The sequence below is a fragment of the Bdellovibrio sp. ArHS genome, assembly GCF_000786105.1.
Taxonomy (GTDB): domain Bacteria; phylum Bdellovibrionota; class Bdellovibrionia; order Bdellovibrionales; family Bdellovibrionaceae; genus Bdellovibrio.
In genome coordinates this window covers 230,315-287,985 of the sequence record NZ_JTEV01000003.1, presented here as the reverse complement: position 1 = coordinate 287,985, position 57,671 = coordinate 230,315, and the positions used below count along the sequence as shown (strand labels likewise).

Sequence of the window (57,671 nt, the reverse complement as noted above, 5' to 3'; positions counted from 1 at the left end):
ATCCATAGCAAGTATTTCGGAAAGAAGTAAGTCATGTTCGCATGGTTTCGTACCGATATTATCGTCGAATACATGCCGCTCTTCCTAAGAGGTCTTTGGACGACCCTGGCCTTAACTGCGATCGGAATTTTTTTTGGAACGATTCTGGGTTTGCTGCTCGGAATGGGGAAGATCGCCCAGGCCGAACACGGTCCTTGGCGCTGGCCGCTTAGACTTTTTATTAAAACTCCTTCGCAAATTTACATCTCGTTTTTTCGCGGGACGCCTCTTTTCGTGCAAATTCTTCTGATTCATTTCGCCTTGGTTCCTCTGCTTATTCACCCCGATTCAGGGCTTCTTTTCAGCGGCGACACGGCTCTGTACCTGAAACGGGAGCACGGAGCCTTACTGTCAGGGGCATTGGCCCTCAGTTTAAACTCTGCCGCCTACATTGCCGAAATCTTCCGGGCAGGGATTCAATCTATTGATCGCGGACAAACGGAAGCCGCTAGATCGTTGGGTCTGAATTACTATCAAACCATGAAGCACATAGTGATTCCTCAGGCGTTTCGTCGCATGCTTCCGCCTTTAGGCAACGAAGCCATCACCCTGTTAAAAGATTCATCTTTAGTGTCGGCTATCGGTTTGGCTGAACTGTCCTATGCCGCAAGAACTGCGGCTGGCGCCTATGCTCGCTATTGGGAGCCTTATCTTTTTATCTCCTTGATCTATTTGATTATCACCATGGGCATGTCTTATATTGTCCACCGTCTTGAAAGAAAGTATCAATCTGCATGATTCAGGTGAAACGGCTGCAAAAATATTTTGGCGATCGTCAGGTACTGAAAAATGTCAGCTGCGAAATCAAAGATAACGAAGTCGTGTGTATCATCGGCCCTTCGGGCTCGGGTAAAAGTACTTTTCTTCGCTGCCTCAATGCACTGGAAAGCGCTCAAGGGGGAACTATTCAAGTCGATGATTTTGAGGTTACCGATCCCCAAACCGATTTGAACAAACTTCGCACCTATGCGGGAATGGTTTTTCAGCGCTTCAACTTATTTCCCCATATGACGGTGCTGGAAAACATCTGTCTATCTCCGATGGAGGTGAAAAAGACTTCACGCGAGGAAACCGCACAAAAAGCGCGTGAACTTCTAAAGCGCGTCGGCTTAAGTGAAAAAGAAAATGCGTTTCCCCAACAGCTTTCTGGAGGACAACAACAACGTGTCGCCATCGCTCGCGCTTTGGCGATGGAACCGCAAGTGCTCTTATTTGATGAACCAACCTCGGCCCTAGATCCCGAGATGGTCGGCGAAGTTTTGGACGTGATCAAAGCTTTGGCCCATAGCGGACGGACGCTGATCGTTGTCACTCACGAAATGGGCTTTGCTAAACAGGTCGCAGACCGTGTTTTCTTTATGGACGACGGACAAATTCTTGAAGAGGGCTCCCCTAAAGATCTTTTTGAAAATCCACAAAACGAACGGACCAAATTTTTTCTGAGCAAAATTCTTAAATAACTTTGCCCATTCACTTCGAAGAGTTCAAAGATTTCGAAGATCTCAGAATCAGATAAAGTATACTGATGAAGCCAAGCACCCCGAAACCGAGAACGTAAACTGCGCGCGGAAAAAAGAAAAGAAGCGCCACAGACACCGTCGTAGCCAGAACAGGAATTAGGGGCAGTCGGCCTAGAGACAAAGGAACTTTAAAGGGCCGGTTTTTTTTCGGCGCGGTAAAGCGCAAGTGAATTAAAGACAGATTGATGATGCTAAAAGCAATCATCGTCGCAAACGAAGACGCACTGGCGACGACCTCAATTCCGCCGGAAGGCAAGAGCGCCATTGCCAGAACAAACACAGCTATCGCACCTGTCCAAGGTGTGTCCCGCCGAGGTGAAAGCTTGGCAAAAACTGCTGGCAAATCTTTTTCTCGCGCCATACTGAAAATGATTCGACTGGTGGAAATCATCGAGATCAAAACTGTGTTTGCCGTTGAAAATAAAGCGATGCCTCCCAAGGCCTTGGGAACCCAGGTGGCCGCATTTTTCGTCAAATCACTCAAGGGCGCATTACTAAGCCCCAGTTCTTCGGGCGTTCCCAGCGCTAACGCAGCCAAACTGACCAACAGGTAAAGGGCCGTGGAGACAAGAAGGCTGATGATGATGCCTTTGGGTAAATCTTTTTCGGGAGTCTTGGACTCTTCGACCAAGTTCACAATATTTTCAAAACCGAAATAAGCAAAAATCACCAGCGCCGCGCCGGAAACAATCGTGCCTTCCCATTTTACATTTGAAAGAGCTTCGCCAAAGCTTGGAGATTGCACCCCGATCCAAACAAAGATGAGCAACCCCAGAATTTCGATCAATGTGAAGACGACATTCACCCAACTGGATTCCTTGATTCCCAGAATATTGATGGAGGTAAAAACTCCCAAAAGCAATAATGCCGTTAAAAACTGCGGCATTTGAAAAAACTGATGAAGATAACCGGAAAATGCGATGGCCACGGTGGTGGCCGTGCTGAAGCCAGCAAATATCATTAACGAGCCACAGAGCATCGCCAGATAAGGCCACTGGGGAAATATATTTTTTAAATAGATGTATTCTCCGCCTGTCTTCGGAAACATGGTGGCAAGTTCTGCGTACGACAGCGCCGTCATCGAGGCGCACAAAGCGGCCAACAGGAAGCTCAACCACAAACCATTTCCGGCGATTCCGCCCGCCTTGCCAATCACCGAATAGATCCCCGCGCCCAGAATCATACCCGTTCCGTAAAAAGTCAGATGCATCAAGCTGAGTGATTTCTTCATAAAACCACCGTAGCATACGAGGCCTGGAAAAACGAGTTCTACTCGAAGGACCGCATTTGCCAAGTGCCATTTTATTGGACCCCGGTCGTCATCTCTTGACCGGAAAGTTCGCCCGCGCAAAGGTGTTTAAATGACATCATACAACGCGCTTATTGAAAAATCGAAGAGCTGGCTTACGAATGACGTGTACCCACTGTGGTCCACCACGGGAATTGATAAATCGAAGGGCGGCTTTATCGAGAACATCTCGTTTGATGGTTCCCCCATGGATGTTCCCCGCCGTTCCATGGTGCAAGCGCGACAAATGTATTCTTTTGTTACCGGAGCCAATCTAGGGGTTTGTGACAAACCTCTTGCTCATTCTCTTGTGGAAATGGGCGGACGTTATCTGATGGCTAACTATTCAGCTTCGTCTGGCGCATTTATTCATTCTATTAATTTGGATGGCTCACCGAAAAGTTCCAACCCGGATCTATATACGGAAGCCTTCGCTCTTTTCGCTTTAGCACAAGCCTATATCGTGAATCCTCGTCCGGAAATCAAAGAACGCGCAAAAGCTTTGGTAAAGTATCTGCATCGTGAACGCGCAGTCTCTGGCGGAGGTTTCACGGAAATGGACGAGAAGGGCACTTTGTCCTATAAGTCCAATCCACACATGCACATGTTCGAATCGGCAATTGCCTGGATGCAAATCGACAAAGATGCCGAATGGAAAGAGCTGGGTCAAAACATCATCTCTTTATGTTTGAATAAGTTCATCGATCCTGAATCTGGAGTTCTTGGCGAGTATTTTGATAAAGATTGGAATCACTTGCGTGAAAAAGATCTTTTCATCTACGAGCCGGGCCACCAATATGAATGGGCTTGGCTGATGTCTTTGTATGAGGGTTTGACTGGGCAAGATTTGCAGTCAGTTCGTCACAACCTGTTCTTACTGGCGGAAAAACACGGCACTTCACGCACGCGCAAAGTCGTCTTTGACGAAATGTGGAGCAACTACACTCCCAAAACCTTGTCGTCCCGTTTCTGGCCTCAATGCGAAAGAATCAAAGCGGCATGTCGTCTGGGAACAGAAGTCGCTGCTGATAAAAAAGACATCTACGCCCACGCCGCAGATGAGGCGATGGAAACTCTGTTCAAGTTTTTCCAAACACCTCTGCGTGGAACCTGGTATGACATGCTTTCAGATAAAGACGAATTCAGTGGCACTTTTGCCAAGGCCAGTTCGCTGTATCACATTGTCAATGCTATGGAAGAATACATCAACCTGCGACCCCGTCTGTAGGGATCAACGAACTTTTGCTTTCAACAAGTCTTGAACATGAAGGATTCCGACCGGCTTTTTAGGAGTGGCGGAATCTTTATCCAGTACAAAAAGCATGTTGATCTGAAACTGCTCCATAACGAATAACGCTTTTTCGGCAAATTCGTTCGCGTCGATGGTTCGCGGACTTGTCGTCATCAAATCTTTGGCGGTTCCCGTCAAAGGGTCATCGCTCTTTTCAAGACGGCGACGAATCTGACCATCGGTAATGACTCCGACCAAATCGCCTTTTTCATCCACGACGCCGGCGGCACCGCGAACATCTTTATGAGTCATGGCCGAAAACACCTGGCGCAAAGGAGCATCCAGTCCCACCGTGGGCAACGCTTCGCCAAAATGCATGACATCGCTGACTCGCGTGAGCAAACGATATCCCAAACTTCCTCCGGGATGAAACTCTGCAAAGTCCTGCGAACTGAAGCCTTTTTCTGTCATAACTGCCATCGCCACAGCGTCACCCATGGCCAAAGTGGCCGTACTACTTGCGGTCGGCGCTAGATTTAAAGGACAGGCTTCTTCCGAAACATAGACATTCAAAGTGACCTGAGCGGCCTTTGCCAAAGAAGAACCTGGTTTCCCTGTGAGAGCGATCATTGGAATGGATTTTCTTGCGACATATTTAAGAATGCCCGTAAATTCGGGAGATTCTCCGCCATAGGAAATAGCGATGACGACGTCTTTGCTTTCGACAATGCCCAGGTCACCGTGTGAACTTTCCGCGGGATGAAGGAAAACCGCGGGAGTTCCCGTGGAAGAAAAAGTGCTCGCAAGCTTGCGGGCGATCTGTCCTGACTTTCCCATTCCCGTCAATATCAGTTTGCCCTGACAGTCTTTGATCATCTGCACAGCTTTTTCGAAATCAACACCGATGCGATCGCGCAAACCCAAGATGGCTTGCGCTTCCACTTCCAAAACCTTAAGACCTTGCTGAACTACCTTAGACATTGCCAAGACCTCTCTTACTTCTTCTTCAAACTCGCTTTTACGAAATGCACAAACAAAGGATGCGGTTCCAACGGTTTGGATTTAAATTCCGGGTGATATTGCACCCCAATGAACCATGGATGATCCGGAAGCTCGACGATTTCGACCAGGTCTCGCTCTTTGCAGATTCCCGAAGCGATCATTCCATTTTTTTCGAAAAGAGCTTTGTATTTGTTGTTAAACTCAAAACGGTGGCGGTGACGTTCCATGATGTTTGACGCCTTATAAACAGAATGCGCGCGCGTACCGGATACAAGATGACATGGGAAAGCGCCTAAGCGCATCGTTCCACCTTTGTTGACGATGCCTCGCTGCTCAACCATCGTGTCGATGACGAAGTTACCACTGCGTTTTGTTTCCGCGTGAAATTCGCGGCTGGTCGCATCTTTAATGCCACAAACATTGCGCGCGAACTCGATCGCTGAAAGCTGCATACCAAAACAGATTCCGAAGAAGGGAATTCTTTTTTCACGGGCATATTTAATCGCCGTGATCTTTCCCTCAACGCCACGAGTCCCAAAACCACCGGGGACAAGAATACCATCCACTTTCCCTAAGAGCTGATGCACGGTTTTGTCGGTCACTTTTTCAGAATCAACGTAGATGATTTCAACACGCGAGTTATTAGCAATACCACCGTGAACCAGGGCTTCGTGCAAAGATTTGTAGGATTCTTTTAAATCCACATATTTTCCCACCACACCGATTTTCACCGTGTGCGCCGGATTGCTCAAAACCTTCACCAGATTTTGCCAGCCTTTAAGAGTAGGCTTGGACGAACCCAACCCCAACCTTGCCACAATCAATTCATCCAATTTTTCACGATGCAAAGCCAACGGAACTTCATAAATGAAGCGGCTGTCCTGAGCGGCAATAACGTTTTCTGACTTCACTGAACAGAAAAGACCGATCTTCCCTTTTAAATTGTCATCAATCACTTTTTCACTGCGACAAACCAAGAAGTCGGGTTGCAGACCGATTTCACGAAGTTCTTTGACGGAATGTTGGGTCGGCTTTGATTTTAATTCCCCGGCTGCTGCTATGTAAGGAACATACGTCACATGTACCAGCACAGAGTTTTCCTGGCCGACATCCAGGCGCATCTGACGGATGGCTTCTAAGAATGGCTGACCTTCGATATCCCCGACGGTCCCACCGATTTCGACCAGGATGATTTCACTGCCCTGAGCCGCTTCGTAGATACGTGCTTTGATTTCTTCCGTGATGTGCGGAATGACCTGCACCGTTCCGCCCAAGTAATCACCACGACGTTCGCGTGCTAGGACCGTGTCATAAATCTGGCCTGTGGAAACTGAGTTTGTTCTGTTCATCACCGCAGATGTGAAACGTTCGTAGTGGCCCAAATCCAGGTCCGTCTCGGCCCCGTCCTCGGTGACATAGACTTCCCCATGTTGAAAAGGAGACATCGTGCCCGGATCCACGTTCAAATAAGGATCAAATTTCATGATCGTCACACGGTGGCCACGGGCTTCCAGCAAAGAGCCTAAGCTTGCCGCCGTCAGTCCTTTACCAATCGAGGAAACTACGCCCCCGGTGACAAAGATGAATTTTTGTTTCAAAGCTTTTTTAGTCGACTTCGCGGTCGACACCTTCGTGGTTTTCTTTTTCGCCATTTTGTCTCCTGACGATTATAGCATTTTTGCGAGTCGCGCTAAATCTTCGGGAGTATCCACCCCGACGAGAGCTTCCTTGACCCGGATAACTTTGATTTTTGCACCTAAATACAACGCTCTTAACTGCTCCAGGCTTTCGGCATTTTCGATGAAAGCCGGAGGAGCTGCGCAGAACGTTTTTAAAAATTTTTTCGTGTAAGCATACATTCCTATATGCTTCATACAGCCGTCCAAAGAACCCATGTCTTTGGCAGACTTTCGCGAGTAAGGCATGGCATAACGGCTGAAATAAAGAGCCTCGTCATTTTTATTCAGAACGACCTTCACGGCATTCATCGAGTGCAGCTCTTCCTCACTGATCGGATGCGCCAGTGTTGCCATGTCCAGATTTTTATCCTCAAGGAATACCTGAGCCAGTTTATCAATCAATTCACCGGTCACTTGAGGTTCGTCACCTTGGATGTTCACAACGATATCACATTCGATATTTTGAACGGCTGCATTGATACGATCACTGCCGGTAGGAAGTTCACTGGCCGTCATCACGACTTTGACCCCTGCGGCCTCGGCGGCGGCTTTGATACCTTCGTGATCTGTAGCTACGATAAGCTCACTGATCAGCTTAGACTTTTTGGCGCCTTCAATCGTCCACTGGATCAGAGGTCGACCTTTCAACAGCTCCAGAGGTTTTCCGGGGAAGCGGGTCGATCCGTATCGAGCGGGAATGACGCCAACAATCTTCATGGTTTCACCCAGTTTTCGTACATGTATTCCTCGACCGCGTCTTGGCCTTCTTTTTTTAGAGAGGACACGGCAAAGACGGCGCTCAGGCCTGACATTTTTTTCACTTTGGCCACAGCTTGATTGATGTGGTTGCGAGTCATTTTATCTGCCTTCGTCAAAGCCACGGCCATAGGAAATCCACGGCGATCAGAAAACTTTTTTAGAAGCTCTTCATCCGCGGTCCAATCGCGGCGAATATCCATCACCAACAACAGCCCCACTAGATTTTCCCGAGTCATCAGATACGTCTCGATCATCGCATGCCACTCTTCAATTTCACTGTTAGAGCGAGCCGCGAAACCATAACCCGGCATATCGGTCAGGATGTAGGAATCTTCCATGTTGAAGAAATTCAAAAGACGAGTTTTACCCGGCGTTGAACTCACCTTCGCGACTTTTCCTTTTGCCAGCGCATTTATGAAAGAGGACTTTCCGGCGTTGGAGCGACCGGCGATAGCAACTTCAGCTTTATTATGTAAGGGATAATCTTTTGCCAGGACGGCACTTTTGATGAATTCAATCGTTTTTGGCATAGCTAAGGCTATCAGAGCTCGGCCTTTTTCTCAATTCTGAGAAGGGGGTCCCTCCCTCAATAATCTGGTGAGTCGAAACACCTCTAACCCCATTTAATTCGTTTTAAGCCAGGCGAAGCTCTTGAAGTAGGGCCCTGCCATAACAGGAGGCACAAATGCATCAACCTTTTCTAAAAGTACTCGATGAAAATTCAAGATCCCTTCCCCTGGGCGAGTTCATGACTCTGGGGAAAGACCCTCAATGTCAGATTCCCCTTAATGCCGATCAGATTTCAGATCGCCATGCCCGTCTTGAAAAAAAAGACTCGTATTATCTTATCCGCGATCTGCGCTCAGCCACCGGCACTTATGTCAATGATGCTCGGGTTGTCGAGGCAGTTCTTCAAGATGGCGACATCATCCGTCTTGGCAAAATGGAATTTATCTTCAAAGAAAAAGTCGAGACAGGCGCAGCCTTCCCCCTTTCCAGTCGCAACGAAGTCTGGAACGAAGAATTAAAAACCTTGGGCAACGTCGCCAAAACCGATTTTCCCGTTTTGGTTTTGGGTCCGTCGGGAACAGGAAAAGACGTTATCGCTCAGGCTTTGCATGAAACCAGTGAGCGCCGTCGTGGTCCCTTTGTCAGCGTCAACTGCAGTGCCTTAAGTGAAACTTTGATTGAGAGCGAACTTTTCGGGCACATCAAAGGCTCTTTCACAGGGGCCATCAGTGACCGCAAAGGAGCGTTTGAAGCAGCTCGCTGTGGCACTTTGTTCCTGGACGAAATCGGTGACCTGTCTTACAGCTTGCAAGCCAAACTTCTTCGTGCGCTGGAAAACAACGAAATTCGCCCTGTCGGCGCTGATCGCAATATCAAAACGGACGTGCGTATCATCGCCGCCACCCATCAAAATCTAGGCGAAAAAATTCGTGAAGGGGCTTTCCGTTCTGACCTGTATTTCCGTCTAAATGTCATCACGGTCAGCCCGCCTGCACTGCAATTTCGGATGGAGGATTTCGAGGAGCTTCTGTACAACTTCGCCCGCAAAATGCGCGTGCGTTTTTCTTTCGGCGCTATCGCCCGCTTAAAAAAACACACCTGGCCCGGAAATATCCGTGAACTTAAAAATCTGGTCAGTCGTGCGGCGGCTTTATATCCCCGCGAACACATCATGGAAAGTCATATTGAAAAACTTTTGGATCGCACATTTTTAGAGCCAAATGAAAGACCGGTTAACGATATTCCGGTGATTAAGGAGATCGAAAAGCAGATGATTATTAAAAGACTGACAGCAAATCGCGGCAATCAGCGTCGTACCGCGCAGGATCTGGGAATGCCGAAAAGCACTCTTCACGATAGACTGAAATACTACAACATCGATATCACAAATTTTAAGGCTTTATAATCGCGGTTTTGATGAAGATCCTGCGCACGTAACCTTTCGTCAGGATCTTATTCACCTCTTTGCGCAATCGTTCGCAAAGAAGTTGTTTTCCCTCCCCTGAGGCTGCCTGATCGTAGGTCGTTTCTTCGATCGTTCTCAGGAACAAATCTTCCACTTCAGGTTCACGGTCTTTGATTTCAACAACGACTTCAGAGGCCGTGCCTTCCACATAGAATTCAAAGGCACCCATTGGGTTGGGCCCGGATTCAGAGGAGCGCTTGAGATTCACGACCATTTTTTTCATCAGAAGAATATTCTGGGCCGTGCGCGTGGAATCATAAAACGATTCCATTTCGGCCTTGGGATCATAGTGATATTTGCTCTGAGCCCATTCTGAAAAAGAACCGATGAATAATTCCTGTTCATGTGGAATCAAACCTTTGGTCACCGTCCGATAAATTAAAAATGCGGAAACTCCGGTCACTAAAATTAAGCCGACAAAAGCCAACTTCTTAACTAAGCTAAACTGTTTGAAGGCCGCCAAACCGGTTCCTATCCCGGCTTGCATCCCCTTCGCTTTCTTCTTGGACCAGGCCAAAAAAGAAGGCCCTGCATTTTTTAGATTCTGAATCGCCTGCTCTTTCCACTTAATCCAACTTAAGCGAAGAACGGTGCGTTTCATTTTAATTCGGTAGGAAATTTTCGGCAGGAAAGGAAGAAGCTTGAAGACTTTTTGCCGCAGGCCTGTGGACCGCTGCCAAAGTTTTATTTCTTCTTCCAGAGTGTATTCGAGTTCAACACCCTCTTCATAAATTGCATTTAAAGGATCGTCGGGACCGATTTCGCCCAAGGCTTTTGCAAACTCGGGATCTTCGTTGGCAATAATTTCATCTAAGGAATCCAGAGATAGGACGTCCTCTGCTTCCCCTTCGGGAGCATTGTCCTTTTTTTCATCCTCAACTTTGGTCGTGCTTTCGTTATCTGCCAAGCCCCACTCCCAAGACGATTGTAAGAAAAGAACCAAATACGTCGCAAGAACAATTTATAAACAGAAGGGCATCGGCTAGCATAAAGTTCTAGGAGACCTTACATGAAGTCTGTTTTGCTTCTGATTTCGCTTGTTTTAGTCGCAGGATGCACCCATTTTCAACGTTCGACCGACAGCGGTTACGGCAATACGACAAACCGATACGAGGAAGGATCCGACAATTCCAGCTCTCTTGACCGAGACACCCGAAAAACCGCGTATGAAATGGGCAAAGATCCCGCGGCTCTGACTTCGCGAGATTTGCAAGATATTCGCACGCGTCAGAAAGTCCGCGAGTTGGAGCGATCCTTAGGCTCAAAAAAAGAGCGCGAACAGTACTCGAAAATTCTTCCGTGGTTGAAGAACGATGACGAAAAAGTGGCTTTTCTATCAGTCCCTTCGATTGAAGGCCGCCAACAGTGGATCAACCGCAAAGATATTTGGAGCCGCAGCCAAGCGCCTCAACAGGAAATGAAGGACCTGGTAGAAACGCAGGACATTGCGGTGGGCATGCCACAAGAATATGTACGCCGCTCGTGGGGCGAGCCTCTGGCGGTGGAAGTATCAGGAAATCCGATCTACAAAAATGAACGCTGGAAGTATCAACGACATGTTTCGACCTCATCGGGATTCCGTCAGGAGACCCGCTATGTTTACTTCGAGGGCGGACGAGTTGTTGGGTGGGAGACGGAGTAGTTTCTTCCTTGGGGAGGGGCTTTGGGCTTACTTCCCTTTCGCTCGGACAGTCCTCGCTCTTTTTTTTCCTTCTTGGCTGCCGCTGGAATTTTGGGGTTCGCTGCGGAACTCGCTACAGGGAAGTAAGCCCAAAGCCCCTCCCCAAGCACGAAGCTCTCGCTCCGGCTCCATGTGTTTGGGGGAGCTGAGCTTTCGCGATGGTTTTTTAAATATTGTTCGAAGCGCCTCAGAGCGCGACCCGTTTCAGACTAAAAAACAGGCACACTAGCGCTGATCAAAAAGGTCCAGCTGCGAGGCGGAGGGTTTTTTCCGAAGCGGAGGCGTGCTGGAGGCACGTCGGAGCGCAGGAAAAGGCCCTCCAACGAAGTCAGATGGGCCTTTTTCATCAGCGCGGGTCAGTGGGCTTCGTCCCAGTTATTTCCTATGGCATAATTCACTTTTAGAGGGACCTTAAGCGTCGCCACATTTTCCATGATCTTCACTAGTTCCGGTGAATACTTTGTCAGATCTTCTTCGGTGCCCTCGAAGATCAATTCGTCATGCACTTGCAAGAGCATTCTTACTGGGACTTTTTCGAAGACTTCGATCATCGCTTTTTTAACCAGATCGCTGGCTGTTCCCTGGATGGGAGCGTTGATGGCGGCTCGTTCTCCGAATTTTTTGAGGGCCATGTTTTTTGATTTTAGCTCTTCGATATAACGGCGGCGGCCAAACAAGGTTTCTACGTAACCTTGTTCGTGGGCTTTCTTTACGGTGCCTTCAATGTATTCGCGAACATTTTTAAATCTTGTGAAGTAGCGCTCGATAATGTCTTTGGCTTCGGTTCTAGAAATACCCAAGTTTTCGGCAAGACCGAAGGCGCCTTGGCCGTAGGCAATTCCGAAGTTGACGGCTTTGGCGGATCTTCTGAGGTCTGAGGTCACTTGGTTCAAAGGCACGTTGTAAATTTCCGATGCGGTCGCCGCATGGATATCCAAGTCTTCCGCAAAGGCTTTGCATAGATTCGGATCTTCCGAGATGTGCGCCAGGATTCTAAGCTCAATTTGTGAATAGTCCACCGACAAAAGTTTCATTCTTGGAGCGGCAATAAAAGCCTTGCGGACCTGCTGCCCCCGAACAGTTTTAATCGGAATGTTTTGCAGATTGGGATGCGTGCTGGAAAGACGTCCCGTCGTTGTTAAAGCCTGGTTGAAACTTGTGTGCACCCGATCGTCCTTCGGATCAATCATCGTGGGAAGAGCATCGACATAGGTTGATTTTAACTTGGAAAGTTCACGCCATTGCAAAATCAATTTGGCGATAGGATGATCCAGACCGGAAAGAACTTCTTCGTCGGTGGAATAGCCCGTCTTGGTTTTTTTAGCGGCAGGCAAACCCATTTTTTCAAAAAGGATGCCTCCCAACTGTTTGGGACTTCCGACATTAAAAGTCTCCCCGGCCTCCTTAAAGATACCTTGCTCAAGGCTGGCAATTTCACTTTCCAACTCGGCACTTTGTTTTGCCAGCAGGTCTTTGTCGATACGCACGCCCCATCTTTCCATCGATAACAGAACGGGGACCAAAGGAAGTTCCAATTCCTGATAGACTTTTTCACTCGCGAGTTTTTTTAGTTCATGCTGCAAAGTTGCGGCAAAATTACGGTGAGCATTGTACAGTGCTGATGGAGACACCAGTTCAGGTATATTCTCAAGCATGTAGCGGGTGTAAACTTTATTGAAATCCGAGGTATCACCGGCCTTAAGAACATAAGCCGCCAATTGAGAATCCCAACCAGCCAACGGAGCTTTTGCGCCGATTTTGTACCAGAACGACTTCAAATCAAAACCACTCCAGCGGATCTTAAAGGTGTCGGACAACTTACCAAGATACTCGAAGTCTGTGACTTCCAGAACATCAGAGTCTGTCCCAACAAAAACACCGCGCGTGTCACTAAAGCCCCACAACACTTGATTTTCCGACAGCATTTCCGCCAAATCACGAGTGGTGACCGTGCGCTCTTGAAAATGCCGATCCTCCTTGGTGATGACCAAAGTGGGCTGAATCTCCCCTTCACTGACGGCGACACTTGGGGCGGTGACTTTGGGCACAGCCGCAGGCACTTCGATGTTGGAACCGAATAAAGTTTTTTCGAAATTCTTGAAATTCAACTCTTGCAGAAGTGCTTTCAATTCTTCTGTTTTAAAGGGTTGAAGTTTGTAGGCATTGAAGTCCTCTGGAACGTTGCAATCCGTAGAGATAGTCACAAGTTTTTTCGACAAAAAGGCATTGTCTTTCGAAGCGATCAGCTTCTCGCGCACACTTTTACTTTCGACCTTGTCGATGTTTTCGTAAATGCCTTCCAGAGTTTTAAACTGCTCCAGAAGTTTGATGGCGCCTTTTTCACCGACACCCTTCACTCCCGGTACATTGTCGGAAGCATCGCCGACGATCGCCAAATAGTCGATGAACTGCGCGGGACTGACGCCCCACTTTGCAAAAACGCCTTGGGCATCATAGCGTATGTCTTTCATCGTGTCATACAGCCATACGTGATCTTGCACCAACTGGCCAAAATCCTTATCGCCACTGACGATGAAAACTTCCATATTGTGATGGCGTCCCCATTTTACCAGCGAACCGATAATATCGTCCGCTTCATAGCCCTGCATGTCGAATGCAGGAATGCCCAAAAGCTCGGCAAACTTTTTGATATAAGGCACCTGCTTTTGCAAGTCCTCGGGCATTTCAGACCGATGAGCTTTGTATTCAGCATACATATCCTTACGAAAGGACGGCTCTTTGCGGTCGTAACAAAACACCAGATATTCGGGCTTTTCTTCTTTAAGAAGCTTGATGAGCATGGAGAGAAATCCATACACGGCATTGACGGGCACACCCGATGGAGACGTCAGCTGTCGAATCGCGAAAAACGCGCGAAAGAACATGGCACTGACGTCGATGAGATAGAGTTTTTTCATAAGGTCTCCCAAAGCAAAGGCCTATTTTTACACTGGGAGATTCTTAATGTCGATTATTCTAAGTCTAGTTTGACGCGAGAAAAGTGAATTTGCTCAAGGGCTTTCTTGTCGCATTCATCTTCGGCAAACGGAGCATACTTCACTTCGTCGCAAACTTCTTCTGCCTGACGCAATAGAATTTCCAACTCGCTTTGAATCGCTGTTTCAATAAGTCGAATTCCGTCTTCCCAGGAGTCGACATCTTCAGAAGAACAATGCAGACGACGAGCCATTTCCGATTTGCTCCAGCCCATGCGCAGACGAAGCGTGCGAAGAGATTCTTTGGTCCATTCCAATTCCTGCTTATCAATCATATAAACCTCTAGATTTACTCTAAAACTAGGTTGGATTAGAGTCGAAATACTAGTTGTATTATAGGCTGCAAGCACTAGATAATGCGATGAATCAAAGACTATTGTTCAGGGAAAACAAAGACGAGATCATGTTCGCCGGCCAAGTCCAATTTATCGCGGGCCTGGCGCTCAATATAAGAGGGGTCCTTTGCTTGTTTAAGCTGTGCGGACAACCCGGCAATGTTTTGGCGGGTTGTCCGAATGTCTTCATTGATGCGGTCAAAGTCCCGATGCAAACCCCACAAACGAAACACATTCCCATTAAGAACAATGGACACGGCGAAAATCATCAGACAGCAAAGGGCAACCTTCGTAGGGTGATTAAGAAAGCGACGTACTCCGACAGCAAACTGAGTGTAAGACATAAAACTATTGTAGCCCCACGTCCTGGGGCTGGCTACGCGACTGAAGTCTTAATTGGCAGAGTTAGTTCGTGTTACCATTTTCTTTGATTCGGACCAGTCCATTGCGATTCAAACTGTTGTAAGTTGTAAAATCACCGCAGGCAAAAATATCGCCCGACCCGTCGTCGGCGGATTTCAAACACCAGCCTGTCGCATTGATCCCCGTTCCCAAACCAAATGACATGTCCATGCTGCCATCAATATTCAATGCGATAATACGCGGAACAGTGATGGGATAAGCCGAGCCACTGTAGGGGCTGAAATATCCTGTAAAGGCGCCTGTCGCATAAACCCGGCCATCCTTTGCAACGGCAAGACTTGTTACATAGCCTCGATCGACAGTCGTCGAGCTTGCCGTGTAACGATACATCAAACCCGAACCGACGTTGAACGTGTTATCCAACGCTCCGCTGGCCTTGATTTTTACCAACCCCATACGGACCTGAGACTGAAACTTTTGGAAGACTCCCGCCACATAAATTCCGCCATCAGAAGCAACTGCCAAGTCATAGATGGCTGCCCCCGTCGCCGGAGAAGCATAACCAGGTCCGGCACCTACGTTGAAACTCGAACTTAAAATTCCAGTCTCTTTGAGGCGCACTAGATAGTTTCTGGCCGTACCATTATAGGAAGTGAAATTTCCCCCCATCAGGACATCGTTTGTACCGTCGTTCACAGGTTTGATGACGTAAACATACGAACCACCGAATCCGGAACCCACGTTGAACGAAGCGTCTATGCTGCCATCTGCATTCAATCTAATGGCACGTGCTGAACTCACCCCTTTGTACGTGGTGAACTCGCCCCCGGCATATATTTTCCCAGGCTGACCTGGCACTGAGGTGATGTCGTAGATACGCCCGTTAAATCCCGTGCCCATGGCAAATGCCGAATCGATACTTCCATCGAAATTAAGTCGCACGATGCGATTGACAGTCGTCCCTTTATAAGTGGTGAACGCCCCTGCTACGTAAAGTTTATTGATCGACTTATCGTAATAAAGCGCCGACACCTCGCCGTTAAATCCCGTGCCGACAACAAAGCTTGTATCCAGAGAGCCGTCCTGATTGATACGCGCAATATAAGGACTTGAGACGCCCCGATAGGTCGTAAAACTTCCGCCGATAAAAAGGCGGTCAGAACCATCGTTGATTTCGACAATTTCTTTAAGAAGGCCGCTTCCACCAGCGATTCCCGCACCGATGTTAATACCGATATCGGGTGTGCCATCGGCATTTAATCTTAGTAAACGAGCAAAACCGAACGCATCATACGCCGTGAATGCCCCACCGACTAAAACGTCGCTGTAAGGATTGTCCCCGGCTGGAGGCACTAACACCGCGTTCGTGTAACCACTAGCACTAAATCCCCTGTTCACAAAGGTCGCACTTAAAGCCCCGTTCGCCTGTAAACGCGCAAAAAAGCTTTGTGGCGTTCCGCGATAGGAGGTGAACTCGCCCGCAACGTAAATGTCGCTGGTCCCATCTCGCGCAGGAGTGATATCCCGAACATAACCGGCATTAAAACCATTTGTCGTTCCGGGAGCACCATTGAACGTCGCAGATAAGGCGCCATTGGCCGTCAAACGCGCGATCCGCAAACCCGAGTTGGCGGTGGCTCCGTATTGGGTGAAGTTGCCGCTCACATAAATCTCGCTGTCATCATCCGGAGCCAGTTCAATATCGTGAACATACGAAGACGCCGTTGTGAATCCGGCCGTTGCGCCAGTCGCCCACCCTGCGGCCACAGCACCGTCGGCGACATTCACCTTCACAAGTCTGTTGACGGTAACGCCACGATACGTCGTGAAGTTGCCGCCAACAAAAAGCGAGTCGCCATCCGCCGACAAACGAAGAGCTTTAATTTCTCCATTCGGCACGCCACCCGTGCTCACGTTAAAGGTCGTGACGATACTTCCATCACTATTTAGTTGAACAAGCTTCGCGGACGTCGCCTGTCCGTTGATAGATGTGAAGTTGCCGCCAGCAAAAATAGTCGTGCCCGGTCCGTACTCCAGCGCAGAGACCGCCCCGCCCACAACCACCGGCACAAAAGAGTCATCCAAAGAACCGTCGCCATTCAAACGAATAAGGTAGTCTGCCGTCGTGATGCCATCAAAGTCCGTATAAGCACCACCCACATAGAATTTTCCACTGCCGTCTTTGCTGGGAAGAATTGAAAAGACGGTATTGTTAAAGCCGGTACCGATACTAAACGATTCGACTCGGTCACCGCTGTATTTCAGTCTGGCAAGCCGATTCAATGTGATGTCACCCAACTGAGTAAACGCTCCGCCGACCAGAATATCGCGGCTGCCATCGTTGGTGGACGCCAACGACCACACCGCCCCATTCAAACCATCACCTAAAGTGGTAAATGTGGGCTTATAAAGAAAACTTCTGGTGATAACACCAGAACTATTTCCGGCGGCATCGACCTGAGTGGCAGAGACACTACGCGCACCATCGACCCCGTCAATCAGAATATCGACAGAAAACTCACCATTCACACACGGCACCGTCGCCGGACCGAGCACGTTACTGGAATAGGTCATTTGCATTTCAATTCCAGTTTCACAGGCGCCTAGCAAAGTGCGCTTATCTGATATCACGGTGTCATTTTCAAAAGGAATTGTGAAGGCCACGGTAGGACCGGAGGTATCAATGATCCAACCATCACCCATTGTCACACTGGAAATGTTCCCGACATTATCTACAGAGCGCACTTTCGCATAATAGCGAGTGTTTGCCGTCAAGCTCAGTCCCGTTACCGTCACAGACACGCTAGAGCCCGCCGATGTCCACCCCTTTACATCTTCGGTCAATGGACTAGTACCGATAGCAAATTCAAAACGATTGAAACCGGAACCTCCGTCTGTTCCTCCGCCAACCCAAGAGATCAGCGGCGACGTGGTTAAAGATGTGGAATAAGTTCCATCGTCAACACTGACGGACGGGATCGGCCCCTGACTGTCATGCACATAGTTGGTCATATAAGAACAGACACTGCTTTTATTGATCGTCGTGTCCGTCGCCTTGGCATAGATGGTCGTCGTCGTATTGGGAAGAATAGAGATTGTCACGCCCGTGGATTCGAATGTGGCTTTGGTGCCACTGCCGATCTGAGTACTGCAAGATGAATCCGAAAAAAGCGTCACAACATCAGCCACGACATCAAGGTATCCTTTGATCCTCGGACTGGTTGATGCTCCCGAAGGGCTCTGAGGATCTGCCGCGAAGAAAGAGGGCGCAGGAACATTCACGTTCACCAAAAATCCCGCGTTGATCGGGGACACGGTCACGTTGCCGGCGCTGTCCTGCGCTCTTAGTTGAATGTAATATCGGACGCCATCACTCAGTGCCAAACCGCCGACCGTGAAAGAGCTTGAGGTCACTTGCATCCAATCTACGACGTCGTTGATGGACGCTCCCGCCGTACCTGTGCCCACAGCATATTCATACTTGATCAAGTTGGCATCGGTCGCGGCCTGCGAATAAGAAACCGCCGGAGAACTTGTCGCCGAGGTGTGGGTCGCCGCGTAAGTCACATTGGGCGACGCCCACACGGGTGGCACCGTATCCAAGGTGACGGTATTTGAGTCGACCCGACTGGCGATATTACCTGCGGCATCTCGAACAAATGCGGAGAGGACTTTCACACCATCTCCTCCCGTTAAATTGATCGTCGAGGGGATGGGAAGATTCTGCCAGGAGCATGAAAGGACATCAGCGCTATTGGTCATCAAACAATACTGCGTAGGTTCACCGGTCATCGCGCCTACACCCAAGGTCACCGTCGTACTGTTGACGTAAGACCCGCCATGAATTACCAAACCGGAAAACGTGGGGGCTTGATTGTCATGGCGATAGTTAGCCAAAAAACTACAAGAGGAGGCATTTCCAGCAGCATCGAAAGACTTGGCATAAACGGCCATTTCGGAGTTACTTAGAACCGAGAAACTGATTCCGGCCCCTTCAAATTCAGCTTTACTGCCTGTTGCGATCACAGAACTACAGCCCGCATCCGAAAAGAGTTTTACCGTCGTAGAGTCCGCACTGACGGAACCTTTCGCCGTGGGATTTGTGGTGGTGGCGCTTGGGGACGATGGCACAAAAGAACTCCACGCCGGAGGAGCCGCGGGGCCTGTCACATCCACTGTCCATCCTGTCGCAGACAACACTGTCGATGTGTTAAGAGCCTTGTCGGTAGTGCGAAAGTTGATATAGTAAGTTCCTCCATCCAGCAAAGTCAGGCCGCTGAAGACGGCCGGAGACGTCGCAGACAATGTCGTCCAGGCACGCACATTTGTTCCACCCGCTGTAGTGCCAATCGAGTATTCTGTTTTCAAGACACCCGAAACGGCATCGGCCGTGGTGGCGGACCACGACACGGTCGGCGAAGAACTGGTACTATTAAAGAATATGTTATGAGAAATCGCACTGACATTGGTCGGAGCGACGTTGTCGTGAAGATAAGTCGCCATTAAAACGCAAGAGGTCGGATTTAAGGAGGCATCATAACCTTTCGCATAGATGGCCGTGTGTTCATTTGCTTTGGCTGTCACACTAATTCCAGCACCTTCAAAATCCGTCTTATTCCCCGTTCCTACAATGGCCCCAGCACAGGATGAGTCCGCATAGAAGTTCACATTAACAACGTCTGCCGAAGAATATCCTTTGATCTTCGGTGTGAGATTCGCTGAAGGCGAAAGAGGTGTCGTTGAAAAGTATCCAATAGTTAACGGAGTGATCGCACCGCTTTGATGAACATAATCCATTAAATAAGTACAGCTTGAAGAATTCCCGGCACGGTCTTTGGCCTGCGCAAACAAAGATGTGGTCGCGCCGACAGGCACGGTGATCTGAATCCCCGTAGTAACAAAACTGTCTCGAGTTCCTTGTCCCAAGACATCCGTACACAGATTGTCGCTATAGATAAAGACGTGGGAGGTTTCAAGATCAACCACACCTTTAATCAACGGCGCTAGGACACTGGAAGGCGTGGGCGGTACAGTCGCAGGACTGGACGGATTCGCCGGTGGAACGATGTCGACGTAAACCGTATTGGAAAACACCCGGTTTGAAATATTGCCGACGGCATCCTTGAAAAACAAAGTGTAAGACCTAAACCCATGGGGTGCTGACGATGTCAGCGTGACCGGCAAAGGCGGACTTTGCCAGTTGCAATTTCCCGGTTCCGTGTCGTTTTCCAAAAGGCAGTAAGAAGCGGCTTCGGCGGACTCTCCGATAACGGAATAGTTCAAGTTTGTTTTATTCACATACTCGGGTTCATCAATTTTAAACTGATAAAGCGCAGGGGCAATGGTATCAGAGGTATAAGACACCAAGGATTCACACGGGCCATAGTTGCCCAATAAATCAAAAACGCGGGCATGAATGTGCGTGCTGATATTGGGAATGACCAGCGCATGAATACCACCCACCGGAAAGCTCGCTGCCGAACCGGCACCGATCGGCACCGAGCAGGTACTATCGGAATACAAAGTCACTGCGTAAGAATCGCTGTGTTTGGAACGACCTTTAATCAGTGGCGTCAGAGTGCTCGACAACGTGTTAGGTTCGATCGAGATAAATTCAAGAGTCAGTTCGGGTTTATAAAGGGCCCCACCACCGCCTAATATCGGAGACTTCTGAGCCGCAGACTCAATGGAAAGTGTTCCGCCGCAGGCGCTGAGCATAAAGATAGCTATCGCGATGATTCCAAAACGTCCCAGAATAGCCATATCTATAATATCGGTTTATTTAAAAAATTACTTAAGCTCCCTTAAGATCTATTGAATTTGACAATGAAGTCCGTCGAAAGACAGCTACTGGTCTTATTTTGATATTTCTTTAAATAGTTAATATCTATAATGTGAATAGTAACTATCGATTCGATTTATATGCAAAAAAGTCCGAAATTACTCATATACCCAATGGAGGTCCCTGTGAGAAAGTGGGAAGATTACAAGGCAACGATTCAAACGGAAGACCCGGTCTTCGCATCCATCCGCCAAGGCGAACTTCAGACCGTGCTTTCTTATCTAACTAGACATGGGGACCCTAACCTGACCAATCAGAAAGGCCATTCACTTTTAATGTTGGCCGCTTACAGTGGTCATTTATCTTTGGTTCATCTTCTTCTTCGCCATGGTGCCAATCCAAATTCGCGGGACAATACGGGAAATACGATCCTGATGGGGGTCGCCTTCAAAGGCTATGAAAAAATCGCACAGGTGCTGATCAATGCAGGGGCGGATACTTTCGCCAAAAACAAGAGTGGGCAAACCGCTTTAATGTATGCCGAAGCTTTTGGCCGCACGAATTTAGTTCCACTCTTTTTGGAAAAAACGGCGACAAGTACTGCAAAGTCATCATCCCTTCGCCGACTGAAGGCCGTTTTCCAATTGATTCAATCGTCACTCACTAAAGGAGCTCTTCACCATGAGTAAAACTCTTACCACATCCGCTGGCGTCCCCGTTTCTGAAAATCAACATTCACTGACGGCCGGAGAACGCGGTCCCGTTTTAATGCAAGACATTCATTTGATCGAAAAACTCGCACACTTCAATCGGGAAAGAATTCCTGAACGTGTGGTTCATGCCAAAGGCTCGGGGGCTTACGGCACCTTCACAGTCACTCATGATATCACCCGTTTTACCAAGGCAGCTTTATTTTCTAAAATCGGCAAAAAGACGTCAGCCTTTTTACGCTTTTCAACGGTGGCCGGTGAAAAAGGTTCTGCAGACACCGAACGCGATCCACGGGGATTCGCCTTAAAACTGTACACGGAAGAGGGCAACTGGGACATTGTCGGGAATAACACACCGGTCTTCTTTGAGCGAGATCCCTTAAAATTCCCCGACTTTATTCATTCACAAAAACGTGATCCTCGAACCGGATACAAAAACCCACTGCGCATGTGGGACTACTGGGCACGCGCGCCGGAAGCCCTTCATCAGATCACGATTCTTTTCGGTGACCGTGGTATTCCCGACGGCTATCGCTTCATGAACGGCTATGGCAGTCACACCTTCAGTTTCATCAACACCAAGAATGAAAGAGTCTGGGTAAAATTTCATTTCAAATCACTTCAAGGGATCAGAAATCTTTCTGTAGAAAAGGCGACAGAACTGGCTGGCGCCGATCCCGATTATGCGGGACGTGATCTTTTCGAAGCTATCGAACGCCAAGAATTTCCCCGCTGGGCGCTTAAAGTTCAAATCATGACCGAGCGACGAGCGGAACAGACCAAGTTCAATCCTTTTGATCTGACGAAGATCTGGCCTCATAAAGACTTCCCTTTGTTAGACGTCGGAGTCTTGGAGCTGAATCGCAATCCTGAAAATTATTTTGCTGAAGTTGAACAAGCGGCTTTTTCACCAAGCAACGTGCCACCGGGAATCGGCTTTTCACCAGACAAGATGCTGCAAGGACGATTGTTCGCCTATCCAGATGCGCAACGCTATCGTCTGGGCGTAAACTTTCAACACCTGCCAGTGAATCGCGCGCATTCGGCCGTGAATACTTATCATCGCGACGGCAGCATGCGGTTTGATGAGAACGGGGGACTTGTCGATAATTACGAGCCCAATGGATTCAGTGGACCAACCCAAGACAAGCGACACAGCGAACCCCCACTGCCTTTATCGGGTGCCGCCGATCGCTATGACGCGCACAAAGAAAACAACGATTTCACTCAGGCCGGAAATCTGTATCGACTTTTTTCCGCAGAAGAGCGGGATCGCCTGACTCGAAATATCGCAGGAACCATGAAGGGGCTACCCGAAGAGCTGCAAAGAAAAAATATTGCTCACTTCTCAAAATGTGATCCCGAATACGGAGCCCGCATTTTGGCCCACCTGGGGCTCACTCCATAGAACCAACTTTTAGTGAAAGTTCCTGGCTAAGGCGATCCCACCAAGATCGCCTTAGCTTTTAGAACCTCTTGTTCTTTAAATAATCCGCCTCTAATTTACGAAGAGGCCCATCTTCATATCCATCGGCGGACACATTAAAAAATGACTGCAGGATTTTTTTATTGTTATACCCCGGAAAGCGAGGCTTGATCTGAGCGGCGATCAACTCGCATCTGTCATAAAGAACTTTCGCAGTGGATCTATGATTAGTGTAGCGGTGATCTATTTCTAAGAACGTATTCATGTTCGTAAAAGCGACCCGTGAAATGCAGCCCGAAACCACCTGCAGATTAATGGCAAAGTCATCTTTGATCGGCTTTAAAGAACGCTTCAACCTTTTTTTGGAAACCTTGAAGTGCAAGTCCGTCTCAAAGTTCACCAGATAAGGATGAGGCAAAGTGTAAACAACAGTATCCCTGTGGCCTTTTAAGGAGTTGCAAGTGCCACATGCCGGAATCAAGTTGAAAAGCGAAATTGCCAAATACGGATAAAGGCTCTCCGGATAGTAGTGATCATAAGGGCCCTTACTTCGTCTTCCGCTGATGCCATCAGAGACCGGGATAATATAATTTTCGTCGCAATAGGCACACACACGAAGATTCAAATGTGCATGAAGCCTATAGGCACTAAAATAATCACGCGTCACCGCAAGACTTTTAAAGGCTTGGTAGTCAAATATGTTACCCAGAAGTTTTTTATATGCCTTCTTTCGTCTTATCCCAACCTCGTCGGCCTCAAACTTTTGAAATAATGTTATTTGCCGACGAAGTTGCCGGGGCGTACCGACAAGCAAAGTCTCCAAGTTGTCTTCTATAAGTTTCCGAAGCACACAGTGAAATCCATTTGTCGGAGACAGATATTCATTCATCCGATCCTCGACGACCTTCCGGGCTTCAATCTCATATTCACAAATAAAGACAGGTTCAACAATCAAACATCTCATTGATCATCTCCCAGATATTCCACCACCGCCTGCTTCAAAAAATTGTCGCCGATTTCGTCTATTACTTTTCTATCCAATATTGTAGGGTGATAATCTCGTTCTTGCAGACGATCCAAAAACTCCTCGGAAAGAGCTCCGATGTCACTTTCCAGGAAAAAGCCGTTGGCGAGAATCGCGGATATCCGATTACAAAATGGAGCAAACGCGGAAGATGCATCGGCTTTCGGGAAGGGCGTGAGAATATTAATATTGTAGATGGTGAGGTCGCTCAGAATAAAAGGTTTATTCGTCGCAATCAGCATCTGAATTTTCAAACCCGGAAACACCTCTTCACAGAACTTGATTAGTTGCTTTAATAGCTTTCTTTCCCATTCGGGATGCAGATTCGAGTCCGGCTCATCGAGCAACAGAATCACTGTGGAAACAAGCTTCTTTTCTGTTCGAATCTCTAAAGCCGCGTGGTAAACACGAGAGAAGACTTTCAAAAGTACAGTCTCCCCTCCTGAAATCTCATGCCAACTGAAGTTCACCAGACTTCTGATCCCGAAAGCATTCAAATACGTGGATTGCATTTCGGCAACGAGCGCTCGATTATTGCGGATGGAAAAATACCATCCATTTTCATCGCTCCTTATTTCACTGCGTACAACTTTGGCGAATCTTTCCATCTGTGCCAGCGAACTCCGGACATTCACCGCCAGAAGCCCCTCCCATTTTTTTTGAATGTGCTCCAGGATGAATTTTGGGCCTCGATTTTGAATCTTGATGATATCTTCAATTAAGGAAAAGTACTCATCATGTGTAAGTCCGTTGGTCAAACGAGAATACAAGTGTGAAGCCAGGGCCGCGCCATAGAGGGCCTCGATCAGGTTTTCGACATTAAAGTCTTTCGCCGTCTGTCCCATCAACTCCAGATGATTCACAAAAGACTCGTGATTCCGAAAGCTAATATAGTCGGGCGAGTCAAAAGAGACCGGCTTTCCTCCTGAGTCGTAAGTAAATTTTCTTTTCAGCTCAGTGAAGAGATTCGTATTCAGATTTAAATAAAGCTTCTCAGGAATAGGAAATTCTTTTTTTCCCTGATTGTCGAGAAATCTATTGAGTACAGAAGCTTCTGATGACGCCAAAAAACTCAAGTCTCTTTCCAACTCTCGGTAGTAAAACTCGCTGTAGCTCAATTCCCCGAAGGGGGCCCGGTTTGCTCTGACCAGCAAGGATTGGCTTCTCATATCAATACTGCCGTGAAATTCTGAACTCGTCAGGGAATCCACATGCAGGGGAACTCCATGACGTAGAACAGGGTCGACAATCACCACTCGCAGCTCGCGCAGAACATTCTCTAACTCTTCTTGTCTTAAATCCTTACTGTTTAGCTGAACAGTTATAGGCTCTGCCCCTTGAATACGTACGTCTCTTTTAAATTCACGATCTTTGATCAGCGTAATGTTTTTACCGCTCTTGATTAAAATCGCGCACCCTGCGCCGAGTTCATTTCCGTAAGACAAAGAAGAAAATATTCTAAGCAGTGTCGTTGTCTTGCCTCTTCCGTTTTCCCCCAAAAGAACATTTGTACTTTGCACGACATTAGAGGGGGGCCAGTTGTATTTTGCGGGAACAAAGTTGTCGTATTCGGGACCGGACTCTAAAAAGAAAGACGCCCCCAGCTTAACCCAATGACCCTCTTCCGCATTTTTCGCACAATAGAAATACAATACTTCCATTCCCGCCCACCTTCACATTTTTCGTCCTCTCAGGTTAGCGACCTGAACGATTTTCGGGTAGTCCAGGAAAAATAGAAATAAGTTTATAAAAAAGGGAACCCTGCAGGAGTTCCCTTTTTTAACGCTCAAATGTGCGAATGGATTTTATCGGAACGCGGATTTATCCCAGTACATTCCCATGCCGCCCAAATCTTCTTCAATACGCAGAAGCTGGTTGTATTTGGCTGTACGTTCGCCACGACATAAGCTGCCGGTTTTGATCTGATGGCAGTTTAAAGCCACCGCCAAATCAGCGATTGTCACATCTTCCGTTTCACCGGAACGATGGGACATAATTGTGCGATATTTATTTCTTTGCGCCAGGTTCACAGCTTCGAAAGTTTCGGTCAAAGTTCCGATTTGGTTCACTTTCACCAACAAGGCATTGCCGGCTTTTCTTTCAAGCCCCATACGAAGACGCTTCGGATTGGTCACGAAAAGATCGTCACCAATCAACTGCATAGTCGAACCCATCTCGGCCGTGGCCTTCACCCAAGAATCCCAGTCGTCTTCCGCAAAGCCATCTTCGATAGAAACAAGCGGATACTTTTCACCCCAAGATTTATAGATCCCCAACAGCTCAGCTGGTGTGATGTGCCCACCTTGCCATTCGTATTTGCCATCCTTGAACATTTCCGTGGAAGCAACATCCAACGCTAAGAAGACGTTCTGTCCAGGATCATAACCCGCATCGACGATCGCATTCATCAAAAGATCCAAAGCCTCTTGATTTGAGCCTAACTTCGGAGCAAATCCACCTTCGTCACCGACCGCTGTAGAAAGACCTTTCTTCGCCAAGATTTTTTTCAAGGTGTGGAAGATCTCAGCGCCCGCACGAAGTGATTCTGCATAAGAATTGTTAACTGTAGGAACAATCATGAATTCCTGAATGTCCAAACCGTTGTTGGCGTGTGCTCCCCCATTCAGAACGTTCATCAAGGGCACTGGCAGACGACACGCTTGAGAGCCACCCACGTAACGATACAGTGGCAAGTTCGCATCCGCCGCCGCGGCTTTAGCCACGGCCAAAGACACACCTAGGATCGCGTTAGCACCCAAGTTAGATTTATTTTCAGTTCCGTCAATATCACGCAGGATTTTGTCGATGTAGACCTGCTCGGTCGCTTGCAGACCTAGGATTTCTGGCGCGATTTTTTCGCGGATATTATCCACGGCTTTGTAAACGCCTTTACCAAGATAACGATTTTTATCTCCGTCGCGAAGCTCGCAAGCCTCATGCGCGCCCGTCGATGCACCCGATGGTACAGCGGCACGTCCGATATTGCCCTCGGCGGTAGTGACTTCAACTTCAACTGTGGGATTTCCACGGCTATCTAAAATTTCACGAGAGATGACGCTGACGATCTCAGACATGTTGGTTTCCTTCTTTCTCGGAGGTTTTATTATTGAGTTTTTTTACAAGCTCCATGCTTTCAAAGACAGTGCGGGGGTACTGTGTTTTTACATGTTCCCAGTCCACACGGCGCATAGCCTCTTTGACTGCGGAATTCATTTTTCCCTGCGAAACAAGCATGGTGATCAACTGTTGCGCACGCACCATATAGTCATGCATACGAGCCAGGTTTTGATTCAGGTTGTAACCAGGAGATCCGCTATCAAAGCTCAAATGCGCTAAAGAACCTTCATGAGGCAGCAAGGATACTTTTTCGGTCTCCGGCGCTGTCACTTCATCCGTGGCCGACAGTTTGATCTTTTGCTTTTCGTAATCGCGGATTTTTTCTTCCAGATCACCGACGTACTTTTGCAGATCTTCACGCTCGCGCTGAGTGCGTTGTAAATCATCGATCAAACTTTGGAACAATGCCGGGCTCACCTGATGTCCCACGTTTTCACTGAAGATGGAGTTCTGCTGAGTCGACCAGTTCAAACGAATCGTGATCCCCTCCCACATACAGGTCGCCGGCGGTTGCCCCACATAGACGGGCAAAGATTCAAAAGCCGCCTTCAGGTAGGTCGTCACGTGAGGATACTGTTCTGCAGGCAAAGGCAGATCAAAAGAAATACTGAACTCATCGCGACGAAGATTTTCGATCGGCGGCTTGGGCGAAATAAAATAGGAAAGGAATTGTTCCGGCTGATTGAAGATCTCTTGCGGGCGAGGCATCATGCGCAGAACGCTGTCCAACACACCCCAGGCACGAAGAGAAGGGCCTTCGTGTCCCGCTCTTTGCAAAAGATTTTCATCGCGCTTAAGTTGCAAACGCAGAACGGATTCTAGAAAGTTCTCCATATCAGGAGCGCTGATCCAATAGGACGAGTCTCTGAGCAGTTCCACAGGAAGGTGGGTCTGCTCATAAAGAGGGCTCAGGTCTTCGCCTTGCTCCTCCAAAATATTCAAGACTGCGTTTGAAATCTTACAACTAAAGTGCACGAAGAAGTCTTAGCGTAAATCGGTACCCATTTAAACTATATAATGCCGAATTTCAGATGACACGAATGGCTACAAAAAAGAAGTATACCGCTTTTTATGACACTTGGCGTCTTTTAGATAAGATTGCGGCGGAGAGCTTCTCTAACGGCTTCCACGCGATTGGAAACGTGAAGTTTTTGATAAACGATTTTGACATAGCCAGCAACAGTTTGGGAGCTCAGTCCCATTTGCTGGGATGCCTCAGCGACTGTCATTCCCCGTGAAAGCAACGTGAGTGTTTCCCGCTCGCGGGCACTCAACCCTGTTTCAGGGGGCGTTTCGATCTTTTGCTTCTGGAAATAAGCCAAAAGTCGACGAGCCACGACTGGAGACAACGGCGGTTCGTTGGAATTGATCCGCTTAAGAATGTCGATCATAAAAGCTGGCTCTTCAGATTTGAGAATGAATCCTGAAGCGCCCGCAGCCAGAGCATCAAACAGGTAAGCTTCATCATCATAAATTGAAATGACGATACTTTTTGTCTGAGGTTGTTTTTCGGAAATTTCCTTGATGATTTCAATGCCAGAGCCGTCAGGCAACCCCAGATCCACCAGAACCAATTCCAAACAGACGTTTTCAGATATTAAGAGATTCTCTAAAGCCGCCCGAAATTCTTTTACATTTCGATGGGATCGAACTTCGAGCTCAGGAAAGGCCTGATTGACAACACCAGAAAGAAAATCCGCCATCTGCGGTTGATCCTCAATTACCAGACATGTTTTTTTAGAGTTCGTCAATTTCGTCCTATCCATCACACATCACAGACATGGATGTCCTGTTGTAATCCATCTGAATCTATCTAACTACGGTTTTGTTATACCGCAGGCTCTTTGAGTCTAAAAGGGCGCATTTTAACGGGTCACCCCCTGTTTAGGGGGGGGGCTGATTAGACATCGTAGGGAAGACGAAGATAGATAATGGTGCCCATCGAGGACGACTGATAATGAAAGACCCCCTGAATATCACTCATACGGCGATGCATGTTTTTGAGTCCATAACCCGCCGAAGAAAGCTCAACGGATTCGGGAATGCCCCGACCGTCATCCTTCAAGGAAAAATTCAGCATCCCATTCAATTTGACGACCTCCACAGAAAAAGTCGTGGCTTCAGAATGACGGATCACGTTCGTGACAATTTCACGAAAGGCCGAGCGCAGAGTTTTCTGTTCTCGATAATCCAAAAGTTTTTCCTCGGAAGAATCCTCTTGTAAAGACCACTCCAGACGAATATTCACCGCGGTCAATCGACGATGAGTTTCATAACGAATATCCGCCAGCAAATGCGAAAGGGAAATGCGCTCACCCAGAATGCCGCTGACGATCGCACGGATTTCTGACAACGCTCCTTGGATGGTGGAGCGCACGTTTTCGTCAGAGGTTTGCAAGCCGGAAAGCAAACGAGCCCCGACGTCGTCGTGCAGGTCTTGAGCCATCCGACGACGCTCTTCAGAGGCCCCCCGATCGTAGGCTTCCCTGTTGGATTCAGCCTGCCGCAAAAGTGACAGAAGCTGCTCTGCCAATTTCTTGGAGTGTTTGTCAAAAAGACTTTTGCCTGCCCACGGATAAGAAAGAATCAACGCCGGAGTCCGAGCGACAGAAGGGATTTCCAAGGTCAAACCGTCCTGACCAATACTTACTTGATCAACGGGTTTTGTCGTCTTTTTCATCTCTAGAGGATCAAAGAGACGATGCAAAAGAACTTCCCAACGCTGCTGTCTTTGCTCAAGCGAAGAGGCAAAGGCAATATGTAAAACCTCAGAAAGAAGTTCGGAAGGTTTCAGCGCGTCTTTTTTGGAAAACAGACGCCACATAAAATCGCGCAAAGGCAGATAAAGAAAAACCACCAACAACAAGGACACTTCCAATGCCGGCAGTCGCTCTAAACGCCCCAGATAAATCAAAGCCGCGTCGATCAAAACCAAAACCACGGCGGCTGTCGCATAAAAAAGAAAGCGAAAAGCCCATTGGCCCACTTCAAACAATCGATAACGCGTCAGCCCTGCCGCCAACCCCAGATAGATGATCAAAAAGAAGGTGAAGGCGTAGCTTTGATTCAAAGGCTTCAGCCCCATCAGCGAAGGCACCGTACTGAACACGACGAACCCACCAGCCCCCAAAAGAACGGAAAGACCTAACCACAATAAAGACGCCCGGCCCGTCGGATCGCCTTTGGTGGCGAAGAACTGTACGCCAACAGCCACGGCAATCAACAGCATCAGAATCACGATCAGCAAATTCACATTGGCAAAATCGGGAACTATCTGAAGTGAAAAGCCCAAAGACCAGAGAACAAAAAACAGGGCTTGCCCCAATGCCAGTTGCTTCCAGTTCCGCAGTTTCACGGGATAAATCAGAAACAGCGACAGCATGGCGATCCCAAACAAAGAGGCGCCCCAGACGTTCAGAGCTTGCAGCATTTTGAACATAGCCGAGGCCATGGGCACTTCTCGAGTAGTGTACACGGCTGAAGGGACCGCTGAGATGAAGGTTGAAAAACCGCTCAGCGCAAAAAGTCGAATCGCGGGGTCCTTGGGTTTCAAAGCCCAAATCCATCCTGAAATTCCCAAAGCTCCCAAGCCCACCAAGACAGGAATCCAGAATAGAAATGTCATATCTTCGAAGCTTCGTGCGGAAAGCCCCAGCTCCGGCGAAAGCGAGCCCGCCAACACAACCCGACGAATCTCATCCTGTCTTTCATAAAACCGGCTTAATTGGGCACGGGTTTCAAACTCACCGGGCTCAAAAATCAAATCAGAAATTTCGATTTGGACGCGCCCCCCGGAAGAGGCTAACGTCATGCCCGCCTGTAAAGGCTGACGAAGTTTAGGCTCGGCCAAAAAGAGTTTAACCGCCGCCAAGATCACGACAAGACCGATGCTTAATACAAATAACAGACGAAACTTGGGAGATCTCAACGTCATGCGGTTTCCTCATGCTGATGCAGATCAACTAAACTTTTTGTTATTCCAATGGCAAGACCAAAACGACGCAACTTCAACAGTTAAGCCGCTTGAGGTTTGTTGAACTTCGATTTTGGGAACGGCAGATTATTATCAATAATTTCATCCATGAAGGTCGGGACATTTCCCGTCGCCTGAAGTTTTCCTTCCAACGTGCCGTCAGGACGTCGGGTCAAACGTGACATTTCAAAGATGGGAACCACATTGTAAGAACCATCCTCATTAAAACCGCGCACTTCGCTGATCGCGGCAATGCGACGTGATCCATCTGAAAAACGCGAAACTTGAATGATAATTTCAATGGCCGAGACCACCTGCGAACGCAGCGCCTTTTCACTGATCTTGCCATCGCCCCCTTGCGCCAAGGCCTCTAAGCGAACAATGGCGTCTTCTGGAGTGTTGGCATGGACCGTACCCATACAACCTTTATGGCCGGTATTCATGGCATTCAAAAGCTCAAGGGCTTCGCTGGAACGAACCTCCCCGACAATGATTCGATCGGGTCTTAAACGCAAAGCACTTTTTAAAAGATCCTTGATGGAAACCTCGCCTTTACCCATCTGGTCGGCTTGGCGGGTCTCAAACATCACGACGTGTTCATAATCCACTTGCAACTCGGACGAATCTTCAATCACCATCACGCGCTGCCCTTTGGGAATGCGCGTGCACAGAAGCGACAACAACGTCGTCTTACCAGAGCCAGTCCCACCACTCACGATGATATTCTTCCCCAGAAACATACAGATATCCAGGAAACGGGCTCCATCTTCGGTAATGGCGCCGAATTTGATGTAATCGGCAAAAGTAATTTTATTATTGGTAAATTTACGAATGGAAAGTGTCGTGCCTTTGCGGGACATCGGCGGGATCACCGCCGCGATACGCGAACCATCCGGCAAGCGCGCATCCAGTCGAGGAGATTCATCGTCAATACGACGACCCACGCTTTGGGCGATGCTATTCACGGCCGCACGCAAGTCATCTTCCGATGGAAAGGCTTCAGGAACTCGCTCGAGCTTACCCTTTCTTTCCACAAAAATTTCCTGGTGACCGTTAATGAGAATTTCGGAAACACCCTTGTCATCAAGGTACTTCAAGACAGGACCTAAATTCTGTTGAATGGTCTGTTTGAAAACGCTCGACTTATCAGACGACATGGGTGCGACCTTCCGAATTAGTAAGAGGCAGGCTTTCTGTCTGCCGCAATATCAGAATAAATAATAAACTTCCCTTGAACCGCAGTTTCCGGGCACTGATAAGAAAAAATTCCGTCCGTCTTAGGAGAAACGGAGAATGTTTTCTGTTCACCAAAAACCGTGTTGTGATGTTCCGAAAAAGCGTCCAGAACAAAGCTGACGTTTTTTTCCTTGCCGTTCACGTTCACCACGTGAATGCGGTAATTGCCGCCTTTTTTAAGGCGCACGACCTCTGGAACAAAACCTTTATCGGTATTCATGATCACGATGTCTTGAGCCGGTTCAACCGCATCAAAAACTTTCGTCAATATCAAGCTTTGATCTTCTTTAATACTCGCCGGCAAGCGGTCTTCATTTTTCACATCATTGAACTGCACTTGGCGACGGGAAAAATCCACTTCCCAAGCCATCGCGTTTTGCGCGAGCAGCAAGAACAATGCGATCTTAGTGCAACTCTGTGCGATCTTGGAACTCACAAAATTCACGTGCCACCTCCATAGCGATATAATTCACGGATCTGGGATCCATCATGTGGAGCTTTTGAATCAGGAGGTTTTTATCGCCTTTGCAAGAGTTCACTAGTTGAAACGCATCACTGAGGATCTGAGGGTTTGCCATCATCTCTTTGGTGACTTCGCTCCAATCCAATTTCAAAACAGGATCAATCGCACCTACGGTATACAGTGCATCAAACACTATTTGTAAATCGCCTTGCAGAAACATTCGAATCCTCCTAATTGCTTCTAGGGCATCCAGCCCACATGTTGTTTCTATCGGTAGGAGTTCGTGAGAACTTGAGTCAATTTGAGGCGATTTTTTGAGACTTGAGGAGATCTATCGTTTGACGCTGGCCCGTGGTCGAATTTGCCAAAGGCCGGTCTGGTCGAGGGAATTTATTGCCCTGAAGAAGTACTTTCTGCCGAATTTTCAGTCGTTTTTTCGTCCGCAACCGGATTCTGTTCCGCCGGTTTTGTGTTCTGAGACAGAATTTTTTCAGCAATTTCGGAAGGCGACATGGTGGATTTCATCGTGCGGAGCTTGCGCTCGTTGACAGCTTCTTTCGAAACTTCAATCTTTGCATCGCGCACCCTTTCTACAATCTGCCGTTCAAAACCCTCGTTTTTTACGTAAGGTTTGACCTCGGCCAAAAGGTTTTCCAAGAAAATGACATACGTCACCTGCACCACCGGTTTAAAAGCCCGAGGATTCTTCAAGGCATTGATGGCTTCGTCAGTTAATTGACTGATCGTTTTTTCCCAGGACTCTAAGTCATCTAAATTCGACCGCAAAGGAGCCACAATTTTATCGATCATGTCATCATCGTTAGGCCGAGAATAAACGGCCTGCAATGCTTCTTTCAGCGGAACAACCTTTCCACTGGCGGATTTTTTGGACTCTTTCACTTTGTCACCGACCAATTTATTCATTTGATCCAAATCTTTTAGTGCCAATTGTGAGTAGTTATAAAGCAGACCGGCATGGGCCTGTGCGCAAAATACATAGATGATCATTGTTAAAAGGAAATTTGCTTTTTTCATAATTTCGAGTTTAAAGACCCCTTGATTCAAGACAAGACCAGAACACTCAAAGAGAGGTTTTTGTTTGGACGGACTTTGGGCCAGGGCGTTTTTCCTTCTCAAGGACGGAAAAATAATGTCAAATAAAAGGGCTTAAAAACTTAATCATCCATCTCGGAGGAAACATTGAAAGCATTGAAGATTTTTAGCATTGGCGCGTTGGCACTTTCCCTGGTGAATTGTGCTCCCTCAGCAAAACAACTTAAAGAAGCTGTAGAAAAAGATCCTAGCATCGTTTTCGTCGCTATCGAAAAAGACCCTGAAGCATTTATTGAAGTTGTCAACAAGGCAGCACAAAATGCGCAACGTAAAGCCCAAGAAAAGGCCGTTGCTGAAGAAGGCAAAAAGCGTGACGAAGAGTTTGCGAACCCACTTCAACCCGCTATCGAAGATGGCCGCGTTATCTTCGGTCCCAAAGATGCTAAGGTCACAATCATTGAATACTCTGACTTCGAATGTCCTTATTGCTCTAAAGGTCACGCCACTGTTGATGAAGTTATGAAAGCTTATCCAAAAGACGTGCGTGTTGTTTACAAACACCTTCCTTTGGATTTCCACCCAATGGCGATGCCTGCAGCAAGATACTTTGAAGCAATTGCGATGCAAGACCACGCAAAAGCTGAAAAGTTCTACAACCTAGTTTTCGAAAATCAAGGTGACTTGCGTACGAAAAAAGAAGGTTCTTTGAAAGAATCTGCTAAAAAAGCCGGCGCTGATATGAAGAGACTTGAAAAAGACCTTAACAGCGAAGCGATCACAAAGCGTATTGAAGCAGATATGGAAGAAGCTCGTAAGTTCGGTTTCTCTGGTACGCCAGGTTTCTTGATCAACGGTGTTTCTTTGCGTGGCGCTTACCCATTCTCTGAATTCAAAGACATCATCGACCGTCATTTGGCTGCTAAAAAATAATTCAGTCACAGACGGACTTCTCAAAAACCCGCGGCGTTCCCGCGGGTTTTTTTATTTTATCGTGCGAATTTCTTTGGCAGGCCGCCAGCACTCAGACTAAAGTAGTGCTATCAACACTTCCAAAGGAGTCTTCATGAGCGCTCACGCTAAGTCCCTCATTCTTAAAGCTCAGGACGATCTGGATCTAGCGAAGAAGCATCTTCACGATGAAAAACAGCATGATCTGGTTGGCTACAACCTTGCACAAGCCTGCGAAAAATACTTGAAGGCTTTGTGCGACATGCGCGGGCTGGAATATCCTGCAGACGAAGAAGGTCATGATTTGGATGCGTTGATGCAGGTTCTTGAGGAAAACAATTTTTCTGCCATTTCATCCCATGCTGACGTGATTGAACTGACGCCTTATAACGCCACGAATGCCCATATCCGCGCCGATGAGCGTCTGGATATGGAGGAATATGTTGGCTATGTGGAAGAACTTAAAAAACTTGTAGGCGAACAGCTTAAGTTTCTTTAGTTGACCGCATAAATCAGACTGCCCCCTTTGATCAGATTGATGACTTTGTCGCGGTTTTCCGAAGAAACCGCGGGGCATCCCCAGCTACGTCCCTGAATAACATTTGTGTCCTGAACATAGCTTGCTCCGTGAACAACAATGGCCCGGGCGCGAGCATTCGAGTTCGTGGACGATAAACCATCTAAACGCAAAGAATAGCCATTGCTGCCCTGATATGTTTCAGCGGTTCTATAGAACCCCAAAGAGCTGGCATTCGATCCCGAAACATTGCTGAACTTTTCTGCGTACCCATCGTGATTGCTGTCGGAACCTTTACCATGGGAGACATGCACATTCCACACAGACCCCGTGGCCATATTGATGAAGTACCAGCGCTTCTGCGTGGACTTCTGACTGAAATCCAAAACCGAAATCACACTTTGGTTCTTGAAGCTGGATTTATTTTTGTGAAAGTAAATAAGGGCTTCTTCCAAAGGTTCGGTCGGCACAATATACATCGGATCGACGTACTCATAGTTTTTTAGAATCTGATCGCGCTCGCTCAAAGTGGGCGGCGTCACCGGCTCTTCCGGAGTGGGTTCAACGAGAGAGGGCAACTCCGTACTTCCTTGCCCGCTGTTATCCTCGGGATTCGTCGCGACGGGTTCATTGTTGGGATCATCAGGCAAAGCGGGCATCCGATTTCCGCAAGCGGCCAGTGTCAGGGTGAAAGCTATCGTCAAAAAGATTTTTCCGGCTGAGATAGACATCGTACCGATCCTCCGTGTGGTTACACAGAGCCCATCGGTCACTCGTTTTTAAAACTTAAAACATTTTGGAAATGGCCGAGTTCTCGACAGCTTTTTCACGGAAAACTGTCGGAACTCTAGACGTTTTGACAGGACTTATTTCAGAGAGGAGATATCGATCACGAAGCGGTAACGGACGTCTCCCTTCAACATTCTTTCGTAGGCCTCATTGATTTTTTGCATCGGAATGACTTCAATATCCGGAGTGATATTTTTGGCGCCACAGAAATCCAGCATCTCTTGTGTTTCAGCGATGCCGCCAATCAGCGAACCCGCCAAACTGCGACGACCCATAATTAATGGGAAGGGATGAACCGGTTCCGGCTTTTCGGGCACGCCCAAAAGAACCATCGAGCCGTCCCTTTTCACCAACTGTAAGTATTGATTCAAATCCAGACCTGCAGAAACGGTGTTGATAATGATATCGAAATAACGATGATACTTTTTTGCCGTTTCCGGATCAGAGCCCACCACATAGTTTTTCGCACCTAAACGGACCGCGTCTTCCTTCTTCTTCATCGAGGAACTGATGACGGTCACTTCGGCTCCCATCGCGGCGGCGAGCTTCACCGCCATGTGACCCAGACCTCCCAGGCCCATCACTGCCACCTTCGTCCCAGCTTGAACTTTCCAATGACGAAGCGGTGAATAGGTTGTGATGCCAGCGCACAATAAAGGCGCTGCTTTATCCATCGGAATATTTTCCGGGATGCGCAGTACGAATTCTTCACGCACTACAATTTTAGTCGAATAGCCACCTTGGGTGACGGTCTTGCCGTCTTTTTCCATCGAGTTGTATGTGCCGACCATGCCCTGCTCACAAAACTGCTCAAGCCCTTCGGCACAGGACGGACAAGTTAAGCAAGAATCCACCATGCAACCTACGCCGACACGATCTCCGACTTTGAAGTTTTTAACAGAGCTTCCGACGGCGCTGACAATCCCGACGATTTCATGCCCCGGCACCATGGGAAACAAACCCTTACCCCACTCGTCACGAACCTGATGTAAATCTGAATGGCAAACGCCACAGTATTGAATATCTATCGCCACATCATTCGCACGCGGATCGCGTCGTTCGAATGAAAAGGGCTTTAAGGCTTCGTTGGGTTTGTGTGCGGCAAAAGCTTGAGTTGTGGCCATAATGACTCCTGATTAGTAACAATATTGAGCACAATTGTAGTCATCGGCGCAGAAGAGGCAAACTTCTTTTTCGGTCTGACACGCTGGCAAAACACATATCGTTTCTCATCGGCACCCAACATAAGCTTTAGAAAGGGGGACCGAAGTATGTTTGAGATGGCAATTCCCATCGGGGAAATGATTGTCCGCGCTTTCGTCGTATATACTTTTCTGCTGGTGGCTTTGCGCCTGACGGGAAAGCGTCAAATCTCGGAGTCCTCGCCTTTTGATTTCGTTTTACTTTTGATTGTCGCCGATGGTGTGCAAAACTCGATGAGTGGTGGTGATGAATCCTTGCAAGGGGGCCTGCACCCGCCTGGAACAAGTGAAGCTCGCGGTTCTGGAAAACAATGGGTCCATCACAGTCATAAAAAAAGAGGCCAAATAAAGTCCCCGGTATAATACAAGAAAATATTCCATCACAGACCGACGGATTGCTTCTATTCTGATGAGCAAAAAGGAGATCCCGCTATGAAAGTTCGTGATGTGATGACCCCCAAAGCCAAAGTGATTAATCACGAGCACAGTGTGCTTGAAGCCGCGCAAATCATGCTTCAGGAAGACTGCGGCTCTATTCCCGTTGAGAAAAATGACAAGATGGTTGGAATGCTCACCGACCGCGACATTGCCATTCGCGTAGTAGCACAAGGCAAAGACCCTCGCCGCACCAAAGTGGAAGAGGTTATGAGCGAAGGCATTAATTACTGTTTTGAAGAAGACAGTATTGATGAGGTCAATGATAAGATGAGTCGTCGCCAACACCGCCGACTGCCCGTCGTCAACAAAGACAAGCGCCTTGTGGGAATGGTGAGCTTAGGTGACGTCGCCAATCGCGCCAAGGATGCACGCCTTAGTCACGAAATACTTTCGAATGTTTCGCATCATTGAAAATCAGGGCCGCCACACGCGGCCCCTGTTTTAGAACCGGCACGGCAATTCCTGCTCGGAAAGTTCAACAGCTTCGGGGCTGAGTTTGACCACCAAAGGTGTGACCTTCACGCCTTTCCCATGGGCTTCACGTAAAAGCTGACCATAAGCGGGATCAATATCATCTGCCGGCGCAAACACGTCGCAGTCAGGGCGTTGCACTGTGAAAACGATTTCCGCGCTATGCCCCTGCTCTATCAACTGCATCAGTTCACGCAAATGTTTTTGCGCACGCTCAGAAACCGCATCAGGAAATTTGGCGGTGGTTGCTTCCGCCAAGGTCACATTTTTCACTTCGATAAAATGCATTTTTTCACTGTTCTTTTTTTTCAGAACAAAGTCCAAACGCGTTTCCGCGCTGATTTTATACTCGGGTTTGACCTCGTCAAAAACAGACCAATGCGCGAAGGTGCCGAGGACTCCCGGTTTGCCAACAACCTCTAACAAAGTTTCTTTCATCACAGTGTTCGGAGTCGCGGTATTCACCCCCACCCAAGAACCTTGCGGAGACTGAATCGCCTGCAATGTGAATTTGAGCTTTCTCTCGGGATTGTCGGTCTCGGAAATCAAACACAGCTGTCCCGGGTTGTTCACACTTTTCAGGCTGCCAGTATTAGGGACGTGAGCAACCACTTCCTGTCCCTGAAATTGAACATCGGCGAAAAATCTTTTGTAGCGCTTAAGAAAAACGCCTTCGTGTAACCTCTGAGAAAACTTCATGGAATGCCCCTTATCCGGGCGCCAAATTATTCAGTTCCAGGAGCTTTTGTCGATATCTTTTCATGAAGCTGTGAATTATCGGAAAAGGCGGATCTTTATCATCAATGCCGCAATGTGTAATTCGGTGCAATTACTCTAGGGGAAGACTAGAAGGGAGTGTTTGTTAAATTCGACGACTTTAGAAGAACTTTGGAAAGGACTTTCTCAACATGGCTACTGAAGTAAAACTGCCTGAACTTGGCGAAGGTGTTACAGAAGGTGAATTGGTAAAATGGTTGGTAAAACCAGGTGATTCTGTAAAAGCAGATCAACCTATCGCTGAAGTATTGACGGACAAAGCAACTGTTGAGGTTCCATCTCCAGTAGCTGGCGTCGTTAAGGACTTGAAATTCAAAGCGGGTGATGTTGTGAAAGTGGGATCGACTATGATCACGCTTGAAGGCGGAGCGAGTGCTGCCGCTTCAGCTCCAGCAGCGAAACCGGCTGCTCCCACAGCTTCGACTCCAGCTCCTCAAGCCGCAAAGCCGGCTGCGGGTGGTGGCAAAGTTCAAGACATTAAACTTCCAGAGTTGGGAGAAGGTGTTACTGAAGGCGAACTGGTCAAATGGTTGGTCAAACCAGGCGACTCTGTAAAAGCCGATCAGGCGATTGCTGAAGTATTGACGGACAAAGCCACGGTGGAAGTCCCAACTCCGGTAGCGGGTATCGTTAAAGATTTGAAATTCAAAACTGGCGAAGTTGTTAAAGTCGGTTCGACCATGATCACTTTGGAAGGCGGCGCAGGTGCGGCACCTTCCGCTCCGACGGCGCAACCTCCAGCAGGCGCACAGCGCGAAGTCCCGGCTTCAGCTCACGCAAATTTTGCAGCGGCGCACTCACCGTCTCATTCTGCCGCGGTTTCTACCCACTCAGCATCTGGCGCAATCTTCCCGCCCGTCGCGGATTCTAAAGTTCTAGCAACTCCTGCGACTCGTCGTCTTGCTCGCGAAATGGGTGTGGATATCAACTCTTTGAATGGTTCAGGTCTTGCGGGTCGTGTGACTCGTGAAGATGTTTTGTCAGCAAAAGGTGGCGCACCCATGGCGGCGAAAGCGCCAGCAGCGACTCCTGGCTTGTCGATCCCGAAACCTGCTTACCAAGGCCCTGCGGGTGCGGCGGAAGAGCGTGTTCCATTGATCGGTATCCGTAAGAAAATTGCCGAAAACATGCAGCGCTCTAAGCACGTGATTCCACACTTCACCATCATGGATGAAGCGAAAGTGGATGCGATGGTGGCAATGCGTGAATCCTTGAAAGAGCATGCCGAAAAGAACGGCACAAAAATCACTTATCTGCCGATCGTGATGAAAGCTTTGATCGCGACCATCCGCGAATTCCCAATGTTCAATGCGTCCATCGACGATGCAGCGGGTGAAATCGTTTACAAAAAATACTTCAACCTTGGTTTCGCGGCCGACACTCCGAATGGACTTGTTGTTCCCGTGATCAAAAATGCCGATCAAAAAACGATCTTGGAAATCTCGAAAGAGATCCTGGATCTTTCTAAACGTGCGCGTGACGGCAAATTGAAACCAGATGAAATGAAAGGCGCCACTATCACCGTGACGAACATTGGTTCCATCGGTGGTACCTACGCGACTCCTGTGATCAACCACCCTGAAGTGGCGATCTTAGGCATGTACAAAATCGATGAAAAGCCTGTGATCAAAGATGGTCAGTTGAAAGCGATCAAAGTGATGAACTACACCATGACTGCAGATCATCGCTTGATCGACGGCGCTATCGCAGCTCGCTTCTTGGCGGCCTTCATCGCACGTATCGAAAACCCTGCTAAACTTTTGGTGGAGCTTGTCTAGCCCCTGGCTAGCTTGGAGATAGAAATGGCACAAACTTTTGACGTCGTAGTAATTGGTGCGGGTCCTGGCGGTTATGTCGCTGCGATTCGTGCGGCACAACTTGGATTTAAAACTGCTGTTATCGAAAGAGAATTTCTGGGCGGCGTGTGCTTGAACGTGGGTTGCATCCCATCAAAAGCCATGATCACCGCCACTCACCTTTTGCATAAAGCGCAACACAACTTCAAAGACATGGGTTTGATGATCAAGGGTGATATCACCGTTGATATGAAACAGCTTGTGACTTGGAAACAATCTGTTTGCGATAAAATGTCAGGGGGCGTGAAACAACTTCTTAAGGGTTACGGCGTTACCCACATTCCTGGCGAAGCGAACTTCAAGAACTCCAAAGAGATCACGGTGAAGTCGTCTGCCGGCGAAGACACGATTCAGGCGAAATACTTCATCGTGGCAACGGGGTCTCGCCCGATTGAAATCCCCGGTTTCAAATTTGACGAAAAAGACATCTGTTCTTCGACAGGCGCTTTGGCTTTCGATACGATTCCTAAACGCGTGGCCGTGATCGGTGGCGGTTACATCGGTCTGGAAATCTCGTCTTACCTGCGCAAATTGGGCACGGAAGTGACTGTGATTGAAGCTCAGTCTGCATTACTTGCAGGTGTTGTAGATCCCGATTGTGCGCAAATTGTGGAGCGTAAACTTAAAAAGGCCGGCGTGAACATCATGTACGGCGCTAAAGCTAAAGGTCAGAAAAAAGCCAAAGACGGTTACGAAGTCACGGTTGAAATCAACGGCAAAGAAGAAGTCGTGAAATGCGATAAGATTCTAGTGACTGTCGGTCGTCGTCCTAACGGTGATCAAGCGAACCTGAAAGCGGCGGGCATTGCGGTTGACGAACGCGGCTTCATCAAAGTGGATGCGCAACGCCGAACCAATGTTCAAAACATTTTTGCTATCGGAGACGTGGCAGGACAGCCGATGTTAGCACACAAAGCTTCTCATGAAGGTGTGTTGGTCGCGGAAGTGATCTCGGGCCAAAACCGCGTTTATGACGCCAAAACAGTCCCCGCCGTGGTCTTTACTGACCCAGAAATTGCTTCTGCGGGCATGACCGAAGCGGAAGCAAAAGCCAAGGGCTTTACTGATCTTCTGATCGGCAAAGTTCCATTCGGAGCAAACGGTCGCGCCGTGAGCATGATGGAAACTGATGGCTTCATCAAAATGATCGCTGACAAGAAAACACATGTTTTGTTGGGTGTTCACATCGTGGGACCTGAAGCTTCCAATTTGATCTCGGAAGCTGTGCTCGCGATCGAGATGGGCGCACGTATGGAAGACATCGCCCTGTCTATCCATCCACATCCAACGCTCGGTGAGGCGATGATGGAAACGGCTGAGGCGACGTTAGGCCACGCGATTCACATCATTCAGAAACCTCTTCCGAAATAAACCAAAGCCCCGTTGTAAAGAACGGGGCTTTTTTTTTGCTTAAAACCAGAGAAGGGCTTCGTGTTGAAGTAAATCTCTCGAGGAAATCGGAACTTTTTGACACCGATTTCAACGGCACTGATTGTGCATATTTATAGTAAAAAAATATTTTTCGGCGTCACTATGACACCTTTCCATTGGGGGAATACATGAAACACCTTTTTGCAGCGCTTCTTTTGATGTGCTCTTTGGCACCAGCGGCTCACGCTGATGTTATGGATTCTGAATACCAGGCAGAAACTTCTTACATCCGACCAGGTCCTCGCCCTCCAGGCCGCCCTGCTCCTTATCCAGACCCTGTACGCCCAGGCCCGCGTCCTCCACACAATCCGGGATATCCACCGCCTCCTCCTCCTGCGTACCGCTATGAGTACGTGACTTGTTCTTCTTATGGTTATCGCTATCAAGAGTGCTATTTCAACTCTTATGGCGTTTCTCAAGTCCGTTTGTACACTCAGCACTCTTATGATGCCTGCATCTGGGGTCGCACAGCCGGCGCTTATGGGGACCGCGTATGGGTGGACCGTGGTTGCAATGCTACGTTTGAAATCATTCGTTACTACTAATTAGTAATTGAAACTTTGATCGCAAAAAAGCCCGCTTCCTGCGGGCTTTTTTCTTTCTGTATTTTATCGTTTCTGTCGGGCCACAACGACAATCCTGCGCCTGTCTTGCTAACATTCTTAGATGGAAATACGCATCGGCATTTCAGGCTGGCTTTATCCACCTTGGCGAAAAATATTTTACCCTGAAGACCTTCCCCAGAAGCAAGAACTGCACTATGCAAGTCGGCAGGTTTCGTCTATTGAAATCAATGGTTCTTTTTATTCTTCTCAGACGCCTGCATCCTATCAAAAGTGGTTTTCCTCAACGCCTCAGGATTTCGTCTTTTCCGTCAAAGGACCTCGTTACATCACGCATATTCGTCGTTTAAAAGATATCGACGAACCTTTGGCGAATTTCTTCGCTACAGGGGTTTTATACCTTCAAGAAAAACTCGGAGCCTTGTTGTGGCAATTCCCGCCCAACTTTCTGTTTGATGAAGAACGTCTGGAAAACTTTTTCAGGCTTTTACCCACGACATTTGCCGAAGCTGTCGCCCTGTCAGAAGCCTCTCCACGTTACGGGAATCCTTACCCCTCGTCGTTTAAAAAGTTCCGCAAGAAACTTCATCATGCGATCGAAGTCCGCCACCACTCTTTCGAAAACCCCGCTTTTATCGAGTTGCTTAGAAAATACAATATCGCTTTGGTCTTTGCCGACACCGCCGGAACCTGGCCCTACATGGAAGATCTGACCAGTGATTTTATTTATTTGCGCTTACATGGCCCCGAAGAGCTTTACGCCAGTGGTTATGACGATGCCACACTTCGCTGGTGGGCGGATCGAATTAAACTCTGGACTGCGGGCAAAGAGCCCAAGAATGCACGTACGATCAGCGATAAAGCGGCAACAAAAAGAGAACGCGATGCTTTCGTTTATTTCGACAACGACATCAAAGTACGCGCACCGTTTGATGCACAAAGGTTGATGAAGTTTTTAGGAAAAAAGGTCTCTCAGAAAACTTCCGTAGAATCGCCACAGCCTCTCTGGAATAGCGATAGTGACCGTCCCCTTTAAGCCCTAAAGTTTCAATAAAAGATGAACTCCTCTATGAGTTGCGCCGAAATTGTTGTCAGTGACGTACTTTTAGACACTGAACCTGCCTGAGCTGTAATTAACGGGCTTATAGAGCCTGTCTCTCTAGCATCACTCTTGCTCTCTAGCTGGGTATGAAGATGCACGAGAATATGAAAAAAATTATCAAAGCCGTCTCAAAAAGAAGCACCCGTCATGTCGTGGGGTCCCTGTTGACGATGACTTTGGTGATCGGACTATTTAACTCGGCCAGCTTTCCTGAAGTGGTCGAACAGATGAAAAAGATCCAAAAAATGATTTTGGATGGCGTCGTATTTTCACATGATCCAGATATCGTCTATAACCGTGAAGAAATTTTGAACGACTATCAAAACCGTATCAGCGATGAGTTCTCAATTCCGGGCAATCTGCGTGATCGCGTGGGCTTCTGGTTTGATATTTACACCCGCTACGACTCGAATAAAAAAGTGGTGCATCACGCTCTGTATCCCTGGATTGTTTTTAAGGTGATTGATATTTCCCATATCATCAATGCAGAGACCCCCAAGGCCCGTTGGATGCGCAATCTGAAGGCCGATGACTTCGTCGACGAAGAAATTAAGAAAATCAAACAAGCCATGAAAGCCTTGGCGGACGGTCAAAACGTCGACCAGGAAAATTCATATCAAGTCGCGATTGCCAAGGCCTTTGCAAAGGTTGATGGCCCTTTGCAGGAAAATGCGCAAGAAGCCTTAAGAAACATTCGTTCACAAACAGGCCAAAAGAACTTCTTTGCGGAAGGCATTGAAGTCAGTCCGCTGTATTTAAGTGGAATGGAAGAAATCTTCCGCAATCACAATCTTCCCGTGGAATTGACACGCATTCCGTTCGTGGAAAGCAGCTTCAACCGCCATGCGGTCAGCAAAGTCGGCGCTTCCGGCATCTGGCAGTTCATGGACTATACTGGCAAAAGTTTTATGACCGTGAATGATCATATCGACGAAAGAAATTCTCCGTTTAAAGCCACCGAAGCTGCAGCTCGTTTGCTTAAAGAAAATCATATGATTTTAAAACGCTCTTGGCCGATGGCCGTCACGGCCTGGAATCATGGACCGTCAGGAATTCGCCGTGCAGCGAAAGCGGCCAATAGCGAAGATCTTGGTGTGATTGTCGCTAACTACCAATCTAAAACTTTCGACTTCGCTTCTTCTAATTTCTACTGCGAATTCTTAGCAGCCCTTTATGCCGAAAAGTATCATGAACAAATCTACAAGGATCTTCAGTATGAAAAGACTTTGGATCTGCACACAGTAAAGCTGGCGCGGGCGATCTCTGCGAAAGAACTTCTTCGTCGCAGCGGCTTGGCTAAAGAAGATTTTGTTATGTACAATCCAGATTTGAAGAAAGCCCTGGAAAGAAATGTCGCCATCCCTTCCGGCTTCAGCTTGATGGTGGACACACCAGCCCGCCTCGTTTTAAAAAGCCTTCTTACGAAGGATACCCGGGCTGTTAAAGATACTAAAATCACTCAAAATGATGATTTCGAATCGACCTCCGCCGTCAGCAAAAACTAAAAGGGCCGCGCCAGGCCCTTTTCCGCGCGTGCGGAAGTCCTGATACCTACTTCAGACACGAATAATAAACTTCGTAATCACCTTTCGGCAGCATATCTGTAAAGACGACGTTGACGCCGTTGACCGTGCGAGCTCCGTTATAAACTTGCCCGTCTTTCAGAACTAGAAGCGATCGCATGCTATCAATCACGGGCGCACAGGCCAGAGTGATGGATTTCAGTGTCTGACGGACCCCTTCAGCGATTCCTTGAACTTGCGCTGCATAGTCCGTCGCACACACGTCACCGATCACCCCGCCAGTCAGTTTAGAAATCTGTTCGTAGCGGTATCCGGCAGAATAACCTTCACCACTTAAGCAGGCCTTATCCCCTGGGCGAGCGATAATTGAATGAAAGCTGACGCTTTTTTGACCGTTAAAGGCCGTCTGCACATACTTGACGAAGTTTGCCGGGTCATTCTTAGCGCCGTTAGCAGATTCGTCTTCATCAGAGATCAAAACCACCGCCAACTGCGAATCAGAGCGAATGAAGTTCTTATTCGTCGCAGTCGCGGCCAAGGATCTTTCGATGGCGCGGTAAGCGGCATAGATTCCTTGCTCGTCACCACTGCCCGTTTCCGGTCTTTGTAAAGTCATACCCAAGGCGTTTCTTGCCACCGTATCGCTCATCGAAGAATTTAAAATATAATTATTTGTCTGGCCATAGATCGGCACCAAGCGTCCATCACCCAAAGTTGAACTTGAGGGATCTGTTGTCGTCACGGCAATTTGCCAATCCAACCCTTTCACCACATCCAGGAAGTTGCGCACACGTGAAGCCATGCTTTTTTGCTCGTATTCCATCGAACCCGAGTTATCAACTACGAACAAGATGTCCACTTTTTGATACTCGTTCACTTTCACGTTTTGCACCATCTGCTTGTATAAAGACGTCACCGTAAAGGTCACCGACTTTTCGGAAGACTGATTCAACTTGTCTGTTGCAGACACCTTCAAGGTGTATTCGCCGCCTGCAAGTTTAGGAAATAAGATTTTATTCGTTCCTGCCGCACAAGATTTTGCGACTGAGCCGACCATGCACGTTACATTCTTAACTCCCGCGCCGGGATCGGTGACCGAAAAAATCAACTCGACGTCCGTGCCTTCTTCCACAGGGGCGGATGGATACTTCGCAAAAACGATATCAGGTCCCGCTTGATCAATATAGATGCGGCGAACATAGCAGATACTGGTTCTGCCGTCGTGGTCACGGAACTGAACACTGAGCGGAACATTCTGATTTGTCTTGGTACTTAAGAAGTAACGGCTACCGACAAAGCTGCTGAAACTGCCTGAGGCACACGTTTCGTCTTCCGAAATTTTTGTATAGGCACTTGTGAAAGGGGGATAGAAGTCCAGCAAAAGATTCGTTGATGCCGTCAACACATCACCCTTATTGATATCAAAACCATTGGGAAGACTTGGTTGGGGGACTGTGCCACCATTGTCGCCTCCCCCAGTGCTGCCCCCGCTATTTCCGGTATCTTCAGGTGGCGGCTCTGTGATCACCGAAAAGTCACCATTGTTGTTATTAGAGGGAGCTTCCGTGCCTCCGCCGTTTTCTAGACATCCTGTCAGTGCGATAGCTCCAAGCAAAACGACGATCAATCCTAGATTCTTCATGAGATACTCCCTCTCCTGTTTTCATTTTGAAAGCAAAGACAGGGACATTTCAAACGAATCTCATTTTGAAATTTTTGTGACTAAAGCGTTTACACACTCAAAAACATTGCTGTCCAATTTCTTTTCACTTCAAAGAAACCGGCCTTTTTTACCGAAGTGCATGACAATGTTTCCGTTCAGTGGCACAAAAAGGTATGTCGGTGTTGCAGTTCCAGGATTGGGGCCTGATCAGTTATGAAGAGGCTTTAAAAAAGCAGTTAAGCTTGGTCGAGAAGGTTTCGAAAGACAATCTTCCTGGCTATCTTATATTTTGCACTCATCCCCCTGTTGTAACATTGGGCCGCTCGACAAAGCCTGGTGACGTGTTTGCCTGGAAAGGACAGCAAGTCGAAGTGACTCGGGGCGGACGCGCGACTTATCATGGTCCAAGCCAGCTCGTTATTTACCCGATAGTAAATCTGAATCAAATGCGCAAAGGCCGCAAAGAGCGTGACATTGTCCCTTTTCTTCGTGTTTTCGAGGAAGGCCTGGTCGATGTTTTAAAATCCTATGGCCTTGAAAACGTCGAAGGACGTTCTCTCACAGACGACACCGGCGTATGGATTGGCTCCAGAAAGGTGGCTTCCGTGGGCGTCGGCATTCGCCAATGGGTGAGCTTTCATGGGGCCGCCATCAACATGACCCACGATGCACAGGCCTTCCAGGGATTAAACCCTTGTGGCTTTCCTCCGGAAACAATGATCAGTCTGGAAGAAGTACTAAAGCGCCCTGTGAATCTGGAAGATTTTAAAGAAAAACTGAAATTGAAGCTTCTGGATATTTTGTAATAACTGCATCGGCGCCTGGATAGCACGGAACATGACGAATCCCCGCGCTCAACCAGGCTTCTGGATCAATTTCTATTTTCTTTTAGTGATAAAGTGATCCACAGACCAGCGTCCTGCGCCGTGAAGCATGAAGAAAAAAGCCGTGAAAAGATATAACAAAGCCATCTCTTTTTTCTGAAAAGGATCCGCTCCATGTGCACCGAAGACAGCGACAAGCATCGTGATGATGACCATCAATGCTGCCGGGCGAGTCAGAAGTCCAATCGCCAAGAAAATACCGCCGGCAAATTCGGCCAAAGCAGCCAACCAGGCAAAAAGTTCTGGTGCAGGAAAGCCCATGCTAGAAACACCACCGATCAACATTTCGTTGGGCGGAAGTTTTGCCAAACCGTGCGCAAACGCCATCGTGAAACCGATAAACACGCGCAAGATAGCCAATGCCACGTCATCCAGGTTCGTATTGTAGTTCTTTGCGGCAAGAAGTCGCATCATAAAGTTTTTCATCGCTGTCGTCCTTTTAATTTATTGAGGGGCGGGGGCGGAAGCCTGGAACTTTTTTAGCATGGGGATAATCATTGTGCGACGATTTCCCTTCAGACATGTATCAAAAAGCTCGATCAAGTCTTCTGTTTCATTTGATGAGATGTCACCATCGTAAAAGGCCATGGTCCAATTGGAAAACAACCGCGCTTCCGTCGTTGTTTCAATAAGCACACGAATGGAGTGGTTTCGATCATCCATCAAAATTTTACTAAGAACTTTTTTGACGTCTTGTTCGCGTCCTTCCAGGAGCTGCAAGAAATGGCCGTCGCGAAAAATCAGAACACCTGTGACTTCATCCATCTTGTTATTATTGCGTGAGACTTCGAGGATATCCTGAATATCAGAATAGCTGATATCCTCGGCAGCCTGACTTAAATAAACCAGTTGGAATACGGGTCCCATTAGTTCCTTTTTTAAAGTTAAGCAGGTCGGCTCATCATGATGACGGCTTCACCCTTCACCACGACGTCGCCATTCAATTTGGTGGCATTGGTTTCAACCGTGGCAATTCCTTTTTCTTTGCGAATACCGGTGATCTTAATGGTGATCACAACCGTGTCATCAATGAACACTGGATTCACAAATTTCAAAGATTGACCCAAGTAAATACCGCCGCCACCGATACCATCAACAAGGGCTCTGGAAATCAAAGCCCCTACGATCATTCCATGCGCAATACGGCGCCCGAATCTTGTTTTCGATGCGTACTCATCATCCAAATGAATAGGATTGCGGTCTCCGGAAAGATCCGCAAATTGGTGAACCATTTTGTCTGTCACCTGAACGGTGAAAGAAGCCGTATATCCTACATCCACTGATGCTGCCGTATCTGTCATTTCAAAAAACTCCTACAAAATATTCGCTGCCAGCTCAGCCAGCTCAGATCTTTCACCCTTGGTCAAAGTGACATGAGCGGCAATGGGTTGGCCCTTGAATCTCTCAACCGCATACGTCAAACCGCTGTTCGCAGAATCCACGTAAGGATTGTCGATCTGATAAACGTCGCCCGTGAGAACCACTTTCGTCCCACGACCAGCACGCGTAACGATCGTCTTGATTTCATGCGGAGTCAAGTTTTGTGCTTCGTCAACAATAAGGTATTGCTTCGGAATGCTGCGACCGCGAATGTAAGTTAAAGGCTCAATATTCAGCATACCCTGATTAATGAGCTCTTGCGCTCGGCCTGCCGCTTTTTTGTCCGCACCCATCAAGAATTCAACGTTATCAAAGATGGGCTGCATCCAGGGATTTAATTTTTGCTCAATGTCACCTGGCAAATAACCAATGTCACGCCCCATCGGGAAGATCGGACGAGACACCAACAGACGCTGGAATTGACCTTGATCCAAAGTCTTGTGAAGACCTGCGGCGATCGCCATCAAAGTTTTCCCGGTCCCTGCTTTTCCCACCAATGAAATGAACATAATTTCATCATTCAACAAACAGTCCAAAGCAAAGGCCTGCTCGACGTTGCGGGCATGGATTCCCCAGATAGAATCTGCCGCCTGCATCAGGGGCACAATGGCTTTTTCACTCGCGCTAAAACGCCCGATCGCAGAATGATTCGGATTCGCGGAATCCTTCATGATCACGTACTGATTCGCATAAAGCTTCACATCCGTGATAAAACGTTTTTCTTTATAGAAGGCGTCGATCTGCTCCGGCGAAACCATGATTTCCTGATAACCTTCGTAAAGATCATCGCGATTGATATCATTTGTTTCATAGTCCTTGGCGACCACGCCGTAAACGTCAGCCTTGATACGCAAGTTGATGTCTTTGGAGATCAGCTCCACTTTGTAGCGCGGATGCTGTTTTTGCAAAGCCAACGCCGTATTCAAAATACGATTGTCTGCCTTTTGATGATCGAGTTCAGAAGGCATCCCCGCCAACATCAAATCCGTATTGATGTAGACCATGGTTTCAGAGTTATCGATTTGTACGCCGCTGGCCAAAGAACCTTTTGCCCGAAGCACGTCGATGAAACGGCTGAACTGACGCGCATTGCGCCCGTTTTCGCCTTGGTCTCTTTTGAACTTATCCACCTCTTCGATGACAGAGATGGGAATGTGAACATCGGCCTCGCCGAATCGCAGGATAGCCTGAGCATCGAAAAGAATGACATTCGTGTCGACAACAATTTTTCTGCGTTTAGCTTTACTCAAGGACATCCCTCCGTAGTTATAGTCCTGAGAAATTCTGCAATTCAGACAGCAGAACTTCTACTGTCTAAATTGCAACAAATTGCAGGACTAAAGTCTACGGAAAAGGGCCGCGAGATAAAATTAAGAAATGTGGGAAACGAGAACATCCCCGGAGTCAGTTTTCAGACTGGCACTGACGTTTTCGATGAACTTCACAAAATGATGAAGTGCGACATCATTCATTGTGCCCTTCACAAAGTTAGCACCGTGACGAACCACACCTTCATCTTCGATGGCGCGACTGTTTGTTACACGAATCGTGAATGGGAAATATGTCGAATGATTCAAGTACACACGCATAGCCACTTCCTCACCTTGAGAGAAGCCGCCCTCGGTCAGTTCCAAATCAAACGCCATCCCGTTTTCAGAGATATCGTACAAAGCTGCTTTTAAAAGACCTTTTTCAGGAAGGACAACAAAAGCCCCCACGAACTCAGTCAGAATCGTACGCTTCACATCACGACGATCACGGCTCAAAATTTCTTGACGAGCCTCAGTAATATCAAGGACCTCCGCGCGCGCTTCTAATTTTGTATTTTCTAAAGAATTTTGAACTCTTAGGCGCGGCGTAATATCGAGAACCTTACCCATTATTTCCCCCTGTGACTCATTTCTTATCGGCAAAATATGTTTCAACTTTAGCCGTCTTGCACCAAGGTCCAGTTTCGTCTTATATTGAGACATGCCTGTGATCCGCGCTGTCTTTATCAGTATCTTAGTTCACTGCCTCTTGATGGGGACGGTGATGTGGATTGCTCCCCACTTTCAGACCCCTGAACCGCAAACCATTGAAGTGGAGCTAACCCCCGAGGCTCAGATTTTTCAGGCTTTAAAGCCGAAGGAACAACAGATCGTTCGCCAGGCCCTGGTCCCCGAAAAAATGAAAGTTCCTGACGACGACACCTTGGCGAAATTCCTGTCGGAACAAAAACAACGTGTTCGCGAACAAACTCGCGCGGCGCAATCAGGTATGACTGCCAATCGCAGCAATCAAACCACAGTGCCTGAACCGAAAAAAACGACTTCGTCGGCATCGACCCCCAACCATTCTTCACCGGCCCGCCCGAGTATGGATAAAGAGGGCTTTAAAGAAGTCGACATCAGCAAAGATCTGCAAGAGATGAATCGCTTCAACGAAGGCATGTCGACCATCGGTGAATCCATGCCGAATGATGTAAAAGTGGGGTCCTTCACTGCCCTGAATACTGATCGCTATCTTTTCTATACCTTTTATGCGCGCATGGAGGAGTTGATTCGCTATCGCTGGGAAAGTCGCGTGCAGCAGGCGATCGATCGTTTTGACCGCTTAACGCTGGTCAACGCCGGCAATCGTAATTGGGTGACTCATATTGAATTCATTCTGGATAAAAACGGTTTTCTGCGTCAGTCCTTGATCATGAAAAGTTCGGGAATTCCTGCTTTTGATGCGGCGGCCGTCAATGCCTTTCGTGACGCTAAGGTCTTCCCCAATCCACCGCCCGAGATGGTGCAAGAAGATGGCTTTATTCACGTCAAATTTTCCTTCACGGTGAACTATGCACCACCAGTTTTAGTAAATCGAAATTAAGACCTTTTTTAGCGTCTGGTCTAGGCATCTTTGGTCCAGCTTATCTCTTAAAACCCTGTCACTCGCCACAGTCCTTGCTAGAATGAAAGACATGAAAAAAATATTTTCAGTTTTCGCTTTGGCCGTTTTTTTATCGTCCGTTCCCGCTCACGCTCTTTACACGGAATTGGGCCTTTCTTATGGCAGAAAAACCACCACATTTGATGAAAACAATTCTTTCGATTCGGAATCCATCACCGGCTCTGTTTCCATTTATTTTCTGGAAAGACTGGCGTTGGAGTTGAGCTATACCGATGCCCGAGGCCTGCGCGAAGAAAAGGCCAACTCGGCAGATCCCCAAAGAACCACCACCCAGAAATCGCAAATTATGGGTGCCGATCTGATTCTGGTTTTTGCAGATAAAAAATCTTTGTTCCAGCCTTATATCAAAGGCGGCGGCGCCCAAATCAGCCGCTATCAGGAAGTCAAAATTGAAGGCCAAGATTCTTACACTATCGAGCCGGAAAAAGCGACGGTGCCCAGCTATGGCGCAGGTTTAAAAATCCAAATGACTGAAACCTTCGGCATCAAGCTTAGCTATGACGTGTGGAAAACACCGATAGGTGGGGGTCTCCAAACCGACGACTCTTCTGTTCGTGCAGGCGTCACTTGGGTGCTTTAAAATTTCTAACGGTGTCGTTCTTCGTGCTGGGTCTTTGTGGATGCCAAATGGGTTATCTTATGAAGTCCGGAGTGGGACAGATGAAGCTTCTTGGCAGTCGCGTCCCCTTGGACGAAGCGCTGAAAGACCCGCAGTTGGATGAGCTTAAAAAGAATAAGCTGCGTCTAGCACAGGAAGCCCGTTTATTTGCCGAGCAAAGTTTGCATCTGACCGCGACAAAAAACTATACATCCTATGTGGAGCTGGGCCGCCCCTATGTCACGTATGTCGTCAGCGCAGCGCCACGCTGGGAACTTAAACACTATCAGTGGTCTTACCCTTTTATGGGAAAAATGCCGTACAAAGGATTTTTCAACGAAAGTGATGCGCAAGAACTTGAATCTGAGCTTCAGGAAGAGGACCTAGACACCTACCTTCGCGGTGTTTCAGCCTACAGCACTTTGGGGTGGTTCAACGATCCCATTTTAAGCTCAATGCTTCGTTATGACGACTACACCCTAGTGAATACGATTATTCATGAAACGGTTCATGCCACTTTGTATATTAAAAACTCGGCAGACTTCAATGAGCGTCTTGCCACTTTTTTAGGAAACAAAGGTGCGGAGCAGTTTTATCTTAAGCGTGAGGGTCCCGAATCTCCGACTTTAAAAGAGATTCAAAAGGAAAATGCCGACAGCAAAACCTTCTCAAAATTCATCACTGCAGAGCTGAAAGAGCTTGAACTCTGGTATAAAAATCTTCCGGCATCGCAAAGAGACGAGGCGCGACGCCAAAAACGCATTCACGAAATCCAGGACAAGTTTGCTAAAAATATTCAGCCACAGTTATTGACTGATCATTATGCCAAGTTTCCGGAACTGAAGTTAAACAATGCTCGCCTGCTAGTTTATAAAACCTATATGCAGGATCTCAGTGACTTTGAAACATTATACGAGCTTCTCGACTCGAATTACGCGCGTTTCATCGAAACCTGCAAATCCCTGGAAAAATCAAAGGATCCCAACCAAGGATTGAAAGACCTGATTGGCTCTTTGAGTAAACACCCCTAGGCCCAGTTGTGTAAATCACGGCGATGACTTCTTTCGAAAAACTTCGTATCCTCTTTCATAGTTTTCGGAGGATTCAATAATGAAGTTGATTGCCGCTTTTTCTTTAGTGCTCATTCTTGGCGCCTGCGCCACCAAGTCCCCCACGGAAACGCGACTGCAAAAGTTGAACGATGTCGGGGTCGTGGCTCTTTTCGACGACACTCTACCCGTGAAATATGTCGGCACCGGAAAAAAAGGCAGCCGGGAAGTGTCTGCTAACATCACCGGTTGGTCTTTAAATCAGAGCGTCTCTGCAGAGATTCAAAACAATCTAAAAAGTAAAAATAAAAATGTTTTCCTGCTGAACGTCGATCCGGAAGTTATCAAAGTCGGCAAACAAACTGGTGCACAACTTAAAGATATCTATCTGGGCAACCGCTACCAGCTTTTACAAGACTATCTGGGTAAAGAAGCCGTACGACAGAATGCCAAGTATTTGTTTGTCCTGCACCCAACCACCCATGAAGGTTTCGCCGACTATCGCGCCGGCTTTGGCTTCTATTGCCAAACCAACGCCACCAATTCCGGAGACTTGCAAGGCTACACGCTTTTACGGGCTCAGCTGTGGAATGTGACGACCAAAGAGATGGAAGCCACTGTGAACATTACTCCCGAGGATCTAACATTTAAAACGGGTAAGACTTGTGCCGAGGCCCTGAAATTAAGTCCAGACAAGGTCGCGACCTTATACAAGGAACAAATGATGGAACTGGCTAAAAAGTCGGCCGATCTAGTTTTAATTCGCACAGGATTGCAGAATTAATAGTGCTTATTCACAGACTGTCACCTCCTCGTATCTGTATTGGGTACAATAAAGACACATCAACCGTAGGAGGTGATATATGGCTAATCAAAACATGAACCAACAAAACCAGCAGCAGTCCTCAAAAATCCCTTCTAAAGAACAAAACTTGGAAAAAGAGTCACGCAATCAGCAACAACAGCAACCTGGTAGCAAGCAAGACGAACAATTCCAACGTACTTCCCAAGGAAGTGTCGAGGACGACTCTGAAGAGCAAGCTCCTTAACTACAAACCTTGTCACTTGGTTTTCTAGGATAAAAATCTTGGGAAATGTTTCGCCGTCAAGACGAGACATTTCCCAAGCCTAGATAAAAGAATCTCGTTATTTTTCTTCGATGAGTTTCGGCGATGGCAAAGGCTTTCCCCCCTTGCCCGCCTCAGGATTGGTCAGCATGGATTTAATCCGGTTGGTTAAATCCAGCTTAATGACCAGATATTGAACTAAGCGTTCTGCACCCAGCAGCGGCTTTAATTTATCAAATTCTTCTTCACCGATGCGACCATAGCTTTGCAAATTCTTTCGGTACTTGGAAAGTTCATCTTCTTTGACTTTGGTGGTTGTCGCCTTCTGCATCTTTTCGATAGAAAGCTGCATTTCATGATTCAGATCTGATTTTTTTCTGTTCAGCTCTTTCACGAGGTCCGTGAATTTTTTTTCTTCAACCGGCGTCAGCTTTAACTCGTCACTCATTTTCCAAATCAATAGCTCTTCCAATTGATTGCGTTTTTCCGCAGCCTGCACGGCAAAAGAAAATGAATGCACAAATAGAACTGAAATAGCAAAAAGAAAAATCAAACGCACGCTTATCACCCGAATGGGTGACTAGCGTCCGCTTTCACCCATAATTTTATTGAATTTAGATACTGATAAATTTTCGAATGATTCGCGAGCTACGTCCATATAAAAATCAGATTCGCTCTGAGAGCTGATTAAAGTCTGGGACAGGTCCTCTGGGGACAACAGCGCTTCTGCCACAATTCGTTCATGTCCATCGCTCAAAAGACCCACGCGTTGCATGGATTGGTTTACTTTTGACACCTGAGTGAGCAAGAGAGACGCAAAAATGAAAAGGGATGTTACACCGCCTGCCGGATAAAGCCATCCTCTCCAGTGAGAACGCAACAGATTACGCGGCGTCATTAGCACCGGCGCAGGTGCGATGGCTTTCTCCTCGACTTCAGCCATGATCTTGTCATGCAGACGTTCGAAAAAATCTTCGTTCATCGGGAGTTCAAGATCATCAGCCTTTTTCAATCCCTTTCGGACTTTATCTAAACGATCCATGCGATCCATTGACTATCCTTCTGCTTCCGCAAAACGTTGATTCACTTCCATAAAGAAACCGCCTACTTCTTCCGTCCAATTTTTGAGTTCTTCTTTTTGCTCAAAAGTTTGACGAAGTTTAAGGAGAGCGTGGCGGTAATTCGCCTTCGCAGTGTCATAAGGACACTCCATAATATCGGCAATCTCGTTAAAGCTAAGATCTTCGTAAACCCGAAGAACCAAAGCTGTTTTTTGTTTGAAGGGTAACTTCTCCACCTCTTGCTGAAGGATGTCAGCCACCGCCGTGTGCACCAGAGTTGTTTCAGCTTCTGCCTCAACAGCAAGCTGCACATCATCTATATCGACGGTTTCTCTTTTCCACTCGCGGATTTTGTTTCGCGCCGTATTCACAGCAATCTGAAACAACCAGCTCTTAAAAGAAGCCCTGCCCTCAAAGGAGTTCAACTTCTCGTAAGCTTTGATGAACGCTTCTTGCGTCACATCCTCCGCCGTGTCCATGTCCTTCACAAACCTCAAACTCAGCCGCAGCACACTTCTTTGATGTCGTTTCACGAGTTCGGAAAAAGAACGTCTGTCGCCAAACTTTACTTTTTCAACCAGTTCAAGATCCGATACTAAAAGATCTCTCTCCATACTTTGACTCGCTTCTGTCTAAATTCGGTTAACGTTCTGAATTTTTTTCCCAGTGAAGCCGTCTGGCCCCCCTCAGCTCGCGGTAAATTCTCCCCCAAACCCGCGCTGCCTACAGTGTTTCTTTAATGCAACGTTGATGCCGAAGAAAGAAGGCCAAAATGGCTCTAAATATATGAAATAATTTATGAATTACGCATTCCGTTATGCCATGTATTAGCAAAACTTATGGCTCTGGTCGTTCGTCCAGGCGCAGAAAATAAAAAAGGGCCTCTTTGTAGAGGCCCTCACACACAGAGGGAACCAAACTCATTATGAGTAAAAATAGTTATTCAAGACAAAGCAAAGAACCCAAAGATGCCGGTGGCATTGGGAAAATTTGTTCTCGTTGCACCTGGGCGGTCAGATGTCCCGTCACGCCACGCTCGACCTCAATTAGAAGTCTTCCGTCGCCTTTGCGGGCTTCCGTGCAAGAATATAGGGACTCTTTATCTGCCAGTTTCGACTTCCGACTGTCCAAACAGTAAAGACTGATGGTGTCTTCACCTACAGTAAGAAGACCTTGTTTTAAAGTTACCAGATAGGTGTCACGAATTTCGAAGAGTACGTGAGTCTCGTCTATCTTTCCCGTGCAAACTGCGTGAGTGACCGGCGTTTGGGCCTGTACCGACAACGCAGCAAAAAAACATATAAGTGCGGCGCTAATTTTCATGAAAGTCCTCCTCCCAGGTTTCGAGGCGGTTCTAACAGACTTTGGCGATAGCAGTAAGGGTTTTTAAAGCGCGGGTGCTTCTTTCAAAAGAACGGACAATTTTTGGACCTAAGAAATAAAAAAAACCTCCAAAAAGGAGGCTTTCTCACGGAAACCTATGGAGCAATGGTCACTTTATTGCGACCGCCCTGTTTGGACTGATACAGGGCTTTATCCGCACGGTCGTAGATTTGCGTCCACTCTGTCTCTTGCGGAAGTTTAGTGGCCACGCCTACGGAAATCGTTACGGGGATTTTTTTATTTTCAAAAACGAACTCATGCGTTTCAATCGTCTGACGAATGCGCTCGCCGACTTCCCCCGCCGTTTTTGCCGGAGAGCCTGACAAAAGAAGAACGAACTCTTCGCCACCATAACGTGCAAAAAAGTCATTTGAACGAAT

At 47.6% G+C, this 57,671-nt stretch carries 57 protein-coding genes and 1 pseudogene (2 of these 58 running past the window's edge); 24 read left to right on the top strand and 34 right to left on the bottom strand.

The genetic code is table 11. From position 1 onward, the window contains the following. The 3 genes in view from OM95_RS02200 to OM95_RS02190 are tightly spaced (at most 3 nt apart) and all read left to right on the top strand, a layout consistent with a single transcriptional unit that may run on beyond the window. A protein-coding gene (locus tag OM95_RS02200) for a basic amino acid ABC transporter substrate-binding protein (protein ID WP_041869769.1) crosses the window boundary here: on the top strand, positions 1-30 show its end. 741 nt of this gene lie to the left of the window's left edge; 30 of the gene's 771 nt are visible here — the last part of the coding sequence; its start codon lies beyond the left edge, outside the window; the stop codon is at positions 28-30. A 3-nt stretch (positions 31-33) separates the two neighbouring features. Beyond that, positions 34-777 carry an amino acid ABC transporter permease gene (locus OM95_RS02195; protein ID WP_041869768.1) on the top strand — a complete coding sequence of 248 codons (744 nt, stop codon included), beginning with the start codon at positions 34-36 and terminating at the stop codon, positions 775-777. Next, positions 774-1,499: an amino acid ABC transporter ATP-binding protein gene (locus OM95_RS02190; protein WP_041869765.1), complete on the top strand. Its 726-nt coding sequence runs from the start codon at positions 774-776 to the stop codon at positions 1,497-1,499. The genes OM95_RS02195 and OM95_RS02190 overlap by 4 nt, the downstream gene beginning before the upstream one ends. Before the next feature lie 10 nt (positions 1,500-1,509). On the opposite strand, the gene OM95_RS02185 is transcribed toward OM95_RS02190, so the two are convergent. After that, entirely contained in the window at positions 1,510-2,790 is a 1,281-nt protein-coding gene (locus OM95_RS02185; RefSeq protein ID WP_291515459.1) for an APC family permease, read from the bottom strand. A gap of 130 nt (positions 2,791-2,920) precedes the next feature. Between OM95_RS02185 and OM95_RS02180 the strand changes: the two genes are divergently transcribed. Beyond that, complete coding sequence (locus tag OM95_RS02180) at positions 2,921-4,075, top strand: AGE family epimerase/isomerase (protein ID WP_041869764.1); 1,155 nt, start codon at positions 2,921-2,923, stop codon at positions 4,073-4,075. Positions 4,076-4,078: 3 nt separating this feature from the next. Here OM95_RS02180 and OM95_RS02175 read toward each other — a convergent pair whose 3' ends face one another. From OM95_RS02175 to yihA, 4 genes are all read right to left on the bottom strand, one after another. Then, entirely contained in the window at positions 4,079-5,059 is a 981-nt protein-coding gene (locus OM95_RS02175) for a KpsF/GutQ family sugar-phosphate isomerase (protein WP_041869761.1), read from the bottom strand. A 14-nt stretch (positions 5,060-5,073) separates the two neighbouring features. Next, positions 5,074-6,678, bottom strand: coding sequence for a CTP synthase (locus tag OM95_RS02170; protein WP_041869880.1), 1,605 nt, complete (start codon positions 6,676-6,678; stop codon positions 5,074-5,076). Between the two features lie 69 nt (positions 6,679-6,747). Further along, positions 6,748-7,476, bottom strand: coding sequence for a 3-deoxy-manno-octulosonate cytidylyltransferase (gene kdsB, locus OM95_RS02165; RefSeq protein WP_041869760.1), 729 nt, complete (start codon positions 7,474-7,476; stop codon positions 6,748-6,750). After that, positions 7,473-8,048, bottom strand: coding sequence for a ribosome biogenesis GTP-binding protein YihA/YsxC (yihA, locus tag OM95_RS02160; RefSeq protein WP_041869757.1), 576 nt, complete (start codon positions 8,046-8,048; stop codon positions 7,473-7,475). The genes kdsB and yihA overlap by 4 nt, the downstream gene beginning before the upstream one ends. Before the next feature lie 155 nt (positions 8,049-8,203). Between yihA and OM95_RS02155 the strand changes: the two genes are divergently transcribed. Beyond that, positions 8,204-9,433: a sigma 54-interacting transcriptional regulator gene (locus OM95_RS02155; protein ID WP_041869755.1), complete on the top strand. Its 1,230-nt coding sequence runs from the start codon at positions 8,204-8,206 to the stop codon at positions 9,431-9,433. Here OM95_RS02155 and OM95_RS02150 read toward each other — a convergent pair. Further along, positions 9,420-10,400, bottom strand: a complete 981-nt coding sequence (locus OM95_RS02150; RefSeq protein ID WP_041869753.1) for a flagellar basal body-associated FliL family protein — start codon at positions 10,398-10,400, stop codon at positions 9,420-9,422. The two genes, OM95_RS02155 and OM95_RS02150, sit on opposite strands and share 14 nt — an antisense overlap. Before the next feature lie 102 nt (positions 10,401-10,502). Here OM95_RS02150 and OM95_RS02145 point away from each other — a divergent pair, with 102 nt between their 5' ends. Beyond that, positions 10,503-11,135 (top strand): hypothetical protein, encoded by a 633-nt coding sequence (locus OM95_RS02145; RefSeq protein ID WP_041869751.1) that lies wholly within the window; start codon positions 10,503-10,505, stop codon positions 11,133-11,135. A gap of 395 nt (positions 11,136-11,530) precedes the next feature. Here the strand turns inward: OM95_RS02145 and polA are convergent, their stop codons facing one another. The 4 genes from polA to OM95_RS02125 form a co-directional block, all read right to left on the bottom strand. After that, on the bottom strand, positions 11,531-14,092 hold the full coding sequence (gene polA, locus OM95_RS02140; protein WP_041869749.1) for a DNA polymerase I: 2,562 nt from the start codon (positions 14,090-14,092) through the stop codon (positions 11,531-11,533). Between the two features lie 53 nt (positions 14,093-14,145). Beyond that, positions 14,146-14,445, bottom strand: a complete 300-nt coding sequence (locus tag OM95_RS02135) for a helix-turn-helix domain-containing protein (protein WP_291515457.1) — start codon at positions 14,443-14,445, stop codon at positions 14,146-14,148. A gap of 98 nt (positions 14,446-14,543) precedes the next feature. Beyond that, a complete protein-coding gene (locus OM95_RS02130) occupies positions 14,544-14,849 on the bottom strand; it encodes a septum formation initiator family protein (RefSeq protein WP_041869746.1) in 306 nt (101 codons plus the stop codon). Between the two features lie 61 nt (positions 14,850-14,910). Beyond that, positions 14,911-20,631 (bottom strand): delta-60 repeat domain-containing protein, encoded by a 5,721-nt coding sequence (locus tag OM95_RS02125; RefSeq protein WP_041869743.1) that lies wholly within the window; start codon positions 20,629-20,631, stop codon positions 14,911-14,913. Positions 20,632-20,835: 204 nt separating this feature from the next. Here OM95_RS02125 and OM95_RS02120 point away from each other — a divergent pair, with 204 nt between their 5' ends. After that, positions 20,836-21,339 (top strand): ankyrin repeat domain-containing protein, encoded by a 504-nt coding sequence (locus OM95_RS02120; protein ID WP_291515456.1) that lies wholly within the window; start codon positions 20,836-20,838, stop codon positions 21,337-21,339. Then, positions 21,332-22,768, top strand: a complete 1,437-nt coding sequence (locus OM95_RS02115; protein WP_041869741.1) for a catalase — start codon at positions 21,332-21,334, stop codon at positions 22,766-22,768. The genes OM95_RS02120 and OM95_RS02115 overlap by 8 nt, the downstream gene beginning before the upstream one ends. A gap of 58 nt (positions 22,769-22,826) precedes the next feature. On the opposite strand, the gene OM95_RS02110 is transcribed toward OM95_RS02115, so the two are convergent. The 10 genes from OM95_RS02110 to OM95_RS02065 form a co-directional block, all read right to left on the bottom strand. Beyond that, positions 22,827-23,750, bottom strand: a complete 924-nt coding sequence (locus OM95_RS02110) for a hypothetical protein (protein WP_041869738.1) — start codon at positions 23,748-23,750, stop codon at positions 22,827-22,829. Further along, positions 23,747-25,471, bottom strand: coding sequence for an AAA family ATPase (locus tag OM95_RS02105; protein ID WP_041869735.1), 1,725 nt, complete (start codon positions 25,469-25,471; stop codon positions 23,747-23,749). Before OM95_RS02105 ends, OM95_RS02110 begins: the two co-directional genes overlap by 4 nt. A gap of 144 nt (positions 25,472-25,615) precedes the next feature. Further along, entirely contained in the window at positions 25,616-26,884 is a 1,269-nt protein-coding gene (gene eno / locus OM95_RS02100; protein ID WP_041869732.1) for a phosphopyruvate hydratase, read from the bottom strand. After that, the gene (locus OM95_RS02095; RefSeq protein ID WP_291515455.1) at positions 26,877-27,869 is read right to left on the bottom strand and encodes a hypothetical protein; all 993 of its coding nucleotides are present in this window, start codon (positions 27,867-27,869) and stop codon (positions 26,877-26,879) included. Before OM95_RS02095 ends, eno begins: the two co-directional genes overlap by 8 nt. 146 nt (positions 27,870-28,015) lie before the next feature. Continuing rightward, positions 28,016-28,693, bottom strand: coding sequence for a response regulator transcription factor (locus OM95_RS02090; RefSeq protein ID WP_291515454.1), 678 nt, complete (start codon positions 28,691-28,693; stop codon positions 28,016-28,018). A gap of 134 nt (positions 28,694-28,827) precedes the next feature. Beyond that, positions 28,828-30,861 carry an ATP-binding protein gene (locus OM95_RS02085; RefSeq protein ID WP_041869730.1) on the bottom strand — a complete coding sequence of 678 codons (2,034 nt, stop codon included), beginning with the start codon at positions 30,859-30,861 and terminating at the stop codon, positions 28,828-28,830. 80 nt (positions 30,862-30,941) lie between these two features. After that, the gene (locus OM95_RS02080; protein WP_041869728.1) at positions 30,942-32,057 is read right to left on the bottom strand and encodes a CpaF family protein; all 1,116 of its coding nucleotides are present in this window, start codon (positions 32,055-32,057) and stop codon (positions 30,942-30,944) included. 17 nt (positions 32,058-32,074) lie between these two features. Continuing rightward, complete coding sequence (locus OM95_RS02075; RefSeq protein WP_291515453.1) at positions 32,075-32,581, bottom strand: cupredoxin domain-containing protein; 507 nt, start codon at positions 32,579-32,581, stop codon at positions 32,075-32,077. Then, the gene (locus OM95_RS02070) at positions 32,541-32,819 is read right to left on the bottom strand and encodes a hypothetical protein (RefSeq protein ID WP_041869725.1); all 279 of its coding nucleotides are present in this window, start codon (positions 32,817-32,819) and stop codon (positions 32,541-32,543) included. Before OM95_RS02070 ends, OM95_RS02075 begins: the two co-directional genes overlap by 41 nt. Before the next feature lie 170 nt (positions 32,820-32,989). Continuing rightward, positions 32,990-33,634 carry a hypothetical protein gene (locus tag OM95_RS02065; protein WP_041869723.1) on the bottom strand — a complete coding sequence of 215 codons (645 nt, stop codon included), beginning with the start codon at positions 33,632-33,634 and terminating at the stop codon, positions 32,990-32,992. Between the two features lie 165 nt (positions 33,635-33,799). Between OM95_RS02065 and OM95_RS02060 the strand changes: the two genes are divergently transcribed. Further along, complete coding sequence (locus tag OM95_RS02060) at positions 33,800-34,582, top strand: thioredoxin domain-containing protein (RefSeq protein ID WP_041869720.1); 783 nt, start codon at positions 33,800-33,802, stop codon at positions 34,580-34,582. Positions 34,583-34,715: 133 nt separating this feature from the next. Beyond that, positions 34,716-35,099 (top strand): HEPN domain-containing protein, encoded by a 384-nt coding sequence (locus tag OM95_RS02055; RefSeq protein WP_041869718.1) that lies wholly within the window; start codon positions 34,716-34,718, stop codon positions 35,097-35,099. Here the strand turns inward: OM95_RS02055 and OM95_RS02050 are convergent. Further along, the gene (locus tag OM95_RS02050) at positions 35,096-35,848 is read right to left on the bottom strand and encodes a murein L,D-transpeptidase catalytic domain family protein (RefSeq protein ID WP_041869715.1); all 753 of its coding nucleotides are present in this window, start codon (positions 35,846-35,848) and stop codon (positions 35,096-35,098) included. The genes OM95_RS02055 and OM95_RS02050 overlap by 4 nt on opposite strands. 135 nt (positions 35,849-35,983) lie before the next feature. Further along, positions 35,984-37,030, bottom strand: a complete 1,047-nt coding sequence (locus OM95_RS02045) for an NAD(P)-dependent alcohol dehydrogenase (RefSeq protein ID WP_041869712.1) — start codon at positions 37,028-37,030, stop codon at positions 35,984-35,986. A gap of 147 nt (positions 37,031-37,177) precedes the next feature. Between OM95_RS02045 and OM95_RS17505 the strand changes: the two are divergent. The 3 genes and pseudogenes from OM95_RS17505 to OM95_RS02035 all read left to right on the top strand — a co-directional run. Next, positions 37,178-37,309: pseudogene (locus tag OM95_RS17505) on the top strand (DUF421 domain-containing protein); the annotation flags it as partial. Between the two features lie 46 nt (positions 37,310-37,355). Beyond that, entirely contained in the window at positions 37,356-37,457 is a 102-nt protein-coding gene (locus OM95_RS17500) for a YetF domain-containing protein (protein ID WP_363228076.1), read from the top strand. A gap of 83 nt (positions 37,458-37,540) precedes the next feature. Continuing rightward, positions 37,541-37,957 carry a CBS domain-containing protein gene (locus OM95_RS02035; protein ID WP_041869710.1) on the top strand — a complete coding sequence of 139 codons (417 nt, stop codon included), beginning with the start codon at positions 37,541-37,543 and terminating at the stop codon, positions 37,955-37,957. Between the two features lie 30 nt (positions 37,958-37,987). On the opposite strand, the gene sfsA is transcribed toward OM95_RS02035, so the two are convergent. After that, complete coding sequence (sfsA, locus tag OM95_RS02030; protein WP_041869708.1) at positions 37,988-38,716, bottom strand: DNA/RNA nuclease SfsA; 729 nt, start codon at positions 38,714-38,716, stop codon at positions 37,988-37,990. A gap of 209 nt (positions 38,717-38,925) precedes the next feature. Here sfsA and OM95_RS02025 point away from each other — a divergent pair, with 209 nt between their 5' ends. From OM95_RS02025 to OM95_RS02005, 5 genes are all read left to right on the top strand, one after another. After that, complete coding sequence (locus tag OM95_RS02025) at positions 38,926-40,572, top strand: dihydrolipoyllysine-residue acetyltransferase (protein WP_041869705.1); 1,647 nt, start codon at positions 38,926-38,928, stop codon at positions 40,570-40,572. A gap of 24 nt (positions 40,573-40,596) precedes the next feature. Next, positions 40,597-42,021 (top strand): dihydrolipoyl dehydrogenase, encoded by a 1,425-nt coding sequence (gene lpdA / locus OM95_RS02020; RefSeq protein ID WP_041869702.1) that lies wholly within the window; start codon positions 40,597-40,599, stop codon positions 42,019-42,021. Positions 42,022-42,209: 188 nt separating this feature from the next. Further along, positions 42,210-42,626, top strand: coding sequence for a DUF3011 domain-containing protein (locus OM95_RS02015; protein WP_041869700.1), 417 nt, complete (start codon positions 42,210-42,212; stop codon positions 42,624-42,626). Positions 42,627-42,747: 121 nt separating this feature from the next. Next, positions 42,748-43,680: a DUF72 domain-containing protein gene (locus OM95_RS02010; RefSeq protein ID WP_291515451.1), complete on the top strand. Its 933-nt coding sequence runs from the start codon at positions 42,748-42,750 to the stop codon at positions 43,678-43,680. A 170-nt stretch (positions 43,681-43,850) separates the two neighbouring features. Continuing rightward, the gene (locus OM95_RS02005; protein ID WP_041869698.1) at positions 43,851-45,251 is read left to right on the top strand and encodes a lytic transglycosylase domain-containing protein; all 1,401 of its coding nucleotides are present in this window, start codon (positions 43,851-43,853) and stop codon (positions 45,249-45,251) included. Positions 45,252-45,297: 46 nt separating this feature from the next. On the opposite strand, the gene OM95_RS02000 is transcribed toward OM95_RS02005, so the two are convergent. After that, complete coding sequence (locus OM95_RS02000; RefSeq protein ID WP_041869696.1) at positions 45,298-46,911, bottom strand: hypothetical protein; 1,614 nt, start codon at positions 46,909-46,911, stop codon at positions 45,298-45,300. A 179-nt stretch (positions 46,912-47,090) separates the two neighbouring features. On the opposite strand from OM95_RS02000, the gene lipB reads away from it, so the two are divergent. Further along, positions 47,091-47,738, top strand: coding sequence for a lipoyl(octanoyl) transferase LipB (lipB, locus tag OM95_RS01995; RefSeq protein ID WP_291515450.1), 648 nt, complete (start codon positions 47,091-47,093; stop codon positions 47,736-47,738). 72 nt (positions 47,739-47,810) lie between these two features. Here lipB and OM95_RS01990 read toward each other — a convergent pair whose 3' ends face one another. From OM95_RS01990 to OM95_RS01970, 5 genes are all read right to left on the bottom strand, one after another. Beyond that, positions 47,811-48,242: a DoxX family protein gene (locus OM95_RS01990; RefSeq protein ID WP_291515449.1), complete on the bottom strand. Its 432-nt coding sequence runs from the start codon at positions 48,240-48,242 to the stop codon at positions 47,811-47,813. Between the two features lie 18 nt (positions 48,243-48,260). After that, a complete protein-coding gene (locus tag OM95_RS01985; RefSeq protein ID WP_041869692.1) occupies positions 48,261-48,683 on the bottom strand; it encodes a BLUF domain-containing protein in 423 nt (140 codons plus the stop codon). Between the two features lie 17 nt (positions 48,684-48,700). Beyond that, positions 48,701-49,117: a MaoC family dehydratase gene (locus OM95_RS01980; protein WP_291515448.1), complete on the bottom strand. Its 417-nt coding sequence runs from the start codon at positions 49,115-49,117 to the stop codon at positions 48,701-48,703. 12 nt (positions 49,118-49,129) lie between these two features. Further along, positions 49,130-50,452, bottom strand: coding sequence for a PhoH family protein (locus tag OM95_RS01975; RefSeq protein ID WP_041869690.1), 1,323 nt, complete (start codon positions 50,450-50,452; stop codon positions 49,130-49,132). Positions 50,453-50,566: 114 nt separating this feature from the next. Next, entirely contained in the window at positions 50,567-51,076 is a 510-nt protein-coding gene (locus tag OM95_RS01970; RefSeq protein WP_041869687.1) for a PilZ domain-containing protein, read from the bottom strand. A gap of 91 nt (positions 51,077-51,167) precedes the next feature. Between OM95_RS01970 and OM95_RS01965 the strand changes: the two genes are divergently transcribed. From OM95_RS01965 to OM95_RS01945, 5 genes are all read left to right on the top strand, one after another. Beyond that, a complete protein-coding gene (locus OM95_RS01965) occupies positions 51,168-52,052 on the top strand; it encodes an energy transducer TonB (protein ID WP_041869684.1) in 885 nt (294 codons plus the stop codon). 91 nt (positions 52,053-52,143) lie between these two features. Beyond that, positions 52,144-52,713 (top strand): outer membrane beta-barrel protein, encoded by a 570-nt coding sequence (locus OM95_RS01960; RefSeq protein ID WP_041869681.1) that lies wholly within the window; start codon positions 52,144-52,146, stop codon positions 52,711-52,713. Positions 52,714-52,760: 47 nt separating this feature from the next. Further along, positions 52,761-53,762 (top strand): aminopeptidase, encoded by a 1,002-nt coding sequence (locus OM95_RS01955; protein WP_041869865.1) that lies wholly within the window; start codon positions 52,761-52,763, stop codon positions 53,760-53,762. Between the two features lie 79 nt (positions 53,763-53,841). Beyond that, entirely contained in the window at positions 53,842-54,564 is a 723-nt protein-coding gene (locus OM95_RS01950; RefSeq protein ID WP_041869679.1) for a hypothetical protein, read from the top strand. A 79-nt stretch (positions 54,565-54,643) separates the two neighbouring features. After that, on the top strand, positions 54,644-54,829 hold the full coding sequence (locus OM95_RS01945; protein ID WP_041869676.1) for a hypothetical protein: 186 nt from the start codon (positions 54,644-54,646) through the stop codon (positions 54,827-54,829). A 97-nt stretch (positions 54,830-54,926) separates the two neighbouring features. Here OM95_RS01945 and OM95_RS01940 read toward each other — a convergent pair whose 3' ends face one another. From OM95_RS01940 to OM95_RS01920, 5 genes are all read right to left on the bottom strand, one after another. Next, entirely contained in the window at positions 54,927-55,406 is a 480-nt protein-coding gene (locus OM95_RS01940) for a hypothetical protein (RefSeq protein ID WP_041869673.1), read from the bottom strand. Between the two features lie 21 nt (positions 55,407-55,427). Beyond that, on the bottom strand, positions 55,428-55,898 hold the full coding sequence (locus OM95_RS01935; protein WP_041869671.1) for a hypothetical protein: 471 nt from the start codon (positions 55,896-55,898) through the stop codon (positions 55,428-55,430). Positions 55,899-55,901: 3 nt separating this feature from the next. Beyond that, positions 55,902-56,522: a sigma-70 family RNA polymerase sigma factor gene (locus tag OM95_RS01930; RefSeq protein WP_041869669.1), complete on the bottom strand. Its 621-nt coding sequence runs from the start codon at positions 56,520-56,522 to the stop codon at positions 55,902-55,904. 325 nt (positions 56,523-56,847) lie between these two features. Further along, positions 56,848-57,231: a hypothetical protein gene (locus OM95_RS01925; RefSeq protein WP_041869668.1), complete on the bottom strand. Its 384-nt coding sequence runs from the start codon at positions 57,229-57,231 to the stop codon at positions 56,848-56,850. Positions 57,232-57,386: 155 nt separating this feature from the next. Beyond that, positions 57,387-57,671, bottom strand: the 3' portion of a protein-coding gene (locus tag OM95_RS01920; RefSeq protein WP_041869665.1) for a diguanylate cyclase. It continues 651 nt past the right edge of the window; only the last 285 of its 936 coding nucleotides appear in the window; its start codon lies off the right edge, out of view; the stop codon is at positions 57,387-57,389.

What these genes read in the sequence shown, in the direction of transcription:
- OM95_RS02070 (WP_041869725.1), bottom strand. Translation starts at nt 32,819, where the DNA reads ATGTTTCTGCAAGGCGATTTACAAATAGTGTTTGATGCACTGTATACC.
- OM95_RS02055 (WP_041869718.1), top strand. Translation starts at nt 34,716, where the DNA reads ATGAGCGCTCACGCTAAGTCCCTCATTCTTAAAGCTCAGGACGATCTG.
- eno (WP_041869732.1), bottom strand. Translation starts at nt 26,884, where the DNA reads ATGTCTGAGATCGTCAGCGTCATCTCTCGTGAAATTTTAGATAGCCGT.
- OM95_RS02130 (WP_041869746.1), bottom strand. Translation starts at nt 14,849, where the DNA reads ATGTCTTACACTCAGTTTGCTGTCGGAGTACGTCGCTTTCTTAATCAC.
- OM95_RS02135 (WP_291515457.1), bottom strand. Translation starts at nt 14,445, where the DNA reads ATGATTGATAAGCAGGAATTGGAATGGACCAAAGAATCTCTTCGCACG.
- lpdA (WP_041869702.1), top strand. Translation starts at nt 40,597, where the DNA reads ATGGCACAAACTTTTGACGTCGTAGTAATTGGTGCGGGTCCTGGCGGT.
- OM95_RS02035 (WP_041869710.1), top strand. Translation starts at nt 37,541, where the DNA reads ATGAAAGTTCGTGATGTGATGACCCCCAAAGCCAAAGTGATTAATCAC.
- OM95_RS01985 (WP_041869692.1), bottom strand. Translation starts at nt 48,683, where the DNA reads ATGGGACCCGTATTCCAACTGGTTTATTTAAGTCAGGCTGCCGAGGAT.
- OM95_RS02025 (WP_041869705.1), top strand. Translation starts at nt 38,926, where the DNA reads ATGGCTACTGAAGTAAAACTGCCTGAACTTGGCGAAGGTGTTACAGAA.
- OM95_RS02090 (WP_291515454.1), bottom strand. Translation starts at nt 28,693, where the DNA reads ATGGATAGGACGAAATTGACGAACTCTAAAAAAACATGTCTGGTAATT.
- sfsA (WP_041869708.1), bottom strand. Translation starts at nt 38,716, where the DNA reads ATGAAGTTTTCTCAGAGGTTACACGAAGGCGTTTTTCTTAAGCGCTAC.
- OM95_RS02080 (WP_041869728.1), bottom strand. Translation starts at nt 32,057, where the DNA reads ATGTCGTCTGATAAGTCGAGCGTTTTCAAACAGACCATTCAACAGAAT.
- OM95_RS02125 (WP_041869743.1), bottom strand. Translation starts at nt 20,631, where the DNA reads ATGGCTATTCTGGGACGTTTTGGAATCATCGCGATAGCTATCTTTATG.
- OM95_RS01960 (WP_041869681.1), top strand. Translation starts at nt 52,144, where the DNA reads ATGAAAAAAATATTTTCAGTTTTCGCTTTGGCCGTTTTTTTATCGTCC.
- OM95_RS02105 (WP_041869735.1), bottom strand. Translation starts at nt 25,471, where the DNA reads ATGGAAGTATTGTATTTCTATTGTGCGAAAAATGCGGAAGAGGGTCAT.
- OM95_RS02155 (WP_041869755.1), top strand. Translation starts at nt 8,204, where the DNA reads ATGCATCAACCTTTTCTAAAAGTACTCGATGAAAATTCAAGATCCCTT.
- OM95_RS02045 (WP_041869712.1), bottom strand. Translation starts at nt 37,030, where the DNA reads ATGGCCACAACTCAAGCTTTTGCCGCACACAAACCCAACGAAGCCTTA.
- OM95_RS02195 (WP_041869768.1), top strand. Translation starts at nt 34, where the DNA reads ATGTTCGCATGGTTTCGTACCGATATTATCGTCGAATACATGCCGCTC.
- OM95_RS01950 (WP_041869679.1), top strand. Translation starts at nt 53,842, where the DNA reads ATGAAGTTGATTGCCGCTTTTTCTTTAGTGCTCATTCTTGGCGCCTGC.
- OM95_RS02145 (WP_041869751.1), top strand. Translation starts at nt 10,503, where the DNA reads ATGAAGTCTGTTTTGCTTCTGATTTCGCTTGTTTTAGTCGCAGGATGC.
- OM95_RS02180 (WP_041869764.1), top strand. Translation starts at nt 2,921, where the DNA reads ATGACATCATACAACGCGCTTATTGAAAAATCGAAGAGCTGGCTTACG.
- OM95_RS02000 (WP_041869696.1), bottom strand. Translation starts at nt 46,911, where the DNA reads ATGAAGAATCTAGGATTGATCGTCGTTTTGCTTGGAGCTATCGCACTG.
- yihA (WP_041869757.1), bottom strand. Translation starts at nt 8,048, where the DNA reads ATGCCAAAAACGATTGAATTCATCAAAAGTGCCGTCCTGGCAAAAGAT.
- OM95_RS01935 (WP_041869671.1), bottom strand. Translation starts at nt 55,898, where the DNA reads ATGGATCGCATGGATCGTTTAGATAAAGTCCGAAAGGGATTGAAAAAG.
- OM95_RS17500 (WP_363228076.1), top strand. Translation starts at nt 37,356, where the DNA reads ATGAATCCTTGCAAGGGGGCCTGCACCCGCCTGGAACAAGTGAAGCTC.
- OM95_RS01975 (WP_041869690.1), bottom strand. Translation starts at nt 50,452, where the DNA reads ATGTCCTTGAGTAAAGCTAAACGCAGAAAAATTGTTGTCGACACGAAT.
- OM95_RS01955 (WP_041869865.1), top strand. Translation starts at nt 52,761, where the DNA reads ATGGGTTATCTTATGAAGTCCGGAGTGGGACAGATGAAGCTTCTTGGC.
- OM95_RS02175 (WP_041869761.1), bottom strand. Translation starts at nt 5,059, where the DNA reads ATGTCTAAGGTAGTTCAGCAAGGTCTTAAGGTTTTGGAAGTGGAAGCG.
- OM95_RS02110 (WP_041869738.1), bottom strand. Translation starts at nt 23,750, where the DNA reads ATGAGATGTTTGATTGTTGAACCTGTCTTTATTTGTGAATATGAGATT.
- OM95_RS01965 (WP_041869684.1), top strand. Translation starts at nt 51,168, where the DNA reads ATGCCTGTGATCCGCGCTGTCTTTATCAGTATCTTAGTTCACTGCCTC.
- OM95_RS02005 (WP_041869698.1), top strand. Translation starts at nt 43,851, where the DNA reads ATGAAAAAAATTATCAAAGCCGTCTCAAAAAGAAGCACCCGTCATGTC.
- OM95_RS02010 (WP_291515451.1), top strand. Translation starts at nt 42,748, where the DNA reads ATGGAAATACGCATCGGCATTTCAGGCTGGCTTTATCCACCTTGGCGA.
- kdsB (WP_041869760.1), bottom strand. Translation starts at nt 7,476, where the DNA reads ATGAAGATTGTTGGCGTCATTCCCGCTCGATACGGATCGACCCGCTTC.
- OM95_RS02115 (WP_041869741.1), top strand. Translation starts at nt 21,332, where the DNA reads ATGAGTAAAACTCTTACCACATCCGCTGGCGTCCCCGTTTCTGAAAAT.
- OM95_RS02050 (WP_041869715.1), bottom strand. Translation starts at nt 35,848, where the DNA reads ATGTCTATCTCAGCCGGAAAAATCTTTTTGACGATAGCTTTCACCCTG.
- polA (WP_041869749.1), bottom strand. Translation starts at nt 14,092, where the DNA reads ATGAAAAAACTCTATCTCATCGACGTCAGTGCCATGTTCTTTCGCGCG.
- OM95_RS02185 (WP_291515459.1), bottom strand. Translation starts at nt 2,790, where the DNA reads ATGAAGAAATCACTCAGCTTGATGCATCTGACTTTTTACGGAACGGGT.
- OM95_RS01970 (WP_041869687.1), bottom strand. Translation starts at nt 51,076, where the DNA reads ATGGGTAAGGTTCTCGATATTACGCCGCGCCTAAGAGTTCAAAATTCT.
- OM95_RS01930 (WP_041869669.1), bottom strand. Translation starts at nt 56,522, where the DNA reads ATGGAGAGAGATCTTTTAGTATCGGATCTTGAACTGGTTGAAAAAGTA.
- OM95_RS02015 (WP_041869700.1), top strand. Translation starts at nt 42,210, where the DNA reads ATGAAACACCTTTTTGCAGCGCTTCTTTTGATGTGCTCTTTGGCACCA.
- OM95_RS01990 (WP_291515449.1), bottom strand. Translation starts at nt 48,242, where the DNA reads ATGAAAAACTTTATGATGCGACTTCTTGCCGCAAAGAACTACAATACG.
- OM95_RS02065 (WP_041869723.1), bottom strand. Translation starts at nt 33,634, where the DNA reads ATGAAAAAAGCAAATTTCCTTTTAACAATGATCATCTATGTATTTTGC.
- OM95_RS02085 (WP_041869730.1), bottom strand. Translation starts at nt 30,861, where the DNA reads ATGACGTTGAGATCTCCCAAGTTTCGTCTGTTATTTGTATTAAGCATC.
- OM95_RS01925 (WP_041869668.1), bottom strand. Translation starts at nt 57,231, where the DNA reads ATGAAAATTAGCGCCGCACTTATATGTTTTTTTGCTGCGTTGTCGGTA.
- OM95_RS02190 (WP_041869765.1), top strand. Translation starts at nt 774, where the DNA reads ATGATTCAGGTGAAACGGCTGCAAAAATATTTTGGCGATCGTCAGGTA.
- OM95_RS01980 (WP_291515448.1), bottom strand. Translation starts at nt 49,117, where the DNA reads ATGACAGATACGGCAGCATCAGTGGATGTAGGATATACGGCTTCTTTC.
- OM95_RS01945 (WP_041869676.1), top strand. Translation starts at nt 54,644, where the DNA reads ATGGCTAATCAAAACATGAACCAACAAAACCAGCAGCAGTCCTCAAAA.